40 protein-coding genes and 4 pseudogenes (1 of these 44 running past the window's edge) are annotated in these 42,196 nt (G+C 65.7%); 22 read left to right on the top strand and 22 right to left on the bottom strand.

What is annotated here, in order from left to right; genetic code table 11:
- Nucleotides 1-1,472, bottom strand: a pseudogene (gene istA / locus OEZ60_RS18410) (IS21 family transposase); the annotation flags it as partial.
- 126 nt (nt 1,473-1,598) lie between these two features.
- On the opposite strand from istA, the pseudogene OEZ60_RS18405 reads away from it, so the two are divergent.
- Nucleotides 1,599-2,059, top strand: a pseudogene (locus OEZ60_RS18405) (sigma 54-interacting transcriptional regulator); the annotation flags it as partial.
- Nucleotides 2,060-2,653, top strand: a complete 594-nt coding sequence (locus OEZ60_RS18400; RefSeq protein WP_263339400.1) for a hypothetical protein — start codon at nt 2,060-2,062, stop codon at nt 2,651-2,653.
- Between the two features lie 18 nt (nt 2,654-2,671).
- On the opposite strand, the pseudogene OEZ60_RS18395 reads toward OEZ60_RS18400, so the two are convergent.
- A pseudogene (locus OEZ60_RS18395) lies at nt 2,672-3,207 on the bottom strand (RNA 2'-phosphotransferase).
- Complete coding sequence (locus tag OEZ60_RS18390) at nt 3,182-3,463, bottom strand: hypothetical protein (RefSeq protein WP_263339394.1); 282 nt, start codon at nt 3,461-3,463, stop codon at nt 3,182-3,184. The pseudogene OEZ60_RS18395 and the gene OEZ60_RS18390 overlap by 26 nt, the downstream one beginning before the upstream one ends.
- A 116-nt stretch (nt 3,464-3,579) precedes the next feature.
- Here OEZ60_RS18390 and OEZ60_RS18385 point away from each other — a divergent pair, with 116 nt between their 5' ends.
- The 3 genes from OEZ60_RS18385 (at nt 3,580) to OEZ60_RS18375 (ending at nt 7,971) form a co-directional block, all read left to right on the top strand.
- On the top strand, nt 3,580-3,864 hold the full coding sequence (locus OEZ60_RS18385; RefSeq protein ID WP_263339392.1) for a hypothetical protein: 285 nt from the start codon (nt 3,580-3,582) through the stop codon (nt 3,862-3,864).
- Nucleotides 3,865-4,891: 1,027 nt separating this feature from the next.
- On the top strand, nt 4,892-6,439 hold the full coding sequence (locus OEZ60_RS18380; protein WP_263339390.1) for a hypothetical protein: 1,548 nt from the start codon (nt 4,892-4,894) through the stop codon (nt 6,437-6,439).
- Nucleotides 6,436-7,971 (top strand): hypothetical protein, encoded by a 1,536-nt coding sequence (locus OEZ60_RS18375; RefSeq protein ID WP_263339387.1) that lies wholly within the window; start codon nt 6,436-6,438, stop codon nt 7,969-7,971. The genes OEZ60_RS18380 and OEZ60_RS18375 overlap by 4 nt, the downstream gene beginning before the upstream one ends.
- Nucleotides 7,972-8,071: 100 nt before the next feature.
- Here the strand turns inward: OEZ60_RS18375 and gyrB are convergent, their stop codons facing one another.
- Nucleotides 8,072-10,510, bottom strand: coding sequence for a DNA topoisomerase (ATP-hydrolyzing) subunit B (gyrB, locus tag OEZ60_RS18370; RefSeq protein WP_263339385.1), 2,439 nt, complete (start codon nt 10,508-10,510; stop codon nt 8,072-8,074).
- Between the two features lie 330 nt (nt 10,511-10,840).
- Between gyrB and OEZ60_RS18365 the strand changes: the two genes are divergently transcribed.
- Nucleotides 10,841-11,320 carry a GNAT family N-acetyltransferase gene (locus OEZ60_RS18365; RefSeq protein ID WP_263339384.1) on the top strand — a complete coding sequence of 160 codons (480 nt, stop codon included), beginning with the start codon at nt 10,841-10,843 and terminating at the stop codon, nt 11,318-11,320.
- Between the two features lie 391 nt (nt 11,321-11,711).
- Here the strand turns inward: OEZ60_RS18365 and OEZ60_RS18360 are convergent, their stop codons facing one another.
- The 8 genes from OEZ60_RS18360 to mutM all read right to left on the bottom strand — a co-directional run bounded on the left by OEZ60_RS18360 (nt 11,712) and on the right by mutM (nt 19,226).
- Entirely contained in the window at nt 11,712-12,338 is a 627-nt protein-coding gene (locus OEZ60_RS18360; RefSeq protein WP_263339381.1) for a LysE family translocator, read from the bottom strand.
- Between the two features lie 38 nt (nt 12,339-12,376).
- On the bottom strand, nt 12,377-12,817 hold the full coding sequence (locus OEZ60_RS18355) for a VOC family protein (protein ID WP_263339379.1): 441 nt from the start codon (nt 12,815-12,817) through the stop codon (nt 12,377-12,379).
- Nucleotides 12,814-13,929, bottom strand: a complete 1,116-nt coding sequence (recF, locus tag OEZ60_RS18350) for a DNA replication/repair protein RecF (RefSeq protein ID WP_263339376.1) — start codon at nt 13,927-13,929, stop codon at nt 12,814-12,816. The genes OEZ60_RS18355 and recF overlap by 4 nt, the downstream gene beginning before the upstream one ends.
- A gap of 60 nt (nt 13,930-13,989) precedes the next feature.
- Nucleotides 13,990-15,108: a DNA polymerase III subunit beta gene (gene dnaN, locus OEZ60_RS18345; protein WP_263339374.1), complete on the bottom strand. Its 1,119-nt coding sequence runs from the start codon at nt 15,106-15,108 to the stop codon at nt 13,990-13,992.
- 115 nt (nt 15,109-15,223) lie between these two features.
- Nucleotides 15,224-16,588, bottom strand: a complete 1,365-nt coding sequence (dnaA, locus tag OEZ60_RS18340) for a chromosomal replication initiator protein DnaA (RefSeq protein WP_263339372.1) — start codon at nt 16,586-16,588, stop codon at nt 15,224-15,226.
- Nucleotides 16,589-17,120: 532 nt separating this feature from the next.
- Nucleotides 17,121-17,387: a 30S ribosomal protein S20 gene (gene rpsT, locus OEZ60_RS18335; RefSeq protein ID WP_263339370.1), complete on the bottom strand. Its 267-nt coding sequence runs from the start codon at nt 17,385-17,387 to the stop codon at nt 17,121-17,123.
- A 149-nt stretch (nt 17,388-17,536) separates the two neighbouring features.
- Nucleotides 17,537-18,313: an enoyl-CoA hydratase gene (locus tag OEZ60_RS18330; protein WP_263339368.1), complete on the bottom strand. Its 777-nt coding sequence runs from the start codon at nt 18,311-18,313 to the stop codon at nt 17,537-17,539.
- A 61-nt stretch (nt 18,314-18,374) separates the two neighbouring features.
- Nucleotides 18,375-19,226 (bottom strand): bifunctional DNA-formamidopyrimidine glycosylase/DNA-(apurinic or apyrimidinic site) lyase, encoded by an 852-nt coding sequence (mutM, locus tag OEZ60_RS18325; protein WP_263339365.1) that lies wholly within the window; start codon nt 19,224-19,226, stop codon nt 18,375-18,377.
- An 84-nt stretch (nt 19,227-19,310) separates the two neighbouring features.
- Between mutM and ubiE the strand changes: the two genes are divergently transcribed.
- Together ubiE and ubiB are read left to right on the top strand one after the other, a co-directional pair.
- Nucleotides 19,311-20,063: a bifunctional demethylmenaquinone methyltransferase/2-methoxy-6-polyprenyl-1,4-benzoquinol methylase UbiE gene (gene ubiE / locus OEZ60_RS18320; protein ID WP_263339362.1), complete on the top strand. Its 753-nt coding sequence runs from the start codon at nt 19,311-19,313 to the stop codon at nt 20,061-20,063.
- 3 nt (nt 20,064-20,066) lie between these two features.
- Nucleotides 20,067-21,596, top strand: a complete 1,530-nt coding sequence (gene ubiB / locus OEZ60_RS18315) for a 2-polyprenylphenol 6-hydroxylase (RefSeq protein WP_263339359.1) — start codon at nt 20,067-20,069, stop codon at nt 21,594-21,596.
- A 38-nt stretch (nt 21,597-21,634) separates the two neighbouring features.
- Here the strand turns inward: ubiB and OEZ60_RS18310 are convergent, their stop codons facing one another.
- Complete coding sequence (locus tag OEZ60_RS18310; protein ID WP_263339356.1) at nt 21,635-22,306, bottom strand: flagellar hook capping FlgD N-terminal domain-containing protein; 672 nt, start codon at nt 22,304-22,306, stop codon at nt 21,635-21,637.
- 11 nt (nt 22,307-22,317) lie between these two features.
- Entirely contained in the window at nt 22,318-22,995 is a 678-nt protein-coding gene (locus OEZ60_RS18305) for a flagellar hook-length control protein FliK (protein ID WP_263339353.1), read from the bottom strand.
- A 1,241-nt stretch (nt 22,996-24,236) separates the two neighbouring features.
- Between OEZ60_RS18305 and OEZ60_RS18300 the strand changes: the two genes are divergently transcribed.
- The 7 genes from OEZ60_RS18300 to OEZ60_RS18270 all read left to right on the top strand — a co-directional run bounded on the left by OEZ60_RS18300 (nt 24,237) and on the right by OEZ60_RS18270 (nt 28,819).
- Nucleotides 24,237-24,527 carry a rod-binding protein gene (locus OEZ60_RS18300; RefSeq protein ID WP_263339350.1) on the top strand — a complete coding sequence of 97 codons (291 nt, stop codon included), beginning with the start codon at nt 24,237-24,239 and terminating at the stop codon, nt 24,525-24,527.
- 10 nt (nt 24,528-24,537) lie between these two features.
- Nucleotides 24,538-24,873, top strand: coding sequence for a hypothetical protein (locus OEZ60_RS18295; RefSeq protein ID WP_263339348.1), 336 nt, complete (start codon nt 24,538-24,540; stop codon nt 24,871-24,873).
- Nucleotides 24,874-24,952: 79 nt separating this feature from the next.
- On the top strand, nt 24,953-26,599 hold the full coding sequence (locus OEZ60_RS18290; RefSeq protein WP_317852849.1) for a flagellin: 1,647 nt from the start codon (nt 24,953-24,955) through the stop codon (nt 26,597-26,599).
- 87 nt (nt 26,600-26,686) lie between these two features.
- Nucleotides 26,687-27,061, top strand: coding sequence for a flagellar biosynthesis regulator FlaF (gene flaF, locus OEZ60_RS18285; protein ID WP_263339346.1), 375 nt, complete (start codon nt 26,687-26,689; stop codon nt 27,059-27,061).
- A complete protein-coding gene (flbT, locus tag OEZ60_RS18280; RefSeq protein WP_263339344.1) occupies nt 27,058-27,462 on the top strand; it encodes a flagellar biosynthesis repressor FlbT in 405 nt (134 codons plus the stop codon). The genes flaF and flbT overlap by 4 nt, the downstream gene beginning before the upstream one ends.
- Nucleotides 27,459-28,286 carry a DUF1217 domain-containing protein gene (locus OEZ60_RS18275; protein ID WP_263339342.1) on the top strand — a complete coding sequence of 276 codons (828 nt, stop codon included), beginning with the start codon at nt 27,459-27,461 and terminating at the stop codon, nt 28,284-28,286. Before flbT ends, OEZ60_RS18275 begins: the two co-directional genes overlap by 4 nt.
- Before the next feature lie 287 nt (nt 28,287-28,573).
- Nucleotides 28,574-28,819, top strand: coding sequence for a hypothetical protein (locus OEZ60_RS18270; protein WP_263339340.1), 246 nt, complete (start codon nt 28,574-28,576; stop codon nt 28,817-28,819).
- Nucleotides 28,820-29,415: 596 nt separating this feature from the next.
- Here OEZ60_RS18270 and OEZ60_RS18265 read toward each other — a convergent pair.
- Nucleotides 29,416-29,799: a TetR family transcriptional regulator C-terminal domain-containing protein gene (locus tag OEZ60_RS18265; RefSeq protein WP_263339338.1), complete on the bottom strand. Its 384-nt coding sequence runs from the start codon at nt 29,797-29,799 to the stop codon at nt 29,416-29,418.
- A 51-nt stretch (nt 29,800-29,850) separates the two neighbouring features.
- A pseudogene (locus tag OEZ60_RS22310) lies at nt 29,851-29,985 on the bottom strand (TetR/AcrR family transcriptional regulator); the annotation flags it as partial.
- A gap of 269 nt (nt 29,986-30,254) precedes the next feature.
- Between OEZ60_RS22310 and OEZ60_RS18260 the strand changes: the two are divergent.
- The 4 genes from OEZ60_RS18260 to rlmN all read left to right on the top strand — a co-directional run bounded on the left by OEZ60_RS18260 (nt 30,255) and on the right by rlmN (nt 33,636).
- Nucleotides 30,255-30,794, top strand: coding sequence for a YgjV family protein (locus OEZ60_RS18260; RefSeq protein ID WP_263339337.1), 540 nt, complete (start codon nt 30,255-30,257; stop codon nt 30,792-30,794).
- A gap of 31 nt (nt 30,795-30,825) precedes the next feature.
- Nucleotides 30,826-31,821 (top strand): cysteine synthase A, encoded by a 996-nt coding sequence (cysK, locus tag OEZ60_RS18255; protein ID WP_317852848.1) that lies wholly within the window; start codon nt 30,826-30,828, stop codon nt 31,819-31,821.
- 67 nt (nt 31,822-31,888) lie between these two features.
- A complete protein-coding gene (locus OEZ60_RS18250) occupies nt 31,889-32,278 on the top strand; it encodes a rhodanese-like domain-containing protein (RefSeq protein WP_263339334.1) in 390 nt (129 codons plus the stop codon).
- A 170-nt stretch (nt 32,279-32,448) separates the two neighbouring features.
- Nucleotides 32,449-33,636, top strand: coding sequence for a dual-specificity RNA methyltransferase RlmN (gene rlmN, locus OEZ60_RS18245; RefSeq protein ID WP_263339331.1), 1,188 nt, complete (start codon nt 32,449-32,451; stop codon nt 33,634-33,636).
- Here rlmN and OEZ60_RS18240 read toward each other — a convergent pair.
- From OEZ60_RS18240 to bioB, 6 genes are read right to left on the bottom strand one after another with little or no spacing between them, the layout of a single operon-like run.
- Nucleotides 33,633-34,412: a methyltransferase domain-containing protein gene (locus tag OEZ60_RS18240; RefSeq protein WP_263339328.1), complete on the bottom strand. Its 780-nt coding sequence runs from the start codon at nt 34,410-34,412 to the stop codon at nt 33,633-33,635. The two genes, rlmN and OEZ60_RS18240, sit on opposite strands and share 4 nt — an antisense overlap.
- A complete protein-coding gene (locus OEZ60_RS18235) occupies nt 34,409-35,026 on the bottom strand; it encodes a pimeloyl-ACP methyl esterase BioG family protein (RefSeq protein WP_263339326.1) in 618 nt (205 codons plus the stop codon). The genes OEZ60_RS18240 and OEZ60_RS18235 overlap by 4 nt, the downstream gene beginning before the upstream one ends.
- A 7-nt stretch (nt 35,027-35,033) precedes the next feature.
- The gene (bioA, locus tag OEZ60_RS18230) at nt 35,034-36,317 is read right to left on the bottom strand and encodes an adenosylmethionine--8-amino-7-oxononanoate transaminase (RefSeq protein WP_263339323.1); all 1,284 of its coding nucleotides are present in this window, start codon (nt 36,315-36,317) and stop codon (nt 35,034-35,036) included.
- Complete coding sequence (gene bioD, locus OEZ60_RS18225; protein ID WP_263339322.1) at nt 36,304-36,945, bottom strand: dethiobiotin synthase; 642 nt, start codon at nt 36,943-36,945, stop codon at nt 36,304-36,306. The genes bioA and bioD overlap by 14 nt, the downstream gene beginning before the upstream one ends.
- The gene (locus tag OEZ60_RS18220) at nt 36,942-38,081 is read right to left on the bottom strand and encodes an 8-amino-7-oxononanoate synthase (RefSeq protein ID WP_263339320.1); all 1,140 of its coding nucleotides are present in this window, start codon (nt 38,079-38,081) and stop codon (nt 36,942-36,944) included. Before OEZ60_RS18220 ends, bioD begins: the two co-directional genes overlap by 4 nt.
- Nucleotides 38,078-39,055 (bottom strand): biotin synthase BioB, encoded by a 978-nt coding sequence (gene bioB, locus OEZ60_RS18215; protein ID WP_263339319.1) that lies wholly within the window; start codon nt 39,053-39,055, stop codon nt 38,078-38,080. Before bioB ends, OEZ60_RS18220 begins: the two co-directional genes overlap by 4 nt.
- A gap of 244 nt (nt 39,056-39,299) precedes the next feature.
- On the opposite strand from bioB, the gene nadA reads away from it, so the two are divergent.
- The 3 genes in view from nadA to nadC are tightly spaced (at most 6 nt apart) and all read left to right on the top strand, a layout consistent with a single transcriptional unit that may run on beyond the window.
- Nucleotides 39,300-40,331: a quinolinate synthase NadA gene (nadA, locus tag OEZ60_RS18210; protein WP_263339317.1), complete on the top strand. Its 1,032-nt coding sequence runs from the start codon at nt 39,300-39,302 to the stop codon at nt 40,329-40,331.
- A gap of 6 nt (nt 40,332-40,337) precedes the next feature.
- The gene (locus OEZ60_RS18205) at nt 40,338-41,903 is read left to right on the top strand and encodes an L-aspartate oxidase (RefSeq protein ID WP_263339315.1); all 1,566 of its coding nucleotides are present in this window, start codon (nt 40,338-40,340) and stop codon (nt 41,901-41,903) included.
- On the top strand, nt 41,900-42,196 hold the 5' end (the start) of the coding sequence (nadC, locus tag OEZ60_RS18200; protein WP_263339313.1) for a carboxylating nicotinate-nucleotide diphosphorylase. The gene runs 546 nt beyond the window's last position; only the first 297 of its 843 coding nucleotides appear in the window; the start codon lies at nt 41,900-41,902; its stop codon lies beyond the right edge, outside the window. Before OEZ60_RS18205 ends, nadC begins: the two co-directional genes overlap by 4 nt.

Below are 42,196 nucleotides of genomic sequence, written 5' to 3'. Positions count from 1 at the left end.
GCGCATCCGGCGTCGCGATTGTCAGCGGCGGCGGCGGCTCGCGATGGCGCGCCAGGATGTTCAGAACGACGCCGGCGGAATGGACGTTGTGAGACAGGGCCTCGGCGCAGGCGGCTTCGACGGCGTCCAGCCCATCAATGAGCACGGCCCCGAGTATCTCGACCACCTGTCGATCACCACCAGGCTGGCGTTCCAGCTTGCGCTGCACACGCCTCAGGGCCGCTGGCAGATCCCAGTCCTTGAACGGCGCCCCGTTGCGCAGTGCGCCGGGCTTGCGCGTCAGAACCGGGATGTAATGGAGTCGATCGTAGATCGTCTTGTCGCGGCCGAAGGCCCGATCGTGCCGGCCCACGACCTGACCATCCTGCCAGCATTCCAGCCTGTCGGCATAGGCTCTGATCTCTACGGGCCGACCAACCGCACGGGCGTCGACCGAGTAGCGGTTCTTGTCGAAGCGCACGAGGCAGGTTTTGGACACCGACGCCGGGACGGCATGGAATCCGTCGAACGGGCCGACATAAGGCACCAGGCTCGACCGCTCGGCTTCGAACACTTCCCAGATCGGCTTGTCTGGGACGTCGGGGTGCCGGTTCGCCTTGACATAGGCGACGCATCGGTCCTCAAGCTAGGCGTTCAGTTCGCTATAGGATCTGAACTTCGGCCGGGGCACGAAGAACCGCCGCCGGAGCACGCCCACCTGGTCCTCGACCTGGCCCTTCTCCCAACCCGAAGCCGGGGTGCAGGGCCGTTCATTGTGGCGCCATTGGTTCAAGCCCAATGGACGGCGGCTCGACCAGATAGTGCCCGCACATCTGCTGGAACCGGCGATTGTAGGCGCGATGCTTACCAACGAAGATCGTGTCCACCGCCGTCTTCATGTTGTCGTAGATGCCCCGGGCGCAGGCTCCACGAAGAACGCGAAGGCCCTGTCGTGCGCGTCGAACACCATCTCCTGGGTCTCGCGGGGATAGGCCCGCACAAACGGCATACGGCTGTGGCAGAGACGGACATGGGCGACCTTGACCGTCGTGGTCACGCCGTCGAGAGATCACGATCTCATGGCTCCAATCGAACTGGTAGGCTTCGCCCGGATCGAAGCTCAACGGGACATAGGCGCTGGCCGACGCCTCCTGTGTCGCCTTCGACCACCTGGCCGCGTAGCGCCGCACCGCATCATAACCGCCGCCGTAGCCGCGGTTGCGCAGCTCCTCGTAGACCCGGATCAGCGTCAGGCGTTCCCGCTTCGGCCGTCGGGCATTCTCGGCCAGCATGTCATCCAGTTCGGACCGCCAGGGATCAATCTTCGGACGCGGCTGCGTCGTGCGGTCATAGGTGAACTCGGTCGCGCCCGATCTGATGACTTTCCGCACCGTGTTCCGCGGCAACCGCAACTCGCGGCAGATCTGCTTGATCGACTTGCCCTCGACGAAATGCGCGCGCCTGATCTTCGCGATCGTCTCCACAACCAACATCCCCTGACTGCTCCCTCATGTCTTTGAGGAAGCTTCTGATCAGAAATATCAGGGGGGTCACTTTTGGACGCCGATCACCCCAAGATGGGAGTCAATTTTGCATGCTGATCCACAGAATACAGCGACTTGCTGAAAGGCGGGATCGAGACGAAGAGCCCGGCCTACAACGCTGTCATCGACCGGACCGAACTGGTCGCGGGCACGTCCGATGCGCCGATCCTGCTATTAGGCGAAAGCGGCACCGGTAAGACCGAACTGGCGCAGCGGATCTACGAACTGAAGCTGCAAAGGCGGCGGGTGAATGGGCGTCTTGTGCAGATCAACTGCGCCACCCTGCGCGGCAGCTTGGCGCTGGCGACGCTCTTCGGGCAAAGGCGTAGCCATACCGGGCAGGCGGGGAGCGAGCGCGGCGGGCTTCTGCACGAGGCGAGCGGTGGAGTGCTCTTTCTCGACGAGATCGACGAACTGGGGATGGACGAACAGGCCGCCCTTCTCCATGCGATCGAGACTGGGCGTTACTATCGCTCGGTTCCGATCACGAAGTCACGAGCCGCTTCCAGGTCATCGCCGGCACCAGCCGCGATCCGGTGCGGCTGACGGCCGAGGGCCGGTTCCGCCCCGACCTTCTGGCGCGGCTCAACATGTGGCGCTTTCGCTTGCCCGCCCTGCGAGAGCGTCGCGAGGATATCGAGGCGAACCTGATCTACGAACTCGCTCGTGCCGAACGCGAGCTTGCCGCGCAGGTCGGGTTCAACACCGATGCGCGCGACCTATACCTGCGCTTTGCCCGCGATCCCGCCACGCTCTGGCCCGGCAATTTCCGCGACTTCGGCAGTTCGATCCGCCGGCTCTGCACCCTCGCCCCGCGCGGCCGGATCACCCGCGCAATGGTCGAGGAGGAGATTGAGGGCCTCCGGGAGGGCTGGCAGGGTGCCGATGCGGACGACGATTATCGCCTGCTCGCAGATATCCTCGGTGACGCCGCAGCCGCCATCGACCCTTTCGACCGCGCGCAGCTTTCGGAAGTTGTCCGCACTTGCCGACGCTCCTCCAGCCTGAGCGATGCCGGCCGTCAACTGTTCTCCGTCTCGCGCAAGCAACGCAAGACTACAAACGACGCCGACCGCCTCAGGAAGTATCTTCAGCGCTTCGGCCTGGAATGGGCGACGCTGATCGGATGAACCTGCGCGTTGTCGACCTCATGCGATCCCGAACGTCAGGTACACCGCCGGAACATTTCCAGTGATCCAGACGCCGTTGTCGGCCAGGAAGAATACACGGCCGTCTCGATGCATCCTGCCGGCCTCTACACGTGATACCGTGGGCTTGCCATGAGGCCGCCCGACGGCGCCGGCGGTCTCGGGGTCGAGTGACAGGTGGACATGACGCCGCTGCCCCGGCAGCAAGCCTCGGCAATGATCCGGTCGAGATTTGCCCGCGCGGTTCCGCGACAGAGAACCTCCGGAGGCTCTGCGGGCGGCAGATCGAGATCGACCTTGATCGAATGATCTTGGGCAGCCCTTGACCTCAAACCGTCGTCAGACAGCGTGAAACGCTGCTTGTCACTCGTCGTAATGATCTCATCGAGCGGCCCTCTCGTAAGCGGCTGTCCAGACTGCTTCATATCGCGTAACAAACTGTCGATCGACACCCACCCGTTCTTGTCGAGTTGCAGGCCGATCCGCTCCGGTGCATGCCGCAAGATCGGGCTAAGAAATCTGCTGTCCCGGCTCACAATGCTGCTCCTGACGCTTGACGGTCAGGTCTGTGACCACCCATTGCGGGAGTTTTGCGCGATGCGCCACGATAGCAGCCGACAAGGGCAGCATCGCATGCTCCCTTTGCTCACCGCTTGCGCGGTCATAGACTTCGTCAGATCGACGATTCTCACAAGGTGGCCCCCTGCGAACGGCGCCGTCGAGGAAACTGCCGGGCAGTACGAGGCCCGCATCGATCAACCGCTTCTTCAGATGCTGTGAAGACGTCGACATCTGTCGCGCCAGAACGGAAAGCGGGGTGTAGCGTGACAGGAATCCGGTGAGGGCGCGAATGTGATCTTGCCCGCTGTTTCCCGGCAGTCTGCGGCAAAGAGACCTTCCTTGCACCGATGCGCAACGCACTGCGCCTTGCAACCGATCGCCGCAGCAACATCGTTGGCGGTCAGGATGACATGCCGAGAAACCGATGTCGTGATAGCGAGCGCATCGCGCGCGGGAAAACGGAGATCACCGAGGCGTGCGATCTCCCTCGGCGGTACGCAGCGCAGTTTCCCCGTCGCGATGGCATTGTCGGCGGCCAGGATCGCCTTTCGGTCCGTCGTGCGACGCAGATTGATCTCGTGGAAGCGATCGTGTCGTCATCGGACGGTTGCGCGCGCCCGATGATCCGGTAGACGAGCGTACGGATCTCGGACCGACGATAGGGGCCATCGGTCAACGCCGGGCGATCGGATGGAGCGTAGGACTGGTGCAGCCCGGCGGCCACAAAGAGCCGAAACTGGTTCTTCGACAGGCCAAGCATCTCGCCCGTTTCGAGGCCAGTGAGATAATCACGCCGGTTGAGCTGAATCTCCCGAATGACGGACTCGCGCACCGAGCTATGACGATGGCCGATCCCCTTCCGGGACACGCGACCCTCGACCTCGCGCCGACACCGCCGAAACAAGACGCTCCGCGCGGATACCAATCTGCCTCGCGGCTTCGCTCGCCGGTATCCATAGCGGACGCTCAGTATTAGCGGGTGCGCCCTTTTTGAGATCCCACATTATCAGCCGCCAGTCTGCAGACGACACCAATTCGGCCGTTCGTAATCTCGGCAGCGAATGTCCGCCTTTCGCACCCCGGAGCGCATATCAGCAAGGCACCCCAACCGCTTTGCGCTGGCGAGGTACGCCGCGACGGCGGCGACAGCCCGCTCGGCTCGTACACCCAGGCGCCGAGCCGCTTCGGCGGCTGAAATCCAGCGCTCGTCGAGGATGTTTCCCCTCTGCGCATAGGGGTTCCCGAAGTTCGTGGCGACCGTCGACACAACACGCTCCTGCAGCACCTTCGCATGCGGGGCCGGAGAACGAGAAGAGTTGCTGATACCATCGGCCAAGGCGCTGCGATGCTGTCTGTCCCTTCCTCGAAGAGTGCTTCCAGCGCCGTATCACTTCCCTGCCGAAGCCTCCTGGCCAATCGAGGAGCAGGTCAGGAACCGACCGCATGTAGCTGGCTGTATCATCCACGGTTCCCGGGAGGTTTCCGCACCGCCGAAATCGTCCGCGTGGCCTGACCAGATCGGGGAAAGGGGAAGTCACGCCTAAAGCGCGAATTGCGCAACAACGCCCTGGCGAACGTCCCTCGCTGCCGCCACACATTTGCCACGATTCAATCGGAGCTTTTGAGGCGAGTAGTGGTGAGTGCATTCGCGAGGTAATTGTGGAGCGATTTCATTCAATCGCCATTTTGGTACTTTTACTTGTTACCGCACCGGCGGGGGCTCAGACATCGGTTAATGACGCGCGTCAAGGTCTGGCGGCGGGTGATTTCGCGACAGTCGAATCCATCATCGGTGGATTGAGTGAAACGGCGCTTGAGACGCGCGACTTCTCCGAATTGCGCGATTTCTATGGGGCGTTGTTTGTAACGGCGAATAGCGACCGCTTCGCGCAGCAAGGGGCCTGGCTCGCAGCATATCCGGACTCGCCCTTTGCCGCGGCCGCCCTTGCCTGGACACACTTCCACCGTGCGGACTTGTACCGGGGGACGCAGTTCGTTGGGCGGACATCTCGTGAGGCCATGGCGGCACATCGCGAAGAGCTTTTTCTGTCGAAGGACATGGTCAGGCGTGCTCTATCCGAGGATCCGAACTTCGTGCCGGCGCTCGATCTGTCGATCGTTCTCGCCCAGTACCTTGGTGGCCAAGCCATGGTGCCCGCGATTGTTGATCACGCGCTCGATGTCGCGCCAGATCGCCACACCCTAACGCTCGGGCTGACGGCTCTCTCGCCAATGTGGGGCGGCGGGTTCGGAGAGCAACTCAGTCTCTGCAAGGATGCGATCGACCGGCTTGCCGAGTTCGATGAAGAAGCTTGCCTGATCTACATTACGTTCGGCAGCAGACATGGCGGCGAGCTGAGGCAACGCGCACTCGCGGCACTTGAGCAGAGTGACGACGACTTTCTCGACTTTGCTCGGGCGAACGCATACTTGAATGAATGGCGCGAAAAGCCAGAAGCGGCCGAAGAGTCCATGCGGATCCTTATGGCTACGCTGGGGCCCAACGTGTCAATCGACCACTTCGACAGCTCCCTGCGCACGATTGCGTTCCTGTTCAAGCAGCCTTTCTTCGAGATCGAAGCCGAAGAGGCATTGCTGGAAACACTCAGAGAACGGCTTCCGGACGATCCGCAGAACTATCGTATCCTCGGCCGAATTCTAACCTCGATGTTCGACTTGGTGCGGCCAGGCGACGGGCCCGACCAGATGGAAGAAGCGAACGAGCTGTGGCGCGCGATGCTGGTCCACGGAGCCTACCTGCCTGAGACCTGGAGGGCGGGCGAGCGACTGGAAGGCTATCAAGGGAATTCGGCCAGGCCCGCACTGATCGGACCCTACAAGGTCAATCAGATCTACTACAGCAATCATAGCCCTGCCGAGCTCGGATCCTATCTCGTTTATCTCCGCCAGATGCACAAACTGGCGAGCGAATCCGACCCGCTTCCACCCTGGGCGACATTGTCGGATTTGGGCGACGGTGTCGTGCTGTGCCCGATGTTTCGCGCGCAGCGGCTTTACGAACATATCTGCGACTACCGGCCGGACGATCCTGGTTGCGACGGCTCCGCTTGGAATACTGAGGACACGATGGGGGTTAAACGCATCATGACCAGCGCCGATGCCTGCGCCTGGGAGCGGACAGCACCGATCGAGGAACTCGCATTCGAGCCGGTACCCGTTTCGCACTTCCTCTCAGGTGACCTATGATCCGTTTTGCACTGACCTTGCTGCTCCTCGCGCTTGCGCAGCCGTCTCTGGCGCAGGAACCTGTTGAGCAGGTACGCGCTCTTCTCGATGCCGGTGACATACAGGGACTGGAGCAAACGCTGGGCGCCCTTCACGACGAGCAGCGCAAGGGCGGTAGCGCACGAACTCTCCGCGACGTGCATGCGCGCCTGTTTGAGACCACGCACCCCGAACGGGGAGCAGTGATCATGCGCTGGAAAGAAAGCTACCCGGAGTCGGTCTATGCCGCGACGGCCGCAGCATGGCGGGCGATCAAGATATTGGAAGCGACCGGCAACCTGGAAAGACGCTATCACGAACCGGTTTCGCCGTTCGGCTTGGCGGCCTGGAGCGCGGCAAGGGAAGACGCCAGCCGTCTCATCGGCGAGGCGCTCGCGCTTTCGGATGACTATACGCCCGCCCAGGATGCCTGGTTCCGCTTGGGTGAAGCGTTTCCGGATCCAGGCAGGTTCGGCGAGATGCTCGACCTCATGATGGCGTCAGCGCCGGAGGCCGATAGCATCCGGATCATTATCGCAGCGACCCAGGGATGGTCTCCCGATCGCGAGCGGACCGCGGTCGGCTTGTGCTTTTCACTTGTGCGGTTGATTGCCGACTACGGCGTCGACAGGTGCGTGGTCGAAGCGGCCATGCGCCATAGTCTTGTCGGAGATGTGTACGCGGCGGCGGCCGAGGCGTTGAAGCAGATCGACGACCCGGAGCTTGACTGGGCGCGCGCCAAACACGCTGTATTTGCCGAGAACCCGACCACTTGGCAGCCCGACCAGTTGATCGCATGGCACCACAGCGCGCTGCCCGCGACGACGGACCTCCAAACCTATGTGATCATCGCTGACCAGATCGCCTCGCTCACCATGCGTTCCGATTTGCGCGCAAAAACATCAGACTTGGTCCTTGCCCATATTGCCGCACTGGCGCCCGACAACCCGTTCGACCCGTCCTTGCGACGCATCGAGGCGCAGCTTCACCTGGAGGCATATCAAAACAGTGGAGATGCCGCAGATCTCGCCCTTGCCCGCACGGCCTGGGAGGCCGCCATGGTTCATGGCGAAAATGACGGCGCGCTCTGGCAACTGGGCAGCAAACTGGCCATCGCGGACCGGCCAGCCTGGGGCGTCGCGGCGGCGATCGTCTTTCATGATAACGCGATCGCCCATTCCGGGCAGAGCATCGCTCAGCTGGTCATCACATTCAAACAGTTGGATCGCGCCTGGCGCGCCGCCAATGAAGCGGACAGTGCCGAAGAAGGGGTTGCCGAGGCGCTGGTGTCTCTCCCATGCCCGATGCTGCACTCGGTTCGCCTGCTGGATGCGCTTTGCAAAAGAGCCTCTTCAGTTGGGTCGCTTTGCGACCCGACGAACCCACCCGTCGAGCACGGAGCCGAGGTGTTGGCCGCTGGCTCCAGTGCCTGTCCGGAAGTCGCCGGCGCGCGACTGTCGGCGTTGCAGTATCACGTCACCCCTTATGCAAAGGTGACGCTGCCTTGGAAATGATCCCGGCGAAGTACGGGTATTGACCCCTGAAACAGGCCACCCGATCGGGACAGACATCCTTGCGACCGCCGAACTCGGTCGCGATAGGACCTACATTGGCTCAGAAGTCCAAATTCTCGACGCTCAGCGCATTCTGCTGGATGAACTCCCGCCGTGGCTCCACGACGTCGCCCATGAGCTTGGTGAAGATGTCGTCAGCCTCCGCGAGGTCGTCGATCTTCACCTGGTTCAGCACCCGCGCCGCGGGGTCGAGCGTGGTTTCCCAGAGCTGTTCGGGGTTCATCTCTCCGAGGCCCTTGTAGCGTTGCAGCGTCAGCCCTTTCTCGCCCTCGGCGAGGATCGCCGCCAGCAGCTCCATCGGCCCGTGAATGAGCTGCTCGCGGTCCTTGCGCACCAGCTTCGCGATGCCGCCATAGACCTCCTGCAACGCCGCGGTATGGGTCGCGAGCCGCCGCGCCTCGCCCGAGCGCAGGATCTGGCCGTCGAGCGTGCGGACCTCCTCGACGCCCCTGAGCGAGCGCGAGAACCTCAATCCGTGGTCCTGGGTCGGACGGCCCTGCCAGCCGCGCTCGTATTCCACCGCCACCTCGTCGAGCCGGCGCGAGACCTCGTCGGCCACGCCCTGCGCATCGGCATCGACCCGGCCCGCGACCAGCGCGCCGGCGATCGTCGCCTGTTCGAGGATGTGCATCGGGTAATGCGTCGGGAAGGCCATCAGGCTTTTCCGCACCACCCGCGCCTCCTCGACCACGCGGGAGAGATCGGCGCCGGTGATTTCCTCGCCGGTGCCGAGCCGCAGCACCGCGCCCTCGACGCCCTGCTGGATGAGGTAATCCTCCAAGGCCGCCTGGTCCTTGAGGTAGACCTCCGACTTGCCGCGCGCGACCTTGTAAAGGGGCGGCTCGGCAATGAAGAGATGGCCGTGCTCGATCAGCTCCGGCATCTGCCGGAAGAAGAAGGTGAGCAGAAGCGTCCGGATATGGGCGCCGTCGACGTCGGCATCGGTCATGATGATGACCTTGTGGTAGCGCAGCTTGCCGAGGTTGAACTCGTCGCGCCCGATCCCGGTGCCCAGAGCGGTGATCAGCGTGCCGATCTGCTCCGAGCCGAGCATCCGGTCGAACCGCGCCCGCTCCACGTTGAGGATCTTGCCCCGGAGCGGCAACACCGCCTGGTTCTTCCGCTCGCGCCCCTGCTTGGCCGACCCGCCGGCCGAGTCCCCCTCGACGAGGAACAGTTCCGACAAAGCCGGATCCTTCTCCTGGCAATCGGCGAGCTTGCCCGGCAGCGAGGCGACATCCATCGCCGTCTTCCTGCGCGTAAGCTCGCGCGCCTTCCGCGCCGCCTCCCGCGCCAAGGCCGCCTCGATGATCTTGCCGACGATCACCTTGGCCTCGGCGGGATGCTCCTCGAACCACTCGCCGAGCTTCTCGCCCACGAGGTTCTCGACCGCCGGCCGCACCTCGGAACTGACCAGCTTGTCCTTGGTCTGCGAGGAGAACTTCGGATCCGGCACCTTGACCGACAAGACACAGGTCAGCCCCTCGCGCGCGTCGTCGCCGGTGAAGTCGACCTTCTCCCTCTTGGCGATGCCCGAGGATTGCGCATAGGCGTTGATCGTTCGCGTCAGCGCGCCGCGGAAGCCCGCCAGATGCGTGCCGCCGTCGCGCTGGGGGATGTTGTTGGTGAACGGCAGCACCGTCTCGTGGTAGCTGTCGTTCCACCACATCGCGACCTCGACGCCGATGCCGCCGCGCTCGCCGGTGATGAAGATCGGCTCGGGCATCGCCGAGGTCTTGTGACGGTCGAGATATTTCACGAACTCGCGCACGCCGCCGTCATAGAAAAGCTCCGTGCGCTGCAATTCGGCGCCGCGATTGTCCTCGAGGATGATCTTCACGCCGGAATTTAGGAAGGCGAGTTCGCGCAGCCGCGTCTCCAGCGTCTTGAACACATAGTCGAGGTTCGAGAAGGTGCCGTTCGGATCGTTGACCTTGGACGCGGCGAGGAACCGCACCTCGGTCCCCTTCTCGCCCGGCGCGGCATCGCCCACGACCCGCAGCGGCTCGGCGGTCTCGCCATGCACGAACTTGGCGTAATGCTCCTTGCCGTTCCGCCAGATCCGAAGCTCCAGCCAGTCCGACAGCGCGTTCACGACCGAGACGCCGACGCCGTGAAGCCCGCCCGAGACCTTGTAGCTGTTCTGGTCGAACTTCCCCCCGGCGTGGAGCTGGGTCATGATCACCTCGGCGGCAGAGACGCCCTCGGTCGGGTGCATGTCGGTCGGAATCCCCCGCCCGTTGTCGCGAACCGAGACCGAGTTGTCGGCGTGAATCCGCACCCGCACGAAGTCGGCGTGACCGGCCAGAGCCTCGTCGATGCCGTTGTCGACAACCTCGTAGACCATGTGGTGCAGGCCCGAGCCGTCGTCGGTGTCGCCGATATACATGCCGGGCCGCTTGCGAACAGCCTCCAGGCCCTTGAGAACCTTGATGGAATCGGCGCCGTATTCGCTCGGCTTCTGCGTCTCGTCGGTCATGCCCGCTCGCCCCGGTTTTTGCTGCCCATCTTATAGGGGCTGCGGGGGGGATTGTCACGCCGAAGCCACAAGATTTAGGGGTGCGGGCGAGGTCGAACACGGCGCGCGGAACATAGTTCGTCTGCCCCGTCGCGTCACCCTCCCTTCCTGATGCGGATGGCTGTCTTGCGGACGAAGCAGTCGTTGGCGGCATTCGCTACTTTGTGGTAGCCTCCGGTCCGTAACATCTATTTGTAGGAGGCTTAGTCACCGCAAGTCCATTGCTCCTGTGCGGACCCAAGAGTAACCTCCACATCATCGCTGAGCATAGTTCTCTTCAGGACTCCGCAGATGGCTTCGCTCAACCTGGTGATAAGGCCTGCACGCGCCGGTGACGGGGCCTCGGTATTCGAGATCACCCGCGATTCCGTTGCAGGGCTGGCCGGAGACTTCTACTCGGAACAGCAGATCATTAACTGGATGGGTGAAAGAACCCCCGAGTTCTATGAAAATCTCATATCGCATGGCCGTATGTTCGTTGCGGTGCGAGAGGATGGCAGGGCGGTCGGGTTCGTCGATACGGTGCCTGGCGAGGTGACACGAATGTTCATCTTGCCGGAGGCCGCAGGTCAGGGCCTGGGATCGCACCTGCTAGCCCTGGGAATCGCCAAGGCATCGGAGGGCTTTTCTGGTCCGATCACCGTGGAAGCTACACTGAACGCCGTGCGGTTCTACGAGAAGCACGGCTTCGTGGCGCTGCACCGCTCAATTTCTTCTCACGCGGTGGGTGGCGCCACCTTCGAGATCATGCACATGGAACTTGTGAAATGACACCAATGTACTTTTCAACCAACGCAGTTTCTGTCCTTGCGGAAACTGGTTCGCATTTCTCTGACAGCACCCTTTAAGAGGGTGCCCGGGCAATCTCACCCGACCGACATCTGCCACGGATGGGCTAAAACAATCCTCGAACGACGAAAATACATCAATGCCAAGACCATAGAGAAGCGCCGCTTGCTGCATCGACAAAGCGCGGCAAAAGCAGAAAGCTCAATGAGCCCGGCCTACCGTTCGAAATCGGCTGCTCGCATTCCAATTCATCTGCAGACGAACACTCATCATTCGTTGCATCTATGGGCAGGCGGAAAGTAGCAACAGGAATCGCGACCGGCAATTTGGGAATGACCGCTCTGGGCTCGATGCGGCCGTCAAGGCTCAGGCTTCAAACCTCCACCAGCCCGATCACCAGCCCGACCGCGATCAACATCACCCCCGCCGTCACGTTGATCCGCCAGAGCGCGCGGGGCGACTTCAAGAGGCTCCGCGCCTCGCCGACCAGCAGTGCCAGGAGGAGGTTGCCAATCAGCGGCACCGTCATAGAGGCCAGCGCGATCGCCACGATGTCGGGCGCGCTCACATGGCGCAGGTCGAAGAAGCCCGGCAGCACGCCCATGTAGAAAAGGACCGCCTTGGGGTTGCCGAGGATCGCCGCGATCCCGGCCATGAACCCCGCCCATCGCCCCGGCCGGGTCAACCGCCGGTCGGTCGAGACCGGCTCGCCCGCGTGGCGGATCAGGAGCCAGCCCATCACGACGAAAACGACGACCGCGACATAGCGCATGACCGTCATGAACTGGTCGAACTGATCGACGACCCAGGCGAGCCCGAAGATCGCGACCAGCGGCCAGACGAGATCGCCGATGGTGACGCCGACGGCGAGCGGCCAGGCGCTCGCGAAGCCACCCGACAGCGCGCGCGCGGTGAGCGCGACCCAGACCGGCCCGGGCGTCAGCCACAGGAGGCCGAGCGCGCCGGCATAGAGGAGAAGGGAGGCGGGGGTGACGGTCATGGCGATCTTCGTCCGGTGTCGGTACGCGCGCTGTACGCTTACGGCACGTCGGCTGCACGGGAAATGTTCAGCGATCCGTCCTCTTCGAGCGGCCAGAAAGGATTCATCGCGACCTCCCAGACATGGCCGTCGGGATCGGCGTAATAGCCTGAATAGCCGCCCCAGAACACCTTCTCGGGCTTCTTGAGTGCCTCGGCCCCGGCGGCGACCGCCGCCCTCCACGCCGCACCCACTTCCGCCTCGCTCGAAAAGTTCTGCGCCAGCGTCATCGCCCCGGTCCCGAGCCGCACACCGGGTCGCCCCTGATCCTCGGCCAGCGCCGCGCGTCCGAAGAGACCGAGCACCGCGCCATGGATCTGGAAGAAGACCACGTTCTCCTGCGCCTCGGCCGGATGCCAGCCGAGCGACTCGTAGAAGGCCCGCGACCGGGCGAGGTCGTCGACGCCGAGGGTGATGAGCGTAACCCGTTGTGGTGTCATGACAAATCCCTCTCTCTCACGGTCGACAACCCGCTGTCGTCGGTCACTTCGAACGCCTGCGCCCGGGCGCCCAGCGTCTCGAACAGTTCCGCCCCGGTCCCGGTCAGGAAGGCCTGTGCGCCCAATGCACAAAGCTCGTCATAAAGCGCGGCGCGGCGCCCGGCATCGAGATGGGCCGAGACCTCGTCGAGCAGGAGGATCGGCGGCGCCCCGAAATCCTCGGCCAGCGCACGGGCATTGGCAAGGATGAGCGAGATCAGCAACGCCTTCTGCTCGCCGGTCGAGGCCTGCGCGGCAGGCATGCCCTTGGCCGCATAGACGGCGCCGAGATCGGCCCGGTGCGGTCCGATGAGAGTGCGCCCCGCGGCCATGTCGCGGCTCCGACCGGCGCTATAAGCTTCAGCCAACGCACTGGCACCATTGGGAAAATCATCTCCTTCCGGCCCGAGGATCGTCAGATCCGCCACCGGAAAGGCGGTCTCCGCCCCCGCCTGTGCGGCGGTCACCCGCGCCACCGCGGCGGCACGGTTCGCTTGGATCGCCGCCCCCGCCTCGGCCATCTGCGCCTCGAGTGCCGCGTACCAGCCCGCGTCGCGCACCTCGTCCCGTAGAAGCCGGTTCCGCTCCCGCATCGCCTTTTCATAGGCGAGCACCGCCTCGGCATGGGAGGGCTCGAACGAGAGCGTCATCCGGTCGAGAAACCGCCGCCGCCCCTCGGCCCCCTCGATCCAGAGCCGGTCCATCGCCGGCACCAGCCAGAGCATCCGGGCGATCCGCCCCAAGGCCGCCTGCGCCGCCGCCTTGCCGTCGATCGTGACCGCCCGGCTCGCGCCCGGTTCCGCGAAGGTCTCGACCTCGTGGACCTGGTGCAGGCTCCGGAGTTCCGCCCTCAGCTTCCAGCCGAGCGCCTCCGGCCGCCGCGCGATCTCATCGGGCGTCGCGCGCCGCAAGCCCCGCCCCGGCGACAGGAGCGACACCGCCTCGAGAATGTTGGTCTTGCCCGCCCCGTTCGGCCCGAAGATCGCCACCGGACGGCCGTCGAACGCGATCTCCGTCCGCCGGTGCGAACGGAAATGCGACAGGAGCAGAAATGTCACGGCAAGCCCCGGCAAGACCGCTCAGCCTTTCATCTTGCCAATAATATCCCCGCCGGAGGCTCCGGCGAAGCCGGATCAGACCCGCATCGGCATTACGACATAGACCGCCGAGGTGTCGTTGCCCTCGCGCATCAGGGTCGGATCGCCCGAGGAGTTGAACAGGAACACCGCGTTCTCGCGGTCGACCTGGCTCGCGATCTCGAGGAGATACTTGGCGTTGAAACCGATCTCCAGCCGCTCGTCGCCGTAAGCCACTGCCAGTTCCTCCTCGGCCGCGCCGGCATCCGGCGCGTTGACCGAGAGGACCAGCCGGTCCTCGTCGAGCTGCAGCTTGACCGCGCGCGAGCGCTCCGAGGACACCGTCGCCACCCGGTCCACCGCCTTGGCGAATTCCTGGGCATCGACCTCGAGCCGCCGCGTGTTGCCGGTCGGGATGACGCGGGAATAGTCGGGGAAGGTGCCGTCGATGACCTTGGAGGTCAGCGTGATAGCCGGTGCAGCGAAGCGGACCTTGGTCTCCGAGACCGAGACCGCGATCTGGGTCTCGTCATCGTCGAGCAGCTTGCGGAGCTCGCCCACCGTCTTGCGGGGCACGATCACGCCCGGCATCGCCGACGCGCCCTCCGGCAGGGCCGCGTCGATCCGCGCCAGCCGGTGACCGTCGGTCGCAACGCAGCGCAGGACCTGGCCATCCTCGCCCTGCGCCACATGCATGTAGACGCCGTTGAGGTAGTAGCGCGTCTCCTCGGTCGAGATCGCGAACTTCGACTTGTCGAAGAGCCGGCGCAGCACCGGCGCGGGGGCCGAGAAATTCGCGGTGTATTCCGACGAGGCCATCACCGGGAAATCCTCTTTCGGCAGGGTCGCGAGCGAGAAGGTCGACCGCCCTGCCTCGACTGTCAGCCGCCCCGCGGCGCTGTCGTCGGTCAGTTGCACCAGCGCCCCGTCGGGCAGCTTGCGCACGATCTCGTGCAGCATCACCGCCGAGACGGTCGTCGCGCCGGCGCGCTCGACCTGGGCCGGGGCCTTGTCCACGACCTCGATGTCGAGGTCGGTGGCGCGGAAGCTCACCGTATTGCCTTCCGCCTCGATCAGAACGTTGGCGAGAATGGGGATCGTGTTGCGCCGCTCCACGACAGACTGCGCCTGGCCCACCGCTTTCAGAAGCGTTGCGCGCTCGATACTGATCTTCATATCCGTCCCCTTGAGATCGCCGGGAGGGGAAAGTTAGCAACTTTCCCCCGAGGCTCAAGAATTTTCGGGACTGTCCGATGGAATGGACAGAGGGTCAAGGCCGCTTCGCGCGCTGTCAGCCTTCCAGGAGCCGACGCAGCATGTTGAGATCCTCGGAGAGCTGGCTGTCCGTCGTCTTCAGCTCCTCGACCTTGCGGATCCCGTGCATGATCGTGGTGTGATCGCGCCCGCCGAACCGGCGGCCGATCTCCGGCAGCGACCGGGTGGTCAGCGTCTTGGCGAGATACATCGCCACCTGCCGCGGACGGGCAATGGTGCGCACCCGCTTCGGGCCGATCATGTCGGACAGCCGGATGTTGTAGTGCTCGGCCACCTTGCGCTGGATCTCCTCGATCGTGACCTTGCGGTCGGAAGCGCGAAGGATGTCGGCGAGGCAGTCCTGCGCGAGGTCGAGCGTGATCTCGCGCCCGACGAGGCTCGCGAAGGCGAAGAGCCGGGTCAGCGCGCCCTCGAGAACGCGGACATTGGTGGTGATCCGGTGGGCGAGGAATTCCAGCACCCCGTTCGCGAGCTTCAGCGCCGGATACTGGCCGCGGTACTGCTCGGCCTTCTGCTGGAGGATGCCGAGCCGCAGTTCGTAGTCGGTCGGGTGCAGGTCGACGACAAGCCCGCACTGCAGGCGGCTCTTGATCCGCTCCTCGAGATCCTTGATCTCACCCGGCGCGCGGTCGGCCGAGATGATGATCTGCTTGTTCTGGTCCACGAGCGCGTTGAACGTGTGGAAGAATTCCTCCTGCGTCGATTCCTTGCCGGCGATGAACTGGACGTCATCGACCATCAGCACGTCGACCGAGCGGAACATCTCCTTGAAGCCCATGATCTCCTTCTCGCGCAGCGCCTGCACGAAACGGTACATGAATTGCTCGGCCGAGAGGTAGAGCACGCGGAGATCGGGCTGGCGGGTCTGCAGCTCGTGGGCGACGGCATGCATGAGGTGGGTCTTGCCGAGGCCGACGCCGCCGTAGAGGAACAGCGGATTGAAGGTCACGGGGCCGCCCTCGGCGACGCGGCGGGCGGCGGCGTGGGCAAGCTCGTTCGGCTTGCCGACGACAAAGCTGTCGAAGGTGAAGCGGGCGTCGAGCGGCGCGCCGGGCAACTCGGCATCGTCGCCGGCGCGCGGAGCGTTGCGCGAGGCACGATTCGGCTTGGCCTCGGCCTTGGCGGGCGCGGCGTCGCGCTGCGTCGGGACGTGGAACTCGACCCGCTCGACCTCGGCGCCGACACGGGTCAGGTGCTGGCGAATCTGTTCGGCGAAATTGCGCGACACCCAGTCGCGCATGAACTTCGTCGGGACCTCGAACCTGGCGATGCCGTTCTCGAGCGTGTCGAGCTTCAGCGGCTCGATCCAGGACGCGAAGTTGTTCTTGCCAACGGACTTGAGAAGTTCATTTCGGACCTGCCCCCAGGAATCTTCGATCATTTTTCGCTTTCTCACGTCTCTTACCAAAGTCCCGCGCCGCAGAAGCGCAGGCCCCTCCACCCATGTCGACCCAGCGTCCGTCCGGGTAGATAACGCTCCGCCGTCCGGCTGATTACCGGTTTCGTCTCGCCTCCAGCCGGAGGCGTAAGCATCATGGACATGGCAGCATCGGATAAGAACCAGATCCCGCCGGACCCGGCCCCCCAACAAGAGCCTGAAGCACAGACCGACGGTCCGCACCTTGAACCAAGCCCGCGCGCCGCAAACATCGACGCACGCACTGGGACTAGGCAGGTGCAGCGCCTGCCCGATCCCACTGGTTACCGCATGTCTCCCCAAGACGATGTGAATCGCAAGCTGACGCTAGCAAGCCGGGCGAAGGCCCCGCAACAGAACTTCGCGCTTGACTCACGCTTTGCCGAAACGAATCCGCCAGGTCGTGCAAAAGGGGCACAGGGGCGTGCTGGCGATGCAAATTGCAAAAGGCGCAGCCCGGGGCTGCGCCTTTCGATTTCTCATTCTTTTGAAGGCCTTAGGCGGTCAGAGCCTTCACGCGAGCGGCCAGGCGCGACATTTTGCGCGCGGCGGTGTTCTTGTGAACGACGCCCTTGGTCACGCCGCGGGCCAGTTCCGGCTGGGCGGCGCGCAGAGCGGCTGCGGCCGATTCCTGGTTGCCGGAGGCGATCGCCTCTTCGACCTTCCGAAGGAAGGTGCGAATCCGCGAACGGCGGGCTTTGTTGACGTCTTGACGGCGCTCGGACTGGCGGGCGCGCTTCTTGGACTGGGGCGTATTGGCCATATGTGGTTTCCCAACTTCCGGGTCTGTTTCGATACGATAACGCGACAGAACCCGGGTTCCCAGTGAACCGGTCGATTCTAGCCTGAGCGGGCTCCACGCGCATGTGACCGCGCTCCCTTAAGGGAAAACGCGGGCAATGGAAAGAGGTTTCAGCGGTCGCGGAACTGCGGCTGGCGCTTTTCGAGGAAGGCGCTCATGCCCTCCTTCTGGTCCTCGGTGGCGAAGAGCGCGTGGAAGAGGCGCCGCTCGAATAGGAGGCCCTCGCGCAGCGTCGTCTCGTAGCTGCGGTTCACCGCCTCCTTCACCGCCATCGTGGCGAGCGCGGATTTCTCGGTGATCTTGCGGGCCGCGGCCATCGCCTCGGGCAGGAGCTTGGCGGCCGGCACGACGCGGCTGACGAGACCCGAACGCTCGGCCTCGGCGGCGTCCATGAAACGCCCGGTCAGGTGCATGTCCATCGACTTTGCCTTGCCGACGAAGCGTGTCAGCCGCTGGGTGCCGCCGATTCCGGCGACGACGCCGAGATTGATCTCGGGCTGGCCGAATTTCGCGGTGTCGGCGGCGATGATGAAGTCGCACATCATCGCCAGCTCGCAGCCGCCGCCGAGCGCATAGCCCGCGACGGCCGCGATGATCGGCTTGCGGCAGCGCAGCATCGGCTCGGTATTTGCGCCGAAGAGGTCGCTGGTGAAGACGTCGACGAAGCTCTTCTCCGACATCTCCTTGATGTCGGCGCCGGCCGCGAAGGCCTTTTCCGACCCGGTGAGGACGATGCAGCGCACCTTGTCGTTGGCGTCCGCGGCGGCGAGTGCGTCGCCCAGTTCGTCGAGGAGTTTCGCGTTGAGCGCGTTGAGCGCGTCCGGCCGGTTCAGGCGGATGAGCGCGACGTAGTCTTCGATCTCGACGATCAAGGTCTCGTAAGCCATGCGAGGGGCCTTTCGTTCTGCTTTGATGGCAACACCTATCAGCCCGACCGGCGGGATCAAGTCATCTTTGGCAGGCGGGGCAGTAGAAGGTGGAACGTCCGGACTGGACGATTCGGCGGATCGTGCCGGTGCAGCTGTCGTTCCGGCAGGCCTCGCCCGCGCGGTCATAGGCGCGGAAGGCATGCTGGAAATAGCCGAGTTCGCCATCGGCCTGGCGGTAGTCCTTGAGGGAGGATCCGCCGGCCTCGATCGCCTCGCCGAGGACCGCGCGCACAATCGGGACAAGCGCGGCGACCCGCGCCGCCGCGATCTGCCCGGCCTTGCGGCGCGGGTCGATCCGGGCGCGGTTTAGGACCTCGCAGACATAGATGTTGCCGAGCCCCGCCACGAGCCTCTGGTCGAGGAGCGCGGCCTTGACCGGCGTGCTCCGCCCCTTGAGCCGGGCAACCAGGTAGTCCTCGTCGAAACGGTTGCCGAGCGGCTCGGGGCCGATGTCGCGCAGGAGCCAGTGGTCGTCGGCCTCCGCCGTCTCCATCAGGTCCATCGCGCCGAAGCGGCGGGCGTCGTTGAAGGTCACGCGCGCGCCACCCTCCATGTCGAGGACGACATGGTCGTGTTTTGCCGGCAGCGGATGGGCATGGTGAAAGCCGCCGATCGTCACACCCGAGATCAGCATCCGTCCCGACATGCCGAGATGGACAAGGAGCGTCTCGCCGGTCGAAAGGTCGGCGAGGATGTATTTCGAGCGCCGCCTGAGCCCCAGAACCCGCGCGCCGGTCAGCCGCCCGGCCATCCGTTCGGGGAAGGGAAAGCGCAGGTCCGGGCGGTTCACCTGCGCGCGCTCGATCACGCGCCCCTCCATCGCGGGCACGAGCCCCCGGCGCACGGTTTCGACTTCGGGCAGTTCGGGCATTTCGCCTCGTGTCCTTTCCGCCGCATTGTCTCTGCGGCCAAGGCTTCTATAAGAAGGGCGAGTTCAACGGAACGGCAAGGGGCCATGACCGAGACCGATACCCGCACCACCCATTTCGGGTTCAAGACCGTCGCCGAGGGCGACAAGGCCGGGATGGTGCATGGCGTCTTCACCCGCGTCGCCAACCGCTACGACATCATGAACGACCTGATGAGCGCGGGAATCCACCGGCTCTGGAAGGACGCGATGATGGACTGGCTCGCACCGCGTCCGGGCTCGCGGCTCCTTGACGTCGCGGGCGGGACCGGCGACATCGCCTTCCGCTACCTCAAGCGTGCCGAAGGCGCGACCGCGACCGTGCTCGACATGACCGAGTCGATGCTACTCGAAGGCCAGAAACGCGCCGATGCCGAGAACATGGCTGACCGTCTCACCTGGGTCGTGGGCGACGCGATGGCGCTGCCGTTCGAGGCGAACACCTTCGACTGCTACACGATCAGCTTCGGGATCCGGAACGTCACCCGCATTCCCGACGCGCTGTCGGAGGCTTACCGCGTGCTGAAGCCCGGCGGCCGGCTGATGGTGCTCGAATTCAGCCAGATCCCGAACCCGGGCCTGCAATGGGCCTATGACCGCTATTCCTTCAACGTGATCCCGGTGATGGGCCAGATCGTCGCGAACGACCGCGACAGCTACCAGTACCTCGTCGAGTCGATCCGCAAGTTCCCCGACCAGGAGAGCTTCGCCGCGATGATCCGCGCCGCGGGCTTCGAGCAGGTCAAGTACCGCAACCTCACGATGGGCGTCGCGGCGCTCCATTCCGGCTGGAAGATCTGAGCATTGCGCGGTCCCCATAATCTCTGGCGCCTGATCCGTACCGGCGCGACCTTCGAGCGGACCGGCGCGATGAAGATCGCGCTCGAGGCGATGGAAACGCCGCCGCGGCTCCGGCTTCTCGCGCGCGTCGTCGGCTGGCCGTTCAAGTGGCTTGGCTATCGCGGCAACCCGGCCGAGCCGCCGGTGACGCGGGCACTGACGGCACTCGGACCCGCCTACATCAAGTTCGGCCAGATGCTCTCGACCCGGCCCGACGTGGTCGGCGAGGAGCTCGCGAACCAGCTCCGTGTCCTGCAGGACAAGCTGCCGCCCTTCCCGACCTCGGTCGCCAAGGCGACGGTCGAGGCCGAGCTCGGCCAGCCGGTGGATGCGCTATTCTCGGAATTTTCCGAGCCGGTGGCGGCGGCCTCGATCGCGCAGGTGCACCGCGCCCGGCTCGCCGGCAGGGGCGAGGAAGTGGCCGTCAAGGTGCTGCGCCCGGGGATCGAGCGCGCGTTCCAGCGCGATATCGACGCCTTCCATTTCGCTGCCGGACTGATCGAGCTGCTGCTGCCGGGATCGCGGCGGCTCCGGCCCTCCGATGTGATCAGCCATTTCGAGAGCGTGGTGATGGGCGAGCTGGATCTCCGGCTCGAAAGCTCTGCCGCCTCGGAATTCGCCGCCAACACCGAAAAGGACGAAGGCTTCCAGGTGCCCGCGCCGCATTGGGACCTGTCGTCGCGGCGGGTGATGACGCTCGGTTGGGCCGAGGGGATCCCGCTCGGCGATGTCGCGGCGATCCGCGCGGCGGGCCACGACTGCGTGGAACTGTCCGAGCGGGTGTTGCAGCTCTTCCTCAGCCACGCGCTGCGCGACGGCTATTTCCATGCCGACATGCACCAAGGCAACCTCAAGGTCGCGCCGAACGGTGACATCATCGCCTATGATTTCGGCATCATGGGCCATATCGACGAATACACCCGGCGGGTCTATGCCGAGATCCTGATCGGCTTCATCCGCAAGGATTACCGCCGTGTCGCCGAGGTCCATTTCGAGGCGGGCTACGTCCCGCAGGACCGCGACATCGACGAGTTCGCCCGCGCGCTCCGTGCCGTGGGAGAGCCGATCTTCGGCATGGATGCGAGCCGGATCTCGATGGCGCGGCTTCTGTCCTACCTCTTCGAGGTGACCGAGCGGTTCGGGATGCAGACCCGGACCGAGCTGATTCTCTTGCAGCGCACGATGGTCGTCGTCGAGGGCGTCGCCCGCTCGCTCAATTCCAACATGAACATGTGGCAGGTCGCAAGGCCGGTGGTCGAGCGCTACATCCGCGAGAGCGTCGGCCCGAAGGCTCTGGTCCGCGACCTGGTCCTCACTGCGCGGGTGCTCGGCCGGTTCGGCCCTCGCCTGCCGCAGATCGCCGAGGCGATGCTGATCAACCAGACCGAACGCGCGGAGCCCGCGCGTCGGCGGCCGGCGCTGGAAACGGCGCTGCTGATCACGCTCGGCGCCGCGCTGGCGGGCGGCGGGTTCGCGCTCGCGATGTTGATCTGAACCGATAACCACGGCGCGCCGCGGTGCGGCGGCGGCCGTCACTGCGGCCCGGCGCCGCGCATCGCTTTGATGTCAGGCGGCGAAACCACCGCGCCGCCATCCAGCACCACAACCGGGCCGTCCGGACCGTTCTGGACCTCCGCAATGCGCGCGAAGCTTTCGACATCGGAGATGCCCAGCGGCTCGCCGGCCGCGTAGCTTTCGAGCCGGAAGCTGTAGAGGCCCGCTGGCATAGGCCCGCCCCGCGAATCCGTTCCGGCCCAGACCAGCGGCTCGTCCGAGGCCGGCGCCGGCGATCGCATCACCTCGCGCCCCTGGGAATCGTAGGCGACAAGCACGGTCTGGTCCGCGCCGGATTCGGGCGCCGGATAGAGCGTCAGGGGGGCGCCGTCGAACAGGGTTGGCGCCGCACTTCGCGCCTCCATTCCGACCCAGGACGCCATCTGCGCCATGCCCGAGAGACCGAGCTGAGACGAAAGCGATTCCAGGAGCGTGTTGGTCTTCACCTGCTGCTCGACGCCAGAGAACGTCGCCAACTGGGCAGCGTAATCGGTGGAATCGATCGGGTTCAGCGGGTCCTGGTTCTGCATCTGGGTGGTGAGCATCACGAGGAAGGTCTGGAAGTCGCTGTTGATCAGCGTCCCGTGCTGCTCTCTGGCGCGGGCCGTGGGTGCCGCCGCCTGTGATCCTGTCTGAGAGACTGCGTCCATTTCGTATTCCTTCACAGCCTGAGGTCGAGTCCGCCAGCGTCGCTCTGGCGCGACGAAATGCCTGTCGCCTCCGCCCGGTGGGCTGCAGATGCCGACTCGGCCTCTAGATCGGCGGGATCGCCTTCGGAGTCGCGTTGTGTCGCGACTGGCCGGTCCTGACCGTGCCCGAATGAAAAGGCCAGATTCGAGAAGCCGAGTTCGCGGAAATCCTGCGCCAGAATGTCGATATGGCGCCGCAGCAACTCAACCGTTTCTGGCCGGTCGGCCTGCACGTTCAACGTCAGGGCTCCGTCCTGGCTCGACATGGAAATCCGGACCCGTCCGAGTTCCTCCGGTGACAGGGTCAACTCGACCGCACCGTCGGGGAAATTCGTGATGGCGTCAGCGAGACGGTGGCCAAGACCCGGCGGCAGATGCATTGCCACAGGCCCGGCCGGTGCGGCTCGATCCGCTGCTCGGCCGCCTTGGGCAGGGTCCTGTGCCGCGTGGGCCGCAAGGTCTGAAACGCGTTCGCCGAAGGCACTGTCCGAGGGGTTCGGGCCGGACAGGTCGCCGACCGGCGTTGGTGCTGCCGCCTCGGCCGGCGTGGCGGTTCTGCTTGGCGGTGCGGTTTTCTCGGCCGCGGTCGCCGCAGGTGTCCCGATCTCTGCCGCGTTGCCGGATCGGGGTACCGGAGCGGCAGTGGTCATTGACGCTTGGACGGAAGGCGACGGGCTCGGCGCGACGGCCCGTTCCGTACTGGCCCGCGCTCCGGCTGCCGTCCCGGTTATCCGCGGCTCATCTGGATCTGCGTCAACAGCCTCGGGAACCGCGCCCCGAACTGCGCCGAGCCCGGAGGCCTCAGGCGGCGGGACTGCAGCCGCGGATTCGCGCGCCCGGAAGGATGCTGACCAAGGCATCGGTGGTTGCCCAAAGCCGGCGGGCGCCGGCGGGGTGTCGACGCGGCCTGCCGGGCCCCCGCCGGCCGCTGGCTCTGGCAGCGGCGGACCGGCTGTTCGCCGGTCCGCGTCCGATGGTGTGGCGCGCACCGGCAACGCGAACGGCATTGCGATGTCGGGCGCTTGGCTTGCGCCCCCGGAGGATGCTGGGCCCGATGCGGTCTGAGAAGGCGGCGATACCGTCTGCGCTGCGCGAGTCGCCATCGGCGGCGCGGGCCGGAGCGACTGCGGGTTAGGCATTGCCGGTATGTGCAAAGGACCCGGATCCGTTCGCGCAGCAACTCCGATGAGCGGGGCGGACGGCAGCGAGACCGCCGGCATGTCGTTCCCGGGGCCTTCCCGGTCGAAATCGCCACGGCCCGGCGTGAGCACGCCTTCGGGTGCCTCGTCCCTCTCGCCGTGGTCCCCGGTAGATGACGGCGTGTCCGGCCTCATATTGTCCGAAGCGGCCGGCGACGCGGCAGATGGCGCCCGCGCATCGGCGGCCGGCTCCGGGCTTACGGATGCCTGTCTTGGAAGCGGTGTGGCAGCGTCCTCATTCGCCTCCAGCGCCAGTATCGGCGCGTCGGACCTCACGGCGAATGAGGGCGGAACGAACTTGTCCTCTGCGAACGATTGTTTCTCTTCGGCCGCGAGGCAGTTGCAGGAGGATTGCCCGTCCGTGCCGTCACACCGCACGGCAGCGCCTTCCTCGGTCAGGTCCGAAGCGATCCGGGCACGCCCTGGAAAGCCGTTGTCGGGCGTGGCGCCTCCCGAACCGGAACCGGCCGGTTCGTCGAGTGCGGCCAGGAAGTGAGCCAGGCGGCCGGTGGGGCCGGGTTCTGTCGGGATGTCGTCCTGGGGCGGACGGGTTGCCCGCAACGGGGCCGCGAACGTGATCGGGTCCATGCTTCACGACTTCTGCCTGTGTCACGCCAACAATGGCAGGACGAGATTACCGCTTCTTTACTCCGCTCCGGTCATAGTCCGCGAAACGCGCATGTTCGGAGATAATGCCGATGACCGGGATATCCGCGACACCTTTGCCACAGGCTTCGACCGAGCCGCGGATCCAGGCGCTGCGCTCTGCCGCCGACGCGATGGAGGCACAATTCCTCAGCGAGATGCTGAAGTCCGCCGGGCTGGACCAGGCGCGTGACAGCTTCGGCGGCGGTGTCGGAGAGGAGCAGTTCGCCTCGTTCCTGCGCCAGGAACAGGCGAGTGGGCTGGCGCGAAACGGCGGAATCGGTCTGGCAGAAAGCATCTTCGAGGCGCTGAAGAGGAGGGCCGGCGATGCTCCATGATCCGGTTCGGGTGATCGACGATCTCGAGGATCTCCTTGTGGCGGAACACCGTGCGATCCAGGCCGGTGATCTGGCGGCGCTTGCGGCCTTTGTCCGGCGCAAGACGGCGTTGGTCGAGGCGCTCGCGGGGATCGAGGACCGGCTTGCCACTTCCCGCCTCGCCGGCGTGCGCGAGCGGGCGGAAACCAATCGGCGCCTGCTGGCGTCGGTCCTGTCGGGAGTGAAGGCGGCGCGCGCGCGATATGATCTTGTCCGACAGGCGGGCACGCGGCTTGAAACCTACGACCAGAGCGGTCGCCGGCAGAGTGTGGCATTCGGCGCCGGCACCGTCGAACGCCGCGCGTAGGTCTCGGGTTTCGTTAAAAAGCATCGAAATCAATGTCTTGCCTTAGCGATGTCTTAGATTTTGAGCGTCAGGTTCAGTCTTGCATCCGGGATCGGATGGCGCGGCGGGTGGTCCCTGCCGCAGCGGTCAGAACACCTCCGGCGCCGCCAGCAGCGGCTTGTGTAACCCGGCGCAAAGCGCCGAACTTGTGAAGGATCGAAGCATGTCGAGCATTCTGACGAATACCAGCTCCATGGTGGCGCTGCAGACGCTCAAGGGCATCAACTCCAGCCTGTCGAAGACCCAGGCCGAGATTTCCACCGGCAAATCCGTGGGCTCGGCCAAGGACAACGCCGCTGTCTGGGCGATTTCGAAGGTGATGGAGGCGGATGTGAAGGGATTCAAGGGGATTTCCGACAGCCTCAACCTCGGCGAATCCTCGGTTGCGGTGGCGCGTCAGGCCACCGAAACCGTCACGGACCTTCTGACTGAAATCAAGGGCAAGGTCGTCGCGGCGCAGGAACAGAACGTCGACCGAGGCAAGATCCAGACCGACATTGATGCGCTGACCGAACAGATCAAGTCGGTCGTCAACGCGGCTCAGTTCAACGGGCTGAACCTGCTCAAGGGCACCGAGGACATGAACATCCTGTCCTCGCTCGACCGTGCGGGTGACGGCTCGGTGACCGCCGCCAACATCACGGTCGGGCGCAAGGATCTGACGACGAGCGCCGGGGTATATGGGGGCGGGACGTCGCTTGCCCCGAACGCAACTGTTGCGGGCGGTGCCAGCGCGGTCGCTTCGACGGGCAACAGCGCCGTCGTGACCTTTGCCGGCACCGCCGCCGACTACTCGGCTGCAAACGCGACCCTGACAGTGGCGGGGGTCGATCTCAACTATACAGGCCAGGCCGGACACACCGAATCCAATGCGGCGTCGTTCTTCTCTGCCGCGATCAATGCGCTCGGTCTCGAGGGAATCACGGCTTCCGCGTCGAGCGGGGCGCTGACGGTCACGTCGACGCGGGCCTTCGACAGCGCCAAGGTGACCGTCGGGGCGCTGGCCGGCAACGCTGCGGGTTCCCAGATCACGTCCCTCAACGGTTCGGCTGTCACGCAGGCGAGTGGCGACATTGCCAACCGGGCCGAACAGATCGACTTTTCCACATCTGCCGCCGTCAAGGAGGGCGATGGTTACAAGGTCACGATCGGATCCGGCTCCTACAACTACGTCGCCGGCAAGGGCGAAACGATGGAGGATGTGGCCAGGGGCCTCAAGACCGCGATCGACTCGGCCGGTCTCACCGGTATCACCACCAAGGTCGTTCAGGACGCGTCGACCGGCCAGTGGAGCCTCAAGGTCGACAATTCCGGTGCCAGCAAGAGTTTCTCCTCGACGGGCAACGAAGGCGGGACGGCATCGGGAGGGCTCTTCGGACTTGATGCGATTGACGTGACGACGAATGCGGGAGCGGATGCCGCGCTCGACAACATCGAGACGATGATCAACAGCTCGATCGCCGCAGCCGCCTCCTTCGGTTCCGCCCAGGGCCGAATCGAAATCCAGTCGGAGTTCGTCGGCAAATTGTCCGACGCGCTCAAGACCGGGATCGGAACCCTGGTGGACGCCGATATGGAGGAGGCCTCGGCCCGGCTCCAGGCGCTGCAGGTGCAGCAGCAGCTCGGCGTCCAGTCGCTGTCGATTGCCAACCAGGCGCCGCAGAACATCTTGTCGCTGTTCCGGTAACGGCTTTGGCCGGGGCGCCCGAACGGCGCCCCGGATCGCCGCGGTAAACCCGTATACCGACGAAAATCGTCATCGGAAGGTAACCAAGTGAACGCACATCTTCTGGCCAGATCAGCCTATGCCAGCGCCGCCACCCCCACCAGGACAACGCGTGGCACGGAGTACGAGATCTTCGCCCGTGTCACCCACCGGCTGAAAGCCGCCGGTCGCGGCGACGGCGATTTCATCGCCCTGGCGGGCGCGCTGCATGACAACCGCACGCTCTGGACCGCGCTTGCGGCCGATGTCGCGCTTGAGACCAACGCCTTGCCGAAAAGCCTCAGGGCGCAGATTTTCTACTTGTCGGAGTTCACCACCCAGCATACCCGCCGCATCCTCGCGGGCGAGGCCGGCGCCGATGTGCTGATCGATATCAATACCGCGATGATGCGCGGCCTGCGCAACGAGGGGGATCCGGCATGAGCGGCCTCGTCCTCAAGCTGGCGCCGCGCGAGCGCGTGCTGATCAACGGCGCGGTGATCGAGAACGGCGACAAGCGCTCGCGGCTCGCGGTCATGACGCCGAACGCCAATATCTTGCGTCTGCGCGATGCGATCCACCCCGAGGAGGTCAACACGCCTGTGCGCCGGGTCTGCTACATCGCCCAGCTCGTGCTCTCGGGGGACGCCGATCCAAAGGATGCCCGCCACCAGATGCTGCGGGGCATCGAGCAGCTGAGCCAGGCGCTGACCGATCATGACAGTCGGACCCAGCTTGGCGCCGCGACGGCCGCTCTGCTTGCTGACCAATTCTATCCGGCTCTCAAGGCGCTCCGCGCTCTCCTGCCACGGGAAGCCCGCCTTCTGGCGGCCGCCCGCGTATGAGCTTCACGCCGGTTATCCCGTTCGGCGGCTACACCGGCTGGAAGTTCCTTGCCAAAACGCGGGCCGCACAACAGGAAGCGTTCTTCACCAGTGCCCCGCAGCAACGGGAGGAAGCATATTTTCGCGAGCGTATCGGATCGATCGGGAGCGCCGAGGCGTTGGTCGCGGATCGTCGCCTGCTCTCGGTCGCTCTGGGCGCCTTCGGGCTCGGTGACGACATAAATAACCGGTACTTCGTCCGCAAAGTGCTTGAGGATGGCACGCTCGACCCCTACGCGCTGGCGAACAAGCTCGCCGACAAGCGCTACCTTGAACTCTCCAAAGCGTTCGGATTCGGAGACTACGCAGTACCACGCACGCGGCTGTCGGACTTCGCTGACCGGATCCTGGAAGGTTACCGGATGCGCCGATTCGAGGCCGTCATCGGTGAGCAGAACCCGCAAATGCGATTTGCGCTGAACGCCGAGCGTGAACTCGGTGCGATCGCGACAAGGTCGATCTCCGACGATGCGAAATGGTTCAACGTGCTCGGCTCACCTCCCCTTCGCGAGGTGTTTCAGGTCGCGTTTGGCCTGCCGAGCGCCTTCGTCTCTATTGATCTCGACCGGCAGGTGTCGGTGCTCAAGGATCGGGCCAGGAGATTTCTAGGCTCATCCGGCGTTGTACAGTTCGCCGACCCAGCAAAGGTGGAAAACCTTGTGCGACTGTATCTGTTGAGATCAGAGACGCGAGGTTTCGGAGCCGGCTATTCGGCGTCGACAGCGGCGCTCACGCTTCTGCAGAATGGCGACGCGAGCGGTGGCTTGCTGTCGCGCCGAATTTGATGCGATGACGCCGCCTTACGTGATCCCTAATCGCCGCAGATGAGGGTCGATTTTTCCGCATCTCATCCTGCGTGCCGGATGCTTGGATTCCTCCGTAATCGCCGCGCAAGACACCGCGCTTGGTTCACGGTTGGTGTATCGACATCGTGTGCGCGGTCCTTGCCGTAGTCCGGGGAGCGATGTGAATCCCGGAGTAGAAATGGGCAGCGGAAACGGTCGGATGTTCTGACCGTCAGCGAGTATAACGCCGCATCTTTCGCCTGTGGCAACGAGCTGAAGGCGGGGAGATGTATGCTGTGGACCTTTACGGGCTGGTGCGCCGGGCGTGCCATGTCGACGCGATGAGCAAGAGCGAAGCGGCACGGATGTTCGGCATCGACCGCAAGCCGGTGGCGAAGGGCCTGAAGCACTCGGTGCCGCCGGGGTATCGTCGGTCGAAGTCACCTGTCCGGCCGAAGCTCGATCCCTTCATTCCGATCATCGACCAGATCCTGGAGGACGATAAACGCCAGTTGGCAAAGCAGCGGCACTAGGCGCACCATTATCTTCTTTCGGCGGCTGCGCGGACGCTGTCTCTGACGCAAGTCTTCTCGGAGAGTGAGGCGGCGGCGGACCGGCTTTTTTTGGCCCCGATTGCCAGAGACGGACAGCGCGCCGGCATCTGCAATCTGGCGATCAGGCACCGGTTCGATAGCGCCTCTTGTGATCGGCGGTTCCCCGAACCCGACGACCGCGGTGCGCCGCGTGATCTCGCCGCTCAGGCGTTCGACTGGACTCGTCGATGGCAACTTGCCCCGGCGCGCCTCGAAAAGGACACCATCAGCCGTTAGGCCGCGAAGCCGATCAGTTCCGGCGGCATTCCACATTGGAGGCCTTCTCCACAACACGCGAAAGTCTTGCATCAGGGAAGCGTGTCTGATGTTCCGATCTCGGTTGGTGTCAGGAATCAGATCCATCCGGTACATCGCCGGCGACTACCTCCGACGTGCTTACTCCCAGAGGCTCGACAGCGGCCAGCTTACCGCCATGGTGCCCTGGGCGGCGCTCGTAACCAGGTGGCGCCGCGATCCCGGCTGGAAGGCGACGCGGAAAACTCCGACTACACACGGTGCCGTTTCAGGGGATCGCGTCACAGGCGATTCCCGCACCGCTTCTGCGATAAGCGAGCCGTTGGAAAGAGCAGCGTCAGGTAGTTCCGGAACTGCTCGGACTGCCGCCTCGTGGTGTCGGTGTCGCCATGCGCCCTTTGCAGAACCAGGGCGCCCTCGATGACCGAGACGATCATCTCGGCAAGTTGCCGTGCGGTGATCGGCAGCGCGGGCTCGTAGCGGTCGAGGACATCCTGGAACATGCGGACGTAGATCGAGGTCCATTGCCGCAGCGTGTCTGAGACGAAGTCGAGCACATCGGCGTCGAACTGCCGGCTTTCGTAGGTGTAGACCGCGTACATGCAGCCGGGGGCGGGGTCCTCGGAATTGCTGATGTAGACTTCGAACAGCTTCTGGAATGCCATGACCTGTTCGAGCGGATCGTCGCTTTGTTCCTGCGCCTGGCGCTGGAACTCCTAGAACATCTTCAGGTCCTTCAATGCGTAACGCCTGACCAGCTCGCGCGCGAGGTCCGCCTTTCCCTTGAAGTGATGAAAGAAGGCGCCCTTCGTCAGCCCGGTGGCCTTCAGGACATCGTCGACCGAGGTCCCTGCGAATCCCTTGCCATCACGAAGTCCCGCGCAGCGTCAAGCAACCGGTCGCGAGTCGATTCTGCCTTCTGAGTCATACGATTTTCCATACCAACCAGTTCGTATTAATGCGGTACGGAGCTAATTCCCAAGTCAGAAGTCAAACTATTAAGCATTTGAATACAGTATATTACGAGATTTCTGTATTTGCGGGGGGGAAGTGCATTGACGACATACCGTTCGGTCTGCCTAATATACCGACCAGTTGGTATTTTTGGGAGACCGATCCGATGGACCCGATCAACCTCATCACGCAACACCCCGCAGCCGCGATGTTTGGCGCCGCCGGGCTCGCCTGCCAACTGGTCTGGCCGCTCTTCTCTTCCCGCCGCGCCATGCTCGGCGTTCAATTCGGGATCGGCACGAACTACGGGGCACAATACGCGCTTATCGATGCCTGGAGCGGTGCTGCGGTCTGTGCCCTTGGCGCGACGCAGACGATGATCGCCCTGATTGCGGGAAACCGGCCCTGGCTCCGCTGGATGGGCCTCGCGTTTCTGCCCGGTGTCGTCGCGGTCTGCGTGCTGACCTGGTCGGGCCTACCGTCCTTCTGCTCGATGACGGCCTGCAGCCTCGTCATGCTCGGCCGGCTCCAGAGCGATCTCCTCCGGTTCCGCTCGCTGATGCTCGCCGCCGCGCCCTTCGGCATGGGCCACGACCTCGCCGTCGGCTCGATGCTCGGCCTCGCCGGCGCCTGCCTCTCCGCCACCCTCGCGGCCGTGGCTCTCCGCCGGGAGATCCACGGGCGGTCATCCGGCCGCGCCACCTGACCAACCCATAAACTCAGGAAAGGACCCTGTCATGACCCATCAAATGCAAACGACCCTCGCCGCGACGCCTGCCATAGAAGCTCGCGGCCGGGTCTACGGCTCGATCACCGAAACTGTCGGCAACACGCCGCTCGTCCGGATCAACCGCATGGCGCAGGAACGTGGCGCCGGCGCGCGCGTCCTCGCCAAGCTTGAATTCCTCAATCCGCTTGGAAGCGTGAAGGACCGGATCGGCGTTGCCATGCTGGACGCGCTGGAGGCGCGGGGTGAGATCGGACCAGGCAGCACCATCGTCGAGCCGACCTCGGGCAATACCGGCATCGCGCTCGCCTTTGCCTGCGCCGCTCGGGGCTACCGCTGCATCCTCACGATGCCGGACAGCTTCTCGGTCGAGCGCCGCAAGCTGATGCGGTTCCTCGGCGCCGAGCTGGTCCTGACGCCGAAGGAGAAGGGCATCAACGCCGCGATCGAGAAGGCGCGGGAGATCGTTTCGGCGACGCCGGGTGCGGTGATGCCCTGGCAGTTCGGCAACCCGGCCAATCCCGAGATCCATGCGCGCACCACCGCCGAGGAAATCTGGCGCGATACGAACGGAGAGGTCGATGCGATCGTGCTCGGGACCGGGACGGGCGGTACGCTGACCGGCGTTGCGCGTGTGCTGAAGGCGAAGAAACCCGGGCTGCGCGTCATCGCCGTCGAGCCGGAGAACAGCCCGGTCATCTCAGGCGGCGCGCACGCGCCGCACATGATCCAGGGGATCGGGCCGGGGTTCATCCCCGAAAACCTCGATGTCACGCTGGTCGATGTGGTTGAGACCGTCTCCAACGACGCCGCCTTTGCCGCGACCCGGGACATGGCCGTGAAGGAGGGGATCGCAGCGGGCATTTCGTCAGGCGCCGCACTGCATGTCGCGCTGCGCGTCGCCGCCCGCGAGGGCATGGCGGGCAAGACCGTCGTCACGATCTTCGCGAGCGCCGCCGAACGCTACCAGTCGACTGTGCTTTTCGAGGGGTTCGGGGCGGACTGATCCCCAAATCCAGCCGCCGCCCCGGACAAGAACTTTCACGCCAGCCAGTGAAGAACAGGAGACTAAAATGACCAAGTGTTTCGATACCCTCGTGGCTGAAGCCAAGACCGCCGTTCCCGCGATTTCGGTTCGTGAAGCCCATGATCTCCATTCGAAGGGAACGGCCGTCTTCGTCGATCCGCGCCCGACCGAGGCCATCGCCTCCACGACCGGCCTGATCCCCGGCGCGTACAATGTCGGGCTGGACGATCTGCGGGAGGGGATGCTGCCGCCTGCGCTCAAGGACCGGACCACCCCCATTGTCACCGCCTGCCAGGCCGGCCCGATGGGCGCGCTGGCGGCGCATGCCCTCCAGATGCGCGGCTTCACCGATGTCCGCTACCTGTCCGGAGGCACCCAGGAATGGCGCGAGGCCGGGCATCCGACCGAGGCCGAGGTGACTTCTCCGTTCGGGTGACGCCGCCCCGTACAATCGTCGAAACTCGCAGCGCCGCCCGCACCGGGCGGCGCTGTTTCATGCCGTGAACGGGCCAGTTTCCCGTGCGCAACGGCGGCCGAATTCATCCTGTTCCGTTCCGGCCAATCTTCGACTATATGATGCAGCCTTGAGCTTTTGGACCGAGACGCATGACCGACACCCGCCCCTCCGCGCCGATCACCCAGGATGTGGTGACGATTGCCCGCAAGCTGCCGGAAGGCGGCCGGGTGAACCTCGTCGGCCTGACCCGTGACCAGTTGCGCGACGCGCTGATCGCCGCCGGGACGCCCGAGAAGCAGGCGAAGATGCGCGTGGGCCAGATCTGGCAGTGGATCTATCACTGGGGCGTGCGTGACTTCGCGTCGATGACCAACCTCGCCAAGGACTACCGGGCGATGCTGGCGGAGAAGTTCGAGATCTCCCTGCCCGAGGTCGTCACCCGCCAGGTCTCGGCCGACGGCACCCGCAAGTACCTCCTCCGTATCGCCGGCGGGCACGAGGTGGAGACGGTCTATATCCCCGAGGAGAACCGCGGCACGCTCTGCATCTCCAGCCAGGTCGGCTGCACGCTGACCTGTTCCTTCTGCCATACCGGCACGCAGAAGCTGGTGCGCAACCTCACGGCGGCAGAGATCGTCGGCCAGGTCATGCTGGCCCGCGACGATCTCGACGAATGGCCGGAACAGGGCGCGCCGAAGAACGAGACGCGGCTTGTCTCCAACGTCGTGCTGATGGGCATGGGCGAGCCCTTGTACAATTTCGAGAATGTCCGCGACGCGATGAAGGTGGTGATGGATGGCGAGGGGCTGACGCTCTCGCGCCGCCGGATCACGCTCTCGACCTCCGGCGTGGTGCCGGAGATCGCGCGGGCGGCCGAGGAGATCGGCTGCCTCCTCGCGGTCAGCTTCCACGCCACCACGAACGAGACCCGCGACAAGCTGGTGCCGATCAACAAGCGCTGGAACATCGAGACGCTGCTTGCAGCCCTTCGCGACTATCCGCGCCTGTCGAACTCGGAGCGGATCACCTTCGAATACGTGATGCTGAAGGGCGTGAACGACAGTGACGAGGACGCGAAGCGGCTGGTGAAGCTCATCCGCGGCATCCCGGCCAAGATCAACCTCATCCCGTTCAACGAATGGCCTGGCAGCCCCTATGAACGCTCGGACTGGGAGCGGATCGAGGCCTTCGCCGACATCGTCTACAAGGCCGGTTACGCCTCGCCGATCCGCACCCCGCGCGGCGAGGACATCATGGCGGCCTGCGGCCAGCTCAAGTCGGCGACAGAACGGGCGCGCAAGAGCCGCGCCGAGATCCAGGCCGAGGCCGGGCTCTAAATCTCTTTCCTGAGGATCAGGTAGACCGGCGCGTAGGTCAGCCGGAGCTTGCCACCGTCGGAATGGCGCTGGCGATAGGCATCTTCGATCGCTGCGAGCTGTCCGCGCGTCCAGGCGCCACCAGTGCGGCCGTTGACGCCGGTCTGCCGCAGGTGCCGGAGAAGCGCGCGGAGATCGGCGAAATGCTGGCGATCCGAACGTTCCTCCGCCGCGACGAGGCTGACGCCCGCGGGCAGGAGCCCGCGCCATTCTGCCACCGTTGCGTAATGCGGCGCGGCGCCGGTCGCGCCGAGTTCGGCGAGTTCGGCGAACTGGCCGGGGCCGAAGCCGCTCAACGCCATCCAGCCACCGGGTCGGAGATGGTTGGCCAGACGGGCGAGAAGCGCCGCCGGATCGTCGAGCCACTGCACCGTCGAGGCCGAGGAGATGAGGTCGTAGGGACCGGAAAGCGGCGCGAATTCCACGGGGCCGGAGAGGAAGGACCAGCCGGATACGCGGTCCCCGACCAGCGGGGCGAGATACGGCCGGCATTCGGAGACGAGGTCGTTGAGTGTAAGCTCCGACACGGTGAACCGGTCGAGGAGCGCGCCGGTCAGATGACCGGTGCCGGCACCGAATTCAAACACCCGATCGAAGGCGTTGGGCGCGCCGGCGTCAGCGAGAAGCGATGCGAGGTGCCGCGCGATCCGGGCCTGTACCGAGGCCTCGGCGTGGTAGGAGCCGAGGCTGCGGCGGAAGCTGTCATGGACACGGGCGCTGTCGGTGCGGGCGGTCACGAGAGCGCCTCCCAATCCGACCAATGGGCGAAGGGCGCGTGGGCCGCGTCGATCTCGGTGATCCGGTCGGCCTGCCCCTCCCAGGCCCGGCGCTGGTTCGCGGTCGGGATGATGCGGTCGGCCGTACCGATCCAGATATTGTCGAAGCGCACCTCGGGCGCCGGCCCCCGGTCGCGCACCGATTCCAGCTCGGCCGTCATCGCCGCGACATCGACCGCGCGGCGCGGCTGGTCGGCACCGTGCGAGCGGGCGAGAAAGGCGTGGAAGCTCTCCTCGCTGAGGCCCGCGAGCGTCATCGCAAAGACCTTGGGCGGGATGCCACGCTCCCGGTCCACCGGCGCGAGCGTCCCGTTCACGGCGACCTTGCGGGTGAAGGGATCGGACCGGCCCACCTGCCAGTGGCCATAGGCGGCGACGCCGAAGGACCAGGCAACGAGCAGCCTTTCGGCATAGGCCGAAAGGTCCGGCAGATCGCCGAGCACGCGCCAGTCGCGGACGAAGAGCACATCATATGTTCCGCCGAGACGAGCGACGTCCGAGGGTTCCGCCCCCCAGCCGGCGAAGAAGACCACCACCCGCGCCGCGCCGTCCCGTCTGAGCCAGATCGCCTCCATCGCCGCCTCAGAGCACCTTCGCGAGCGCCAGCATCCCGCCGGTGATGCGGCTAAGATCGTCGGGTGAGGTGACGAAAGGCGGCATCGCGTAGATGTTGCGCCCGAAGGGCCGCAGGAACACGCCGAGCTCGCGGCAATACCCATGCGCGCGGTCGGCGCTGACCGCATGGTCCATCTCGATCACGCCGATGGCGCCGAGGACGCGCACATCAGCCACGCCCGGCAGCGCGCGGGCGGACGAAAGCTCGGCCTGCATCTGCGCCTCGATCAAGGCCACCTGCCTCTCCCAGTCGCCGGTCGCCAGCAGATCGAGGCTCGCACAGGCGGCGGCACATGCCAGCGGGTTGGCCATGAAGGTCGGCCCGTGCATGAAAAGCCCCGGCTCGCCGCCGCCGATCACCTCGGCGACCCGAGTTGAGGCGAGCGTCGCAGCGAATGACATGGTGCCGCCGGTCAGCGCCTTGCCGAGGCACAGGATATCCGGTTCGATCCCGGTGAAGCGGGTGGCGAAGAGCCGCCCGGCCCGGCCGAAGCCGGTGGCGATCTCGTCGAAGATGAGGAGAAGCCCGTGCTCGTCGCAGATCGCGCGGGCGCGGTTCAGGTATTCGGGGTGGTAGAAATACATCCCTCCCGCACCCTGCACCACCGGTTCGAGGATCAGCGCCGCGAGCCGGTCTTTGTTGGCCGCGACCAGCCGCGCGAGATCGGCAAGCCCGTTCCGCTCCGGATCCTCGTCCCAGTCGTCGCCGAGCCGCAACGGCGGCCGCTCGGCGAAATGCTGGACGGAGAGCGCGCCCTTGAAAAGATGGTGCATCCCCGTCACCGGGTCGCAGACGCTCATCGCCTTCCAGGTGTCGCCGTGATAGCCGCCGCGGATCGTGGCGAACTGGCTGCGTGCGGGCCGCCCGGCGGAATGCTGGTACTGCACCGCCATCTTCATCGCCACCTCGACCGAGACCGAGCCGGAATCGCAGTAGAAGATCCGCGTCAGCGAGGGTGGCGCCATTGCCAGCAGCTTGCGGCCGAGATCGACCGCCGGGTCATGGGTGAGCCCGCCGAACATCACGTGCGGCATCCGGTCGAGCTGGTCGTGCACCGCGGTCATGATCGCCGGGTGGCGGTGGCCGTGGATCACGCTCCACCAGGACGACATCGCGTCGATGAGTTCGGTTCCGTCGTCGAGCGTGATCCGCACGCCCTCCGCGGATTTCGCGAGGAAAGTGGCACCCGGTTTCACGACATTGGTGTAGGGATGCCAGAGATGGGCGCGGTCGAACTCAAGCTGGGACATGGCCGAGCCTTTCGCGGATGGGCGCGAGGTCGATGCCCGCGGCGATGCCGGACCGCAGCGTTTCGGCCGTAACAGGGTCTAGTTTTGCCAGCCGCCCGAGGTGGCGAACCCCGCCGAAATCGCGGATCGTCGCCTCGACCAGAGGTTCCGCGTCACCGACGAAGATCACGCCCAGAACCTCGATCCCGCGCGCCTTCGCGGCTTCGAGCGAGAGAAGCGTGTGGTTGATCGTGCCGAGCGCAGTGCGGGCGCAGAGCACCATCGGCAGGCGCCAGTTCGCGAACTGGTCGATCTGGAGAAGCTGCCGGTTCAGGGGCACCATCAGCCCGCCCGCGCCCTCGACGACGAGCGGCCCCTCGACCTCGGGCAAGGAAAGCCGGACCGGGTCGATCACCGCGTCCTCGGCCTCGGCCGAAAGATGCGGCGAGGCGGGGAGCTTGAGGCGGTAGGCCTCTGGCAAGGTCTCGGCGCCGGTAAGGCGGGCCACGACCTCGCTGTCGGTCTCCTCCTCGAGCCCCGATTGCACCGGCTTCCAGTAGCGCGCGGAAAGCGCGCCGGTCAGCCCGGCGGCGACAAGCGTCTTGCCGATGCCGGTATCGGTGCCCGCGACGATGAGAGCGTTCGTCATGCCGGTACCGCCTCCGTGATCTCGGCGAGCGCGGTGAAGAGGTCGGTCACGACCTCGGCGCTGGTGTTGAGGGTGATCGAGATGCGCAGCCGCGAGGTGCCGCGCGGCACCGTGGGCGGGCGGATGCCGCGCACGTCGAAGCCGCGCGCCTGCAACGCCTCGGCCACCGCCATCGTGCGGCGGTCGTCGCCGAGGATCACCGGCAGGATCTGGCTTTCGAAACCGTGAAGCCCGCAAAGCGCGTGAGCCGCCTCGTGCGCCTGGGCGCGGAGCTTCAGCGCCGCCTCGCGCCGCGCCGGGTTGGTCGCGAGGTCGCTGAGCGACGCCCGCAGCAGGGCGGCGTTCAGGGGCGACGGCGCGGTCGCGTAGATGAAGCTCCGCGCCTTGTTGACCAGCATGTCGACGAGCGGCGCCGCCGCCGTCACCAGCCCGCCGTGAACCCCGAGCGCCTTGCCGCCGGTATGGAGCGAAACCACGTTATCCTGCCCCGCGACGGCATGGGCGAGCCCGCGCCCCTCGGGTCCGAAGAGCCCGGTCGCATGGGCCTCGTCGACGATCAGCATCGCCTCGTGCCGTTCGGCGACCGCAGCGAGATCGGCGATGGGCGCCAGATCGCCGTCCATCGAATAGACCGCCTCGACGGCGATCCAGACCTGCCCGGTCCTGCCCTCATTGCGCCAGCCACGGATCGCGTCCTCGGCCGCGGTCACGTCGTTGTGCGGGAAGCTGCGCGCCTCGGCCCGACCGAGCCGCATCCCGTCATGGGCGCTGGCATGAATGAGCGCGTCATGCAGCACGAGGTCGCCATGCTGCGGTAGCGCGGAGAAGATCGCGAGATTGGCGGGAAAGCCGCCGCCGAGATAGAGCGCGCGTTCGGTCCCGAAGAAGGCGGCGGCCTCCGCCTCCAGCGCCTCATGCTCGGCGTCGTTGCCGCGCAGGAGCCGCGAGCCGCCCGCACCCACGGCGACGCCGCGCGCCAGGGCGTCCGAGGCGGCCTGCCGCAGAAGGTCCGACCCCGCGAGCCCGAGATAGTCGTTCGACGCGAAATCGGCTCCCGCACGCGGCATCAGGCGGCGGAGCCGCCCCCGCGCCTCGAGCGCCTCAAGCGCGCGGACCTGCCGCGCAAGGCCGCTCATCTCTGCCCGTCGCACCCCGGCGCCATCGCGGTGATGCCGAGGCGGGCGAAGAGCGCCGCATCCTTGTCCTCGCCGGGATTGTCGGCGGTCAGCAGCGTGTCGCCGACGAAGATCGAGTTCGCCCCGGCGAAGAAGCACATCGCCTGCATCTCGTCCGACATCTCGGTCCGCCCGGCGGAGAGCCGGACATGAGACTTCGGCATCAGGATCCGCGCCAGCGCCACCGTGCGGACGAACTCGATCGGGTCGAGCGGCTTCGTCTCGGCCAGGGGCGTGTCGGCGATCGGGATCAGCATGTTGATCGGCACGCTGTCCGGATGGCTCTCCAGCGTCGCGAGGGCCAGGAGCATGTCGATCCGGTCCATCTGCTCCTCGCCCATGCCGACGATGCCGCCGGCGCAGACCTTGATTCCGGCCTCGCGCACGCGGTTGATCGTCTCGATACGGTCGGCGAATGTCCGGGTCGTGATGATCTCGGAATAGTAGCGTTCCGAGGTGTCGATATTGTGGTTGTAGTAGTCGAGCCCGGCGCCCTTCAACTTCAGGACCTGGTTGTCGTCGAGCATCCCGAGCGTCATGCAGCTTTCCATGCCGAGCGCCTTCACGCCCTCGACCATCGCCACCAGCGTGTCCATGTCGCGCTCTTTCGGCGACCGCCAGGCGGCCCCCATGCAATAGCGCGTGGCGCCGGCTTCCTTGGCCTTGCGCGCCTCGGCCAGCACCCGCTCCACTTCGATCAGCTTCGAGGCCGAGAGCGTCGCGCCGTTGCGCGCCGACTGGCTGCAATAGGCGCAATCCTCCGCACAGCCGCCGGTCTTGATGCTGAGCAGCTTCGACCGCTGGACCTGGTTCGGGTCGAAATGCTGGCGGTGGATCGTCTGGGCCTGAAACAGGAGGTCGTTGAAAGGCTGGTTGTAGATCCGGTCCGCTTCCTCGCGGGTCCAGTCGGTCCGGATGGTCAGATCGTCGAGCACTGGCGTCTCCCGTTCCTGAGATATCCCGGTGCCGTGTCCGTCGCCGACCCCGTCACCGAGCATCGACTAGTCGTTGCGCAAACGCTTTGCAAGTGCGGCGATTCAGAGCTTTCAGTGCCCATCCGCAACCTCGCGACGGTGTCGGCGCTAACATCGCATCCGCCTCTGGCACTTCGCGAAACGCTCGTATACGCAACGTCAACGTCGTTTTCCGGGGGGAAATCCATTGCTTGACCTCGCCAACATGCGCGCGACCCTTGCCGATCACTACGACCTCGCGCCATCGCTCGACCTCGCGGAGGCGCAGCGCCACATCCATGCCCGCATGGACCGGGTCCTGCCCTTCGCCGATTGGGCGATCCACGCGCCCTATGTCGCCGCGATCAACCGCCTGAAGAAAGAGCGGAACGCGGTGATTCTCGCGCATAACTACATGACGCCCGACATCTACCACGGCATCGCCGACCATGTCGGCGACAGCCTCCAGCTTGCGATCAAGGCGACCGAGGTCGAGGCCGAGGTGATCGTGCAATGCGGCGTGCATTTCATGGCCGAGACCTCGAAGATCCTCAACCCGGCCAAGACCGTGCTGATGCCCGACATGGCGGCGGGCTGCTCGCTCGCCGAAAGCATCACCGCCGAGGGGGTGGAGGAGATGCGCCGCCGATATCCCGGCGCGCCGGTCGTCTCCTATGTCAACACCACCGCCGAGGTGAAGGCGGCCTCCGACATCTGCTGCACCTCGGCCAACGCGCTCCAGATCGTCGAGGCGATGGAGGGCGATACGGTGATCATGACGCCCGACCGCTACCTTGCGCAGAATGTCGCCAACCAGTCCTCTAAGAAGGTCGTGTTCTGGCCCGGTTCCTGCATCGTGCACGAGCTCTACACCGCCGAAGACCTGCGCGCCTACCGGGCGCACGATCCCGAGGTGAAGATCCTCGCCCATCCCGAATGCACCCCCGAGGTCGTGGCCGAGGCCGATTTCACCGGCTCGACCGCCGGGATCATCAAGTGGGTGCATGACCACAAGCCCGCGAAGGCGATGCTGGTCACCGAATGCTCGATGGCGACGAACATCTCCGACGAGCTGCCGGAGGTCGATTTCGCCCGGCCCTGCAACATGTGCCCCTACATGAAGAAGATCACGCTGGAGAAGGTGCTCTACGCGCTCCACACCATGACCGGCCAGGTCGAGGTCGAGGCCGGCGTCGCCGCCCGCGCGCGGGTGGCGGTGGAGAAGATGATCGCGCTCTCGCGCCAGCTCGGGGTCTGATCTTAGGTGCAACGGATCGCGACCGACCGGGTGATCATCGTCGGCGCCGGGCTCGGCGCGCTGTCGGCGGCGCTCCGGCTCGCGCCGCATCCGGTGGTGCTGATCTCGCCCGAACGGCTTGGCGAGGGGGCAAGTTCGGCCTGGGCGCAGGGCGGCGTCGCCGCCGCGATGGCGGCCGCCGACACGCCCGAGGCCCATGCCGCCGACACGATCCGCGCCGGGGCCGGGACCGTGGATGCGGGCGTCGCGCATCGGGTGACCGCCGCCGCCCCCGGCCATATCGAAAGTCTCACCCGGCTCGGCACGCCTTTCGACCGCGACGCCTCGGGCGGCTATGTGCTCTCGCGCGAGGCCGCGCACAGTTTCGCCCGCGTGGTCCGGGTCAAGGGCGACCAGGCCGGGGCCGAGATCATGCGCGCGCTCGTCGCCGAGGTGCGGCGCGCGGGTTCCGTGCAGGTGCTCGAAGGCGCGATGGCGACGGGGCTGGAGGTGGCGGGCGGAACCGTCACCGGCGTGGTGGTGGAATCCGCAGATCCGGCCGGTTCAGAGCCTGTTTTCATCGCCGCCCCCGCCATCCTTCTCGCCGGCGGCGGCTCGGCCGGGCTCTACGCGCTGACCACCAACCCGCCGCGCATCCGGGGCCAGGTGATCGGCCTTGCCGCCCGTGCAGGCGCAGTGATCGCGGATGCCGAGTTCGTGCAGTTCCACCCGACCGCGATCGACGCCGGCGAGGAACCCGCACCCCTTGCCACCGAGGCGCTGCGGGGCGAGGGCGCGATCCTCGTCAACCGCCACGGCTGCCGCTTCATGGCCGGGATCCACCCCGATGCCGAGCTTGCGCCCCGCGACATCGTCGCCCGCGCGATCCATGCCGAATGGCGTCAGGGCAATCGGCCGATGCTCGACACCCGCGCCGCGCTGGGCGCCTCGTTCCTGACCCGCTTTCCAGCTGTCGCCGCCGCCTGCGCCCGCGCCGGGATCGACCCGGTCACGGAGCGGATCCCCGTCGCCGCCGCTGCGCATTACCACATGGGCGGCATCGCGACCGATGCGGCAGGCCGCGCCTCGCTCGGCAATCTCTGGGTCTGCGGCGAAGCGGCCTCGACGGGGCTGCACGGCGCCAACCGGCTTGCCTCGAACGGGCTTCTGGAGGCGCTGGTCTATGCCGAGACCTGCGCAGAGGGCATCGCCGCCACCCTGCCTGCCCCCCGTTCCGCTGCGCCGGTTATGCCGGAGTTTCGGCCCGGTGGCGTGCCCGTCGACCCCGAAGCGGTAGCCCGGCTCAGGCAGGTGATGACCGCTGATGTGGGCCTGATCCGCGACGAAAAGGGTCTGCGCAGCGCGCTCGCCACGATCGCCGCGCTCGAGGCCCGGCACGGCGACAGCGCCACCTTCCGCAACATGACCGCTACCGCGACACTGATCGCCGCCGCCGCGCTGATGCGCGAGGAAAGCCGCGGCGCGCATTTCCGCAGCGATTTTCCGCGCGCCGCCGACACGGCTCGCCGCTCGCGCCTGACACTCGCCGAGGCAATGGCGCGCCGCGCCCTGCCCGAGAAGGAGCCGACATGACCCCGCTTCCCGACCTGATCCTCGAACCCCTCGTGCGTGCCGCGCTGATCGAGGACCTCGGCACCTATGGCGACGTCACGACCCGCGCCGTGATCCCTGCCGGCATCCGCTACACCGCCCGGCTGAACGCCCGCGCGGCGGGCCGCGTCTCGGGGATGCAGATCGCGGCACTCGCCTTCCGCCTCGTCGATCCGGCGCTGGCCGTCACCACGAAGGTTCCCGACGGCGCGGCCTGCGCGGCGGGCGAGGTGCTGATGGAGATCGCGGGCGATGCGGCCTCGATCCTGACGGGT

The sequence above is a fragment of the Albidovulum salinarum genome, assembly GCF_025673475.1.
Classification (GTDB): domain Bacteria; phylum Pseudomonadota; class Alphaproteobacteria; order Rhodobacterales; family Rhodobacteraceae; genus Albidovulum; species Albidovulum salinarum.
This window is presented reverse-complemented; position numbering and strand designations above follow the sequence as displayed.

Bases quoted from the DNA above. Each gene is read 5' to 3' on its own strand.
- OEZ60_RS18390 (WP_263339394.1), bottom strand. From the start codon at position 3,463: ATGTCGACGTCTTCACAGCATCTGAAGAAGCGGTTGATCGATGCGGGC.
- OEZ60_RS18385 (WP_263339392.1), top strand. From the start codon at position 3,580: ATGCGCAACGCACTGCGCCTTGCAACCGATCGCCGCAGCAACATCGTT.
- OEZ60_RS18375 (WP_263339387.1), top strand. From the start codon at position 6,436: ATGATCCGTTTTGCACTGACCTTGCTGCTCCTCGCGCTTGCGCAGCCG.
- gyrB (WP_263339385.1), bottom strand. From the start codon at position 10,510: ATGACCGACGAGACGCAGAAGCCGAGCGAATACGGCGCCGATTCCATC.
- OEZ60_RS18365 (WP_263339384.1), top strand. From the start codon at position 10,841: ATGGCTTCGCTCAACCTGGTGATAAGGCCTGCACGCGCCGGTGACGGG.
- OEZ60_RS18360 (WP_263339381.1), bottom strand. From the start codon at position 12,338: ATGACCGTCACCCCCGCCTCCCTTCTCCTCTATGCCGGCGCGCTCGGC.
- OEZ60_RS18355 (WP_263339379.1), bottom strand. From the start codon at position 12,817: ATGACACCACAACGGGTTACGCTCATCACCCTCGGCGTCGACGACCTC.
- dnaN (WP_263339374.1), bottom strand. From the start codon at position 15,108: ATGAAGATCAGTATCGAGCGCGCAACGCTTCTGAAAGCGGTGGGCCAG.
- dnaA (WP_263339372.1), bottom strand. From the start codon at position 16,588: ATGATCGAAGATTCCTGGGGGCAGGTCCGAAATGAACTTCTCAAGTCC.
- rpsT (WP_263339370.1), bottom strand. From the start codon at position 17,387: ATGGCCAATACGCCCCAGTCCAAGAAGCGCGCCCGCCAGTCCGAGCGC.
- OEZ60_RS18330 (WP_263339368.1), bottom strand. From the start codon at position 18,313: ATGGCTTACGAGACCTTGATCGTCGAGATCGAAGACTACGTCGCGCTC.
- mutM (WP_263339365.1), bottom strand. From the start codon at position 19,226: ATGCCCGAACTGCCCGAAGTCGAAACCGTGCGCCGGGGGCTCGTGCCC.
- ubiE (WP_263339362.1), top strand. From the start codon at position 19,311: ATGACCGAGACCGATACCCGCACCACCCATTTCGGGTTCAAGACCGTC.
- OEZ60_RS18310 (WP_263339356.1), bottom strand. From the start codon at position 22,306: ATGGACGCAGTCTCTCAGACAGGATCACAGGCGGCGGCACCCACGGCC.
- OEZ60_RS18305 (WP_263339353.1), bottom strand. From the start codon at position 22,995: ATGACCACTGCCGCTCCGGTACCCCGATCCGGCAACGCGGCAGAGATC.
- OEZ60_RS18300 (WP_263339350.1), top strand. From the start codon at position 24,237: ATGCCGATGACCGGGATATCCGCGACACCTTTGCCACAGGCTTCGACC.
- flbT (WP_263339344.1), top strand. From the start codon at position 27,058: ATGAGCGGCCTCGTCCTCAAGCTGGCGCCGCGCGAGCGCGTGCTGATC.
- OEZ60_RS18275 (WP_263339342.1), top strand. From the start codon at position 27,459: ATGAGCTTCACGCCGGTTATCCCGTTCGGCGGCTACACCGGCTGGAAG.
- OEZ60_RS18270 (WP_263339340.1), top strand. From the start codon at position 28,574: ATGTATGCTGTGGACCTTTACGGGCTGGTGCGCCGGGCGTGCCATGTC.
- OEZ60_RS18265 (WP_263339338.1), bottom strand. From the start codon at position 29,799: ATGGCATTCCAGAAGCTGTTCGAAGTCTACATCAGCAATTCCGAGGAC.
- OEZ60_RS18260 (WP_263339337.1), top strand. From the start codon at position 30,255: ATGGACCCGATCAACCTCATCACGCAACACCCCGCAGCCGCGATGTTT.
- cysK (WP_317852848.1), top strand. From the start codon at position 30,826: ATGACCCATCAAATGCAAACGACCCTCGCCGCGACGCCTGCCATAGAA.
- OEZ60_RS18250 (WP_263339334.1), top strand. From the start codon at position 31,889: ATGACCAAGTGTTTCGATACCCTCGTGGCTGAAGCCAAGACCGCCGTT.
- rlmN (WP_263339331.1), top strand. From the start codon at position 32,449: ATGACCGACACCCGCCCCTCCGCGCCGATCACCCAGGATGTGGTGACG.
- OEZ60_RS18235 (WP_263339326.1), bottom strand. From the start codon at position 35,026: ATGGAGGCGATCTGGCTCAGACGGGACGGCGCGGCGCGGGTGGTGGTC.
- bioA (WP_263339323.1), bottom strand. From the start codon at position 36,317: ATGTCCCAGCTTGAGTTCGACCGCGCCCATCTCTGGCATCCCTACACC.
- bioD (WP_263339322.1), bottom strand. From the start codon at position 36,945: ATGACGAACGCTCTCATCGTCGCGGGCACCGATACCGGCATCGGCAAG.
- OEZ60_RS18220 (WP_263339320.1), bottom strand. From the start codon at position 38,081: ATGAGCGGCCTTGCGCGGCAGGTCCGCGCGCTTGAGGCGCTCGAGGCG.
- nadA (WP_263339317.1), top strand. From the start codon at position 39,300: ATGCGCGCGACCCTTGCCGATCACTACGACCTCGCGCCATCGCTCGAC.